Consider the following 57,671-nt stretch of genomic DNA (forward strand, 5'->3'; position numbering starts at 1 on the left):
GCGCCGGCCCTGGTGCGGCATCAGTCCATGCCCAGGGAGAAGGCCTCCTCGAGGTCGTGGCTGCTGTAGGTGCGGAAGGCGATCTGGGTGACCGTCTCCTGGATGCCCCGGACCTTGGAGAGCCGATCGGCGATGACGTCCGAGAGCTCCTCGTGGCCACGCACGCGCACCAGGGCGATGAGGTCCCACTCGCCGGTGACCGAGTAGACCTCGGAGACGCCGCGCAGATCCGAGACCTCCTGGGCGATCTCCGGGATCCGCTGCGGATCGGTGCTGATCATGACGATGGCGGTGAACATGCTGCCTCCTGGCGAACGTGGGGCTCGGGCCCGCAAAGGACCCGGAAGACTCGTGGTCTCCACTGTATCCGCGGGCCCATGCCGGCTCGTGGGTGGAGCGCTTCAGCGGCGCACGCGCACCACGACGGACGCGATCAGGCGCCAGCCCAGCAGGAAGACCAGCAGCACCGAGGCCGTCACGAGCAGGAACGACACCGGGGCGCCGTCGCCCGCGGCCACGCGCAGCAGGGCGCCGACCACGACCGTCAGAGCCCAGATGATCAGCCCGGAGACCAGCTCGCGGCCAGGGCGGCGAAGGAAGGCCACGGCCAGCCAGCCGACGCCGAGCCCCACCAGGAACGGCCATGCCGCATCGAAGAACAGCCAGGCGCTGCCGTCGTGCGAGGACTTGCCGATCGCTCCGAAGAGGCAGACGAGGAACGCATCGAGGACGACCCAGAGGATCACGAAGGGCTGGATGCGCTTGGCCGGCTCGCGACTGACTTCGACTTCAGGTACAGGTACAGTCATTTTCTCTCTACTCTCACGTTCATGTTGACTCTCCGTGGTCGCTCGTCGGATCTTTTGAACGACCCGATCAGGGTGCTTCCATCATCCCCCATCGGCTCGTCCTCGGCATGAGCGACCCCGTGACCCGAGACCGGTTCGGCGGCTAAGGTCGTCCTCATGGAAACCGCATTCAAGGCAGAACTCGTCCACACCGTCGGAGAGCTCCCGCAGGTCGCTCAGTCCGCTCCGGACTTCGAGCTCGTGAGCTCCGAGCTGGCTCCGGTCCGCACCGCGGACTTCAGCGGGCGTCGGCTCGTGCTCAACATCTTTCCGAGCGTCGACACCGGGACCTGCGCTGCCTCGGTCCGCCGCTTCAACGAGCTCGCCGTGGGCTTCGAGGGCACCGATGTCCTGTGCGTGTCCAAGGACCTCCCGTTCGCCCAGGCCCGCTTCTGCGGAGCGGAGGGCATCGAGAACGTCTCCGTGGCCTCGGCCTTCCGCTCGAGCTTCGGCGAGGACTACGGCGTGACCATGGTCGACGGCCCCCTGGCCGGTCTGCTGGCGCGCAGCATCGTGGTGCTCGATGCCGAGTCCAACGTCATCTACACCCAGCTCGTCCCGGAGATCGCTGATGAGCCGGACTACGACGCCGTGATCAACCTGCTGTCCTGATCACAGCCGCCCCGCACGATGAGGGGCCGGCAGCCGCAGTCGCGGCTGCCGGCCCCTCTGTCATTCCGACCTGCTCGGCTTCAGCGCACTTCCCGGCGCGTCGAGCCTCCGATGCGCCCGCCATCCGGATCGGTGAGGGCGTCGACGACCGCGACGATCAGCGCGATCACGACGATGCCTCCGATGATCAGGTAGGCGGCGTCTGCGGCGCGGTCCGCGCCCTGGGGCAGCAGGAAGAAGTAGATGCCGGTGACGCCCGCCGAGCCCACGGCCGTGCCGATGCGCTGACCGGTCTGCATGATGGCCGAGGCGGTGCCGCCCTCGGCCACGGGGACCTCGCGCAGCGTGAGCGTCTGGTTGGGGCTGGTGACCATGCCTGCGCCGAAGCCGATGGGCGCCATGACCGCGCCGAGCAGCCACAGGGGCACATCTCCCGCGACGATGTGCGGAGTGGTCAGCAGGGTGCCGATGATGCCCGTGAGGACCACGACCAGGCCGATCACGACCGTCCAGCGTCCGATCCGGGTGACCAGCCGCCCGCCGAGCTGCGCCGCCAGTGCCGTGAGCACCGCGCCGGGCAGACCCAGGAGGCTGGCGACCAGGGCGGATTGGCCCAGGCCCTGCTGGACCAGCTGAGCCTGGATCACCCAGATGGTGGTGCCGCCGGTGAAGTAGATCCCGATCATCAGGGTCCCCAGCGAGTAGCTGCGGATGCGGAACAGGCGCAAATCGACCATGGGGGCCTTGCCGCGGGCCTGATAGCGCCGCTCCCACACGACCCACGCAGCAGTGAGGATCAGTCCGACGGGCAGCAGCGCCCAGGCCGCTGTGTACTGCTCGGCCAGCATGAACGGCAGCATGACGGTCAGCACGGCCGCCGCCAGCATGACGGCGCCGATCGGGTCCAGGTCGGGCGAGCGGCGCTGGGTCGTGGTGCGGCTGGGCCCCAGGTTCAGCCAGCGGGTGGACAGCGCCAGGATGATCAGGCCCAGCGGCACGTTGATGCCGATCGTGGAGCGCCAGCCGAGGCCCGGGGGCAGGACGCCGATGAGCAGGCCGCCCATGACGGGGCCGATCGCCACGGCCACGCCCACGATCCCGCCGAAGTAGCCGAAGGCCCGGGCTCGTTCGCTGCCCCGGTAGTGCTGCTGGATCAGCCCGGAGACCTGGGGATTGATCAGGCCAGAGCCGATCCCCATGAACACGCGCGAGAGGTTGAGCATCAGCGGGGTCGGAGACAGGGCTGCCGCGAGCGAGGCGATGGTGAACAGGGCCATGCCCGCCACGAACAGCCGCTCCCGGCCGAACAGGTCCCCGGCTCGTCCGGCGGCGACCAGCACGACTCCGAACGGCAGGGCGTATCCGGAGAGCACCCACTGCAGGTCGCTCGAGCTGGCTCCCAGATCGCGCTGGATGGACGGCAGCGCCACGTTGATGATGCTGACGGCCACCAGCGCCATGAACAGCGAGGCCAGCAGCACGGCCAGGATGCGGCCGCGGCGGGGATCGGGCACGAACTCGGAGTCGTCGTCCGGGGCGCGCGGCGGGGGCGCCGAGCCCTCCGCGTACACGTCTCCGGTGAAGGGGTGAGGGTCGTGCGATCCGGGGCGGGCGTCGGAGGCGGGCATCCTCGGGATCCTACTCCGAGCCTCCGACTCCCGCGGGGCCGTCGCGCTCAGGCGTCCCTGCCGGGGCGAGAGCGATCGGCCTTGATCCGGCCGCGGTGCTTCTTGGCCTGGAGGCGCCGGCGCTGCGAGCCGCGTGTGGGTTTGGTGGGTCGGCGCGGCACGGGCGGGGCCATGGCCTGGCGCAGCAGCTCGGCCATCCGCTCGCGGGCGGCCTTGCGGTTGCGGAACTGCGAGCGGTGCTCAGCTGCGTCGACGATCAGCTCCGTGCCCGCCAGGCGCGGCTCGAGCGCGCAGAGCGCTCGGTGGCGCTGGTCGTCGGTCAGCGCCGAGCACGCCGCTAGGTCCAGGCGCAGCTGCACCCGGGAGTCGGTCGTGTTCACTGACTGGCCTCCCGGCCCGGAGGAGCGCACGAACTCCTCGTGCAGCTCTGCGGCGGGGATGACGAGACCCCGCGGGAGACCGGGGCCCGTGCGGATCCTCAGATCCTCCATGGGGCCACCGTCCTCTCGCGGGGTCTCGTCATGCCGCGGGCGGTGCGGCGTCGGGGCCGTCTCCGTGCCTCGGGCGACCGATCAGTTCTCGAAACGATAGAGGAAGGCGGCCATGGCGTCGCGGTGGGTCTGATCCAGCGGGCGGAAGGTGCCGTCGTTCCAGCCGGTCGTGATGCCCTGGGCGCTCATCCAGTGGATCTCCTTGTAGAAGGCCGAGCCGGGGCGCACGTCCTTGAACGAGGAGGTCTTCGGTGCGGTGTAGGCCGGCGATCCCGACATGCGGTAGAGCAGCGCTGCGGTGGCGTTGCGGTCGATGTCGTTCAGCGGGCGGAAGGTGCCGTCGGACCAGCCGGTGAGCAGGCCCTTCGAGCGTGCCCAGGTGATCTCCTTGTAGAAGGCCGAGGACGGGGACACATCCTTATAGGGGGAGACCTTGGGCGGGGTGTAGGCGGGCGAGCCGGCCATGCGGTAGGCCACGGCGGCCATCGCGTTGCGGTCGATGTTCTGGGTCGGGCGGAAGGTGCCGTCCGACCAGCCGTTGAGGTACTTCTTGTTCTTGGCCCAGGTGATCTCGGTGGCGAACTGGTTGCTGGCCGGGACATCGCGGAACGGGCCGGAGGCCTGCGGCTTGGTCGCGGTCTTGGCGGGCGCGACGGCGCGGACGGCATCGGCGGGGGAGACCTGCAGGCGGCCCAGCGGACCGGTCGAGGTCGACTTGAGCGTCCGCTCGATCTGGGCCGGGGTCAAGTCCGGGTTGGCCTCGAGCATCATGGCCACGGTGCCGGAGACGAACGGGGTGGCCATCGAGGTGCCGTTCTTGTAGCCGTAGCTCGCTCGTGTGGGTCCGGTGGTGCCGGCGTCGATGGTCGAGAGGATCGAGTACCGGGTGCCGTGCCCACCGGGAGCCAGGACGTCGACGTTGGGACCGGTGTTCGAGTAGGAGGCCACTTGGCCGTTCTCATCAGCTGCGCCCACGGCGATCACGTTGCTGCAGTTGGCGGGCGGGTACATGTTCGCGTTGTCCGCGGAGTTCCCGGCCGCCACGACGACCGGCACGTTGGACCCGACTGCGTAGTCGATCGCCGACTGCATGGTGCGCCCGCACTGTCCGTACAGGGCCAGCGACATGTTGATGACGTCGGACGGGTTGCGGTTCACGGCCCCGCCGATGGTCTGTCCTGCGGCGTAGCGGATGCCGTCCGCGATATCGGACTCGTAGCCGTAGGTGCAGCTGCCGAGCACGCGCACCGGCTGGATGCTCGCGTCGCGGGCCACGCCGGCTATGCCGATGCCGTTGTTCGTGGACGCGGCGGCGATGCCGGCCACGTGGCTGCCGTGCCACGTCGCCTGGCACCTCGAGCTCTTGTTGTCACCGGGGTCGCTGGGATCTGCGTCGCGCCCGTTGCCGTCGACCGGGAAGTCGGCCGGGTAGGGCGAGACGAAGTCGTAGCCGGACACGCGCTTGGCGTCGAGGTCCGGGTGGCGGATCACGCCGGTGTCCAGCACGGCGATCGTGACGCCGCGGCCGGTCGCCATGCTCCACGCGTCCGGGACGCTGCGGTCCTCGAGCGTGAACTGCGCGCTGTACAGCGGGTCGTTCGTCGCCGCGGCGCGGGCGAGGCGATCGGGCTCCGCGTAGGCGACCCGCGGGTCCTCTTCGAGCTGGTCGATGAGATCGGACTGCTCGTGGAGCTCGAGCTCCTCCGGGAACTCCAGGACGTCGGCGGAGTCGGCGGTCTGCTTGACTCGCTGAGGCTCGGTCTCGGCAGAGGCCGCCGCGCCCTTCGGGGCCTGGTCCTCGGCGGGCAGGATGTCGGCCTCCTGTGCGGCCTCGGCGACGATCTGCTCCTTCTGAGCCTCCGAGGTCGCCGGGTCCTCGAAGCGCACGATCACGCGAGGAGTCTCCTGGGGCACCTGCTCGTCCGCGGCGCCGTCCTGGGCCGGGCCGGTCTCGTCGAGTCCGGAGCGGTCGAGTGGCCCGGGCAGCGCGGAGTCGATCCCCTGGGAGTCCGCCTTGGCGGGGTCCTCCGCGGCCTGGGCCGGCAGCATCGACAGGGCGGGCGTCACTGCGAAGGCGACGGCCAGAGCGAGGACCATGGGGCGACGGCGCTTGGGGGATGCGGTCACGGGGTCTGCGGACAGGGGCCTCGGAGGCAGGGGTGAAGGCACGGCTGGGTCCTCTTCGGGGGGAGCGGGGGGGGCGGGGATCGACGGAAGACGCAGCCGTCGTCGTCCCCCGAAGAGGGTACGCGAACATTCGAGCAATTCATTGAACTTCATCAGGTTTTATTCAGTGGCGGCGGGTCCGGGCGCGTGGCGCAGGGCGGGTGTACGATGGCTCGCTGGTGCCGAGTGCACCCGCACCCAAGCGTCATGGCTTCTGGCACAATCCAGCGGCCCCTCCAGCGAAGGAACACAGACCATGAAGAACGACATCCACCCGGACTACCACCCGGTGCTCTTCCGCGACCTCGCCTCCGGCAAGGTCATCCTGACCCGCTCGACTGCCACGTCGCAGAAGACCGAGACCTGGGAGGACGGCAACGAGTACCCCCTCATCGAGGTGGAGATCTCGTCCGAGTCGCACCCGTTCTACACGGGCAAGCAGCGCATCATGGACTCCGCCGGCCGCGTCGAGCGCTTCAACGCCCGCTTCAAGTCGTTCGGCAAGTCCAGCCGCTGAAGCCGCTGAGCCGGTCCTGCGACCGGCTCGCGCAGCGCCGTCCGCGCTGCCCTCGCAGAAGGACCGCACCACGGGGTGCGGTCCTTCTCGCATGTGCGGGCCGCCTCACACGCCTCCACCGGCCCCGGCAGGCTACTGTCGTCCACGATGAGGACCCCCCGCTTCAGCCTCCCGTCCCTGCTCGTCGTCTCGGCCCTGGTGCTCTCCGCCTGCGCCCAGGACCCCGAGGACCCTCAGGAGCCCGAGACCCCGCCTGCCCCGGCGGCCTCGGATCCCTGGCCGACCGCTCCGCCGCCGGAGGACCCGCAGCGGTGGATCGCCGATCAGCGCGCGGAGTCCGCGCAGCCGTCGTCGACGGACGCCTCCGCCTCCGACGACGGCGCAGACGCCGACACCCTGGAGGTGAGCGTGGGCGAGCCCACGGGCACCTCCTACCGCGACGACGCCGCGGGCATCTCCTTCGAGGCCACCGACCTGGCCGATGAGCGCCTCAGCGCCGAGAATCCGGACCTGGTCCGGCTGCTGGGCTCGCTGGACCGGCCGACCCTGCGCTTCGGCGGCAACGCGACCGACCGTCGGTTCTTCTTCACGGCCTACGACGAGCCCGTGCCCGAGGACTGGCCCCTGGAGGACGGCGAGGAGATCACCCGCGTGACCCCCGAGGACCTGGAGCGCGTGGCCGGTCTGGCCGAGGAGATCGACGCCCAGGTCATCGTCTCGGCGAATCTGGGGCACACGGATCCGGTGCGCGCCGGCGAGCTGGCGGAGCACTTCCAGGAGGCCTTCGGCGATCGCCTGGCGGGGATGATGATCGGCAACGAGCCCAACGGCTTCCCCGACATCCCGGAGAACCCGGTGCCGATCCGCGACGAGGACTGGGGGACCGACGAGTACGTGGACGAGGCCGGCGACGCCGTGGCGCAGATGCGCGAGGCCGCGCCGGGCGTCACGATCGCGGCCCCCGGGGCCTACGACCGCACATGGTGGGAGGCGGCGACCGAGACGGAGCTGACCGACCCGGCAGACGAGTCCGCCCTGGCCATGCACCAGTACCCGCTGCCCGAGTGCGGCGATCCGGACCGGGCCGCGCACCAGGCCGAGCAGGAGCCCACGATCGAGAACGTGGTCTCCGCCGACACCCGGGCCCGGGTGGACGATCTGGTCGGCCAGGCGGCGCAGACCGCCGAGGCGTCCGGGATGCCGCTGTGGATCACCGAGACGTCGGCGTCGTCGTGCGCGGGCACGAACGAGCTCACGGAGACCCTGGCCGCCGGCGTCTACAGCGCCGACTACCTCCTGCGCGCCCAGCAGCTGGGGGCGCAGAAGGTGGCTTTCCACTCGTCCCTGGCGCCGTGCCGCGGCGGGGCGCCGATGTCGCTGCTGTGCTCGTCGGGGACCCTGGCGAGTCCGGGTGAGGCCTTCGTGCCGCGCACCAACGGCCTGGCCCTCGCCCTGGCGGGCTCGCTGCCCGACGGCGAGTTCCTGGACGTCCGGCTGCGCCCGGCTTCCGGCGGCGCGGTCGACGGCGCGAGCGGATCGTCCACGACGGCCTACGCGATCGAGCACGACGACGGCTCGCTGTCCCTGGTGGTCATGGACTTCCGCGATCCGCGGGGCGAGGCTCGCCCGATGGAGCTGACGGTCCCCGGGTCGCGGGATGAGGCCCGGGTCTCGACCCTGACGGGTCAGCGGTGGAGCCAGCACTACCCGGAGGCGGCGCTGTTCGACGACGCCCGCCCCGACGGCTCCTCGAGCGAGGACCCCTCGCGCCCGGCCACGCAGGACGACGACGGCACGGCCCTGGACGTCGACTCGGCCGTCGAGCCCGTGGCCGACGGGCAGCCCTCGGTCGACGGGTTCGGGCTGCCGCTGCTGCCGCAGGACGACGCGCCGGCCCAGGTGAGCACCGTCGATGCCGGCAGCGAGATCGCGTTCGAGGTCCCCGCCGGATCTGCCAGCGTGGTGCGCATCCCGGCCGTATGATGTGCCGACGACGAGCCCACCCCCGAACGACCCACACAGCGCTCCTCGACCCGCTGCCCTCGCAGCCATGCCGTCCCGGCAGGGTCCCGGTCCAGCTGCCACCCCGGAGGCCCCCGCATGAGCAATGACATCCAGGACGACCTGTTCGACGGCAGGCGCCGCGATGACTCGGATCGCCCACGGCGCAAGCGGCGCGGGCGCAAGATCCTGCTCGGCTTCCTGATCGCCTTCCTGGTGCTCGTGGTGGGTGTCATCGCCGTCATTGCGCTCTACATCAACGGCCTCTCGCGCTCCTATGACGAGAATGTGACCTCCGTGCCGTCGTCGGAGGCCTTCCCGGAGGAGGCGGACCGGCCGGAGGACTCGGAGGGCACCACGATCCTGCTGCTCGGCTCGGACAAGCGGCCCGAGGGCGGCGGCGAGCTCGGCCGCGAGGGCGCGCGCGCCGACTCGATCATGCTCCTGCACATCCCCGCCGACGGGGGCGAGATCTATGTCATGTCGGTCATGCGCGACACCTGGGTGGACATCCCCGGGGTGGGCGAGGCCAAGATCAACGCCGCCTTCCAGAACGGCGGCATGCCGCTGATGGTCGAGACCCTCGAGGGCCACTTCGGCACGCGCATCGACGAGGTCATGTCGGTGGACTTCGAGGGCTTCGAGGGCCTGGTCGATGCCCTGGGCGGGGTGACTGTGGACGTCCCGGAGTCGTTCACCACCGAGAACGGCGACGTCTACGAGGGCGGTCCCACCACGATGGACGGCGAGACCGCCCTGACGTTCGTTCGTGAGCGCCACTCCTTCGCGGACGGCGACTACACACGCGTGGCCAACCAGCGCGCGTTCATCCAGGCGCTGCTCGATCGGTTCCTGGAGCCCGAGGTCCTGGCCAATCCCGGAAAGATCTCCGACATCGTGAGTACGATCTCCCCGTACCTCACGGTCTCCGATGGACTGGACTCCGGCTACATCCGCGGTCTGGTGCCCAAGATGGTCGGCGTCTCGCGCTCGGACATCCACATGTTCACGGTCCCGACGAACGGCATCGGAACCTCCGACGACGGTCAGTCGGTCGTGCTCCCGGACGAGGAGGCCATGAAGGAGATCGGCGACGCGATCGACGACGGCACCCTGGACGAGCACTACCAGCAGCTGTCGGCCGATGACGGGAGCGGCCTGTGAGACCAGCGCGTGCGAACGCGCTGCTGCTGGCCCACTCGTACTGGCCGGAGCACTCGCCGCCGCAGCGCCGATGGCAGTCGCTGATCCCGCATCTGCGCGATCGCGGCTGGCAGATCACCGTCGTGGCGCCGGTGGCCCACTACGGCCCCGGCCCCGACTACGACCGCAGCACCCGGGGACGACTGGGCCGCGGCAGGCCCGGAACGCTGGGAGAGACCATCGTGCGGGTCCCGTTCCTGACATCCCGCGACTCCCGCCTGCCCAAGCTCGTGGATCAGCTGGTCTCCGCGGCCGGCAGCGCGGTGCGCGCCACGGCGGCGCGCGGGCACAGCGTGGTGATCGTGACCGCGCCGTCGCTGCCGCTGCTGGCCAGCGGCTGGATCGCCGCTCGGCTGCGCGGCAAGGCGCTCGTGGTGGAGATGCGCGACGCCTGGCCCAACCTGGCCGTGGACGCCGGCGTGGCGCAGGGCCGGGTGCAATCGATCGTCAACCGGGCCGTGGAGTTCGTGCAGGACCGAGCGGATCTCGTCGTCACGGTCACCGAGGGCTTCGCCGAGACCCTGCGCCACCGCGGCGTGGGGCCGGTGCGCACGGTGCGCAACGGCGTGCGGCTGGACAGTACGCCGCTGCTGGATCCGCCCCCTCTGGAGCGCGATCGTCTGGAGGTGCTGTACCTGGGCAACCACGGGGAGAGCCAGCGCCTGGAGCGGCTGGTCGAGGCCGCCGCGCTGGTGGGGCCGGGCATGCGCCTGACCCTGGTGGGGCAGGGCTCGCAGAAGGCCATGCTGGTGCGCCACGCCGCCTCCCTGGGGGCGCCGGTGCGGTTCCTGGACCCGGTCTTCCGCGATCAGGTCTTCGAGCACTACCGGCAGGCGGATTCGCTGGTGATCTCGCTGCGCGACGACTGGAAGTCCTTCGACGCCACCATCCCCTCCAAGACCTACGAGGTCATGGCCGTGGGCCGCCATCTCACCGCCGTGGTGCGCGGGGAGGCCGCGTGGGTGCTGCGCCAGGCCGGGGCCGGCGACGTGGTGGGCTCCACCGCCCGCGAGATCGCCGATCTGTGGCAGGGCCTGATCGCGGACCGCTCCCGGCTGCGGTGCAACCTCGACGGGCGCGCCTGGGTGGCCGAGCACGCCGACTACGCCGATCTGGCCGAGCGCTACGACGCCCTGCTGCGCGAGCTCCTGGAGGACGGCCGTCCGCGGAGCAGCCGATGACGGGCCGCTCGGACGCGCCGCGCACGGATCCGCGCCTGCGCCATCTCAGCCTGGTCGTGCGGACCGCCTGGGAGCACCTGGGCGGAGACCCCGCGGTCTTCGCCCTGCAGGTCTCCCGACGACTGCCCGCCGGCCTCACCGCTCGGGCCGGGCGGGCGCTGTGCCGCATCCCGCTGCCGTCGGCCGCCGCCCTGGGCCTGAGCCTGGTGGGGGAGCAGGAAGCGCTCGGCGAGGCCTTCGACCGCGCTCTGCTGGACGAGAGCTGCGCCCCGGCCGCCCTGCGGCGGCTGGCGGAGGTCGCCATCGCCGCGGACCGGCCCGACGACGCCTTCCGGCTCACAGCAGCGATCCCTCGGCGGGGCGGGCCGAGCGGCGGCGCCCTGCCGACCGGGTCGGCGGTCCGCGGCCTTGCCGGGACGCTGGCCCGCCGCGACACCCAGCTCGGCGCCCTGGGCGCGGCCCTGGTGCCGCTGCAGCGCGCCTGGCTGCGCGGGGAGGCCACACGCGGGGAGCGAGCCCAGCTGCTGCGCCTGGCCGACGAGCGGGCCCAGCTGCACGGGCGCTCACCGTCGCTGCCGCCGCTGCGGGAGCCCTACCAGCCGCAGCCGCGGACCGTGGTCCACGTCCTGACCAACTCCCTGCCGCACACCGCCAGCGGCTACGCCGTGCGCTCGCACGCGCTGCTCAGCGCCCAGGCGGCCGCGGGCTGGCAGGTCCATGCCCAGACCCGTCCGGGCTATCCGGCGCAGGTGGGGCGGCTGAGCGCGAAGGACCTGGAGGTGATCGACGGCGTGAGCTATCACCGCATCTCCCCGGCCCGCCTTCCCCGCACGGCCTCCGGCCGTCTCCAGCTGCAGGCCGAGGCGCTGCTCGAGCTGTGCCTGCGGGTCCGCCCCGCAGTGCTGCACACGACCACGCACTTCGTGAACGCCCTGGTGGTCCGCGAGGTCGCCGCAGTGCTGGGCATCCCGTGGGTCTACGAGGTCCGCGGGCAGCTCGCGGACACCTGGGCCTCGCGCCGCCCGCCGGTCGCCGGGGTCTCCGAGCGCTACACGTGCTTCCAGGCGCGCGAGGCCGAGGTCATGGAGGCGGCGGACGACGTGGCCACGCTCGGTGCGGCGATGGCGCGGCGCGTCGAAGACGTCACCGACGGGCGCGTGCCGGCCGAGTCCGTGCGCCTGAGCCCCAACGCGGTCGGACCGCAGCACGCCGCCGAGCTCGAGCCGGTCGAGCAGGCCCGCGCGGACGTGGATGCCGCGTCCCTGGGGATCCGGCCCGGGCAGTTCCTGATGGGCACCGTGTCCTCGATCGTCGACTACGAGGGCCTGGACGACCTGGTGCGGGCCATGGTCCTGCTGCCCGAGCCGATCACGGCGGTGATCGTCGGAGACGGCGCCGCCCGTCCGGCGCTCGAAGCGCTGGCCCGCGACCTGGGGGTGGCCGACCGCGTGGTCTTCCCGGGCCGCGTGGACCGCGACGGCGCGCGCAGCTGGCAGCGCGCCCTGGACGTGTTCGTCGTGCCCCGCCTGGACCGGGAGGTCACGCGCTCGGTCACCCCGCTCAAGCTCGCCGAGGCCTCGGCGCGCGGTGTGCCGGTGATCGCCTCGCGGCTTCCGGCGCTCGAGGAGCTCGTGGTGGACGGCGTCACGGGACTGCTCGTACCGCCCGAGGATCCGGCGGCCTTGGCCGACGCGGTGCGGCGCTTGTGGGGCGAAGCGGGGACGGGGCCTAGACTCGGGCGGGCCGCTCGCGCGGCGGTGCTGCGCGAGCGCACCTGGGACGCGGTGGCCGCCCGCACGCTCGATCGCTACGACGAGCTGACGGCGCACCAGCCCACGGCACAGCAGCGGACGACACGGACGACGGAGGCGAGATGAGCGACAACACGGATCCCCGCTCCGCGGATTCCGGATCGACCGCCTCCGTCGCCGCACCCGGTCCGCGTCGGATGCACTACGACTCCACGCAGCTGATGGCCGTGGGCGCCCGCCCGCCGCTGGGGGAGTACCTCCGGCGTCTGTGGGACGCGCGGCACTTCGTGCTCTACGACGCCCGCGTGCGGCTGTCGGTCAGCCAGGAGCACACGATCCTGGGCAAGGTCTGGCTGATCCTCAACCCCATGCTCCTGGGCTTCACGTTCTTCCTGATCTTCGGTCTCCTGTTGGGCACCGATCGCGGGATCGAGAACTTCCTGGGCTATCTGATCATCGGCCTGATGATGTTCCTCTACACCGCTCGGTCGTTCACCGCTGGTGCCAGGAGCGTCTCGAGCGGCAAGAACCTGATCCGCGGCTTCTCCTTCCCGCGTGCTGCCCTGCCGTTGGGCGTGGTGATCCGCGAGGCCATGAGCCAGCTGTACGTGCTGGTGGCGATGTTCCTGTTCCTGATCATCGCTCCTCCTGCCGAGCCGATCACGCCGCTATGGCTGCTGATCGTGCCCATCTTCGTGCTGCAGACGATCTTCAACTGGGGCGCCGGGATGCTCCTGGCTCCGCTGGTGCACCGGATCCCGGACGTGGCGAACCTGATCCAGCTGGGCACGCGCCTGTGGCTCTATGCCTCCGGGCTGTTCTACGACCCGTCCCGATTCACAGACAACCCCACGATCCTGATGCTGTTCCACCTCAACCCGCTGTACCAGGTGCTGCAGATGGCCCGCGGGGCGATCCTCTACGCCCAGGCACCGCCGCTGTCGTCGTGGCTGATCCTCACGGCGTGGGCCGTGGGCGCCCTGGTGATCGGGATGCTGGTCTTCTGGTGGAACGAGGAGAGCTATGCCGACGAGAAGCGATGACTCCCTGTTCGAGGACCCCTCGATCGATCCCCAGTGGCGCGAGGCCCGCCGTCGGCAGATCGCCCAGGAGTGGGTGGCCCAGGACGGCTCGGGGCTGACCGGCACGAGCCTCAAGCCCGTGCGGGACCCCGCCGTGGTGATCGACGACGTCACCATGGTCTACCGCGTCACGAGCACCGGCGGTGCCGATGAGCAGAAGCTCCCCGCGGTATCGCGCGTGCTGCGCCGCGCGCTGGGCCGTCCGCCCCAGGTGGAGAACCAGGCGCTGACGAATGTGAACCTGCTCGTGGAGCAGGGGGAGTTCGTGGGCTTTGTGGGCCGCAACGGCTCCGGCAAGTCCACTCTGATGAACATCGTGGCCGGGCAGATGAACCCCACCTCCGGACGCGTGTGGGCCATCGACCGTCCGTCGAAGCTCGGCGTGAGCGTGTCCCTGGTGCCTGCACTGTCGGGGGAGCGCAACATCCGCCTCGGCTGCCTGGCCCAGGGGATGACCCCGCAGCAGGTGGACGACGTCATGGACGAGCTCGTGGATGTCGCAGCGCTCGGCAAGGCCCTGCACTGGCCCATGAAGGCCTACTCGTCGGGCATGGCCGCACGGCTGCGCTTCGCGGTGGCCACGGCCACCAACCCGGAGGTCCTGATCCTGGACGAGGCCCTGGGCACCGGCGACGCCCAGTTCCAGGCCCGTGGCAAGGCGCGCATGGACGAGATCCGCGACAACGCCGGCTGCGTCCTGTTCGTCTCCCACTCCATGTCCGAGATCCGCTCCATGTGCACCCGTCTGGTGTGGATCGACGCCGGACAGGTCGTGGCCGACGGCCCCGTGGAGGACGTCGTGGAGCGCTACGAGCACTACATGCAGCTGCTGGCCGACGGCAATCTGCTCAGCGCCCAGGACTACCGGGACCGGACCCTGGCCGAGCGCGTTCCGCTGGAGCTCGTGAACAGCGCCTGAGCCCGACCGAGCCGCCTCCGACCGCCTGATCCCGCACTGGTGCCCCCGCGCCGCGTGACCGAGAGGACCACCCACCGTGTCTGCTAGGAAGCCCCCCAAGCCCGCGATCCCCTCGCCGGGCGAGCTGCGCACCCTCCTGTGGCACCTGCGCCATGGCGGGGTCGACCAGGCCCGCAAGCACCTGCGTCGCCGCGGGCTGCCGGGCGGGTCGTCGGAGGCCGTGGCCGGGGAGGGCCGTCGGGTGTCCTTCGCCCCGACCGAGTGGCCGCAGCAGTGGCGGCGGCCCTTCGCCGACGTCACCGTGGCCACCATCCTGGACGACTTCTCCTCGCGCGCCTTCGGCTACGAGTGGGACCAGGTGGAGCTGACCCGCCACGGGTGGCGGGAGCAGCTCGAGCAGCGCCGCCCGCAGCTGCTGTTCGTGGAGTCCGCCTGGCACGGCAACCAGGACCAGTGGCAGTACCAGCTCACCGGCGCCTCCGGGGTGAAGGAGCCGTTCCGAGAGCTCTTGGCCGAGTTCCGGCGCGCCGGGATCCCCACGGTCTTCTGGAACAAGGAGGACCCGCCCCACTACGACGACTTCCTGGAGTGCGCCGGACTCTTCGACATCGTCCTGACCTCGGACTCGAACCGCGTGGAGCACTACCGGCGCGATCTCGGCCACGACCGCGTGGGGGTGCTGGCCTTCGCGGCGCAGCCGGCCGTGCACTCGCCGGTGCGCGGACGAAGCGGCTTCGACTCGCGGGAGGTCGCCTTCGGCGGCATGTACTTCGCGCACAAGTTCCCGGAGCGGCGCAAGCAGATGGACCTGCTGCTGGGCGGGGCGCTGGACGTCTCGCCCAAGATGAAGAAGGGCCTGGAGATCTTCTCCCGGTACCTGGGCGACGACGAGCGCTACCAGTTCCCCGCGCCCCTGGACGAGCGCGTGGTGGGCTCGCTGGACTACGCCCGGATGCTGACGGCCTACCAGGCCTACAAGGTCTTCCTCAACGTGAACTCCGTGGTCGACTCGCCGTCCATGTGCGCCCGTCGGGTCTTCGAGATCCTCTCGCGCGGCACGGCGGTCGTCTCGACTCCGTCGGCGGCCGTGGGGGAGTACTTCCCCCAGGAGGAGCTGCCCGTGGTCGCCACCCGCGAGCAGGCCGCCGACGTCATCCGGGCGCTCGTGCGCTCCAAGCAGCTGCGCGATCGGACCGTGCGCAAGGCGCAGCGGCGGGTGTGGGCCGAGCACACCTACACGCACCGGGCGGCCTCGGTGCTCGACCTGGCCCTGCCGCAGGACGACGGCTCCTGGCAGCCGTCGAACCCGTCCGTCTCGGTGCTGCTGTCCACCAACCGTCCCGACCGCCTGGGGCAGGCCATGGACTCGGTGGCCGCCCAGAGAGGCGTGGACCCGCAGCTGGTCCTGGTGTGCCACGGCTTCGACCCCGGCACCGCACGGGCCACGGAGCTTGCGGCCCAGCGGGGGATCGACGATCTGGTGATCGTCCCGGCGCCGCAGGAATGGTCGCTGGGCGTCTGCCTCAACGCCGGCGTGCAGGCCTCGTCCGGGGCTGTGATCGCCAAGATGGACGACGACGACTGGTACGCCCCGGACTACCTGGCGGATCAGCTGGCCATGCTCCGGGTGACCCAGGCCGACGTGGTGGGCAAGCAGGCCAGCTACCTCTACGTCCAGTCCTACGACGCCACGCTGCTGCGCTTCGCGGAGCGGGAGCACCGCTGGACGGATTTCGTGCTCGGACCCACGCTCATGGCCGCGCGCGAGGTCTTCGAGGCCCACCCCTTCCGCGACCGCACCACCGGCGAGGACACCGGCTTCCTCCAGGACGTGGTCGACGGCGGCGGCCGGGTGTACGCCACGGACCGCTTCGGCTTCCGCCAGTTCCGCGGAGGGCACGGGCACACCTGGAACGTGACCGATCAGCACGTCATATCCACTGGCGAGGTCATGTTCTTCGGCTCGGACACCGCACACCTGTGCGTATGATGTCCAGCGCCTGGAATACCCTCGAACGGCCCACAGATAGCCGTCATTGCCTGCACATGCACCTACACTGCGGCCCGCCCCCTCAGCGCGGCGCGGAGATCAAGGACACGAGAGCACATGAGTGAGACCACACAGACCGTCGTCTTCGTGGGGCTGGGCTACATCGGCCTGCCCACTGCCGTGACGCTGGCCAACAGCGGCGTGCGGGTCAAGGGCGTGGACGTGAACGAGTCGGTCGTGGAGCGCGTCTCCCGCGGCGAGGTCACCATCGTGGAGCCGGGCCTGGAGGAGGAGCTCAAGCGGGCCGTGGACTCGGGTCAGTTCACCGCGTCCACCGAGATGCAGCACGGCGACGCCTTCGTGATCGCCGTCCCCACGCCGTTCAAGGGCGACCACGTGGGCGACACCTCCTACATCGAGGCGGCCGCGCGCAATATCGCTCCGCTGCTCGAGGGCGACGAGCTCGTAATCCTGGAGTCCACCTCCCCGCCGCAGACCACGCAGCTGCTGGGCCGCGTGCTCACCGAGGCCCGCCCCGAGCTCACGACGGATCCGGAGGAGGCCGAGAAGGGCGGCAAGAAGCTCATCCACCTGGCCTACTGCCCCGAGCGCATCCTGCCGGGCAAGGCCATGGAGGAGCTCGTCACGAACGACCGCATCATCGGCGGCATGACCCCGGAGGCCGCCAAGCGCGGCAAGGCCGTGTACGCGACCTTCTGCCAGGGCGAGCTGCTGGAGACCGACGACGTCACCGCCGAGATGGCCAAGCTCACCGAGAACTCGTTCCGCGACGTCAACATCGCCTTCGCCAACGAGCTGTCCCTGATCTCGGACAACCTGGGCATCGACGTGTGGGAGCTCATCGAGCTGGCCAACCACCACCCGCGCGTGAACATCCTCCAGCCCGGCCCCGGCGTGGGTGGGCACTGCATTGCGGTGGATCCGTGGTTCATCGTGTCTTCGGATCGGGAGAACTCGAATCTGATCCGCACGGCGCGTGAGGTCAATGATGGGAAGCCGCGGTGGGTGATCGGCAAGGTGCGTGAGGCGCTGGCTGGTCGCCAGAGGCCTGTGGTGGCGGCGCTGGGGTTGGCGTTCAAGGCGAATATCGATGATCTGCGGGAGTCGCCGGCGTTGAACATCGCCAAGGACCTGGCTGAGTCGATGCCTGAGGTCTCGGTGTTGGCGGTGGAGCCGAATGTGTCGGAGCTGCCGAAGGCGCTGGCTGGGCTGTCGAACGTGGAGCTGGCGGAGACTGCGGAGGCGATCGAGCGTGCTGATGTGGTGCTGGTGCTGGTGGATCACGATGAGTTCAAGGGTGTTCCTGCTGCGGCTCTGAAGGGCAAGGCTGTGGTGGACACCAAGGGCCTCTGGCGCTGAGCCGAGGACTGCGCACGGTCGGCGGCCGGGTCCTCGCTGAGGGCCCAGTCACCGGGGATCTCCCGCTTGACGACAGGACATCAGCTTGCACGACGACGAATGCCGGCCGATCGGTCAGGCGAAGGGCCTGCTCGAGGCGGAGCTGCGCCGCAATCCCGGGCATGCGCTGAAGCGGATCGAGGAGCAGCAGCGGCGCATCCGTGAGCTCGAAGCCCAGGCTGCGCGGGTCAGGACTCAGCTGAGGACGTCGAATGCTGCCAAGACAGCCCTCGGCCGACGGCTAGAGGAGGTATCGGCTGAGCTCGAGCTCCGGACTGCGGATGCAGCTCCGCCCAAGTCGGCGGAGGAATCATCGCCTGATGCAGCAGATCCGTCGGAGACGGCTGATGAGTCTCCGGAGCTCGCCGGTGACGCGTCCGCGTCCGCGAGTGCCGACACAGATGCCGCGCAGCGTGGAGGGCCGGAGGATGATGCGGCCTACAGCTCCGAGTCCGTGGAGGAAGTCGAGCTGAGTCGGGAGCAGCTGGAGAGCCGTCTGGCGGACGAGCCCACATCGGGGCACTTGGCCGCTTGTGTCGCCAGACTCTGGCACCGGCACGGCTGCGTGACGCGCTGTGTGGAGCTGCTGGAGACCCATCGAGATCTCATCGCCGGCATGACTGTCAATCAGCGGAAGCTGGCGGAACGGATCCAGGGGACGCAGAAGCTGGAGCGCGACCTCTCACGGATCGTCCCGTGCCGAACGGCCGGTGCCGCCTATCTCCCGGAGCAGGGCCGGGTCATGTACTGCGCGTACTCCACGCCGGCCTTCCATTCGAACGGGTACAGCGTGCGGACCCAGGGCGTCGTGTCCGGCATGAAGGAAGCCGGTTCCGATGTTTTCGTCATCGGTCGCAGCGGCTACCCCTGGGACATTCGTTCGCTCGAGAACGTGCCGCCACGTCGTCGTCGGCATGTGTCCACCATCGACGGTGTCGACTACGTCCATCTGCCGGAAGGCGATGCCGCCACGATGCGTGCCGACGACTACGTTCAGGTCGCGGCGGACAGCTTCGTCAGGGAGGCGCGTCTGCGCAGGCCGTCGCTGATCCACGCAGCTTCGAATTTCTTGAACGCCCTTCCGGCTCTCATCGCGGCACGTCGTCTCGGTCTTCCGTTCGTCTACGAGGTGCGGGGCCTGTGGGAGGTCACCGAGGCCTCCAAGGTGCCCGACTGGTCTGAGACAGAGCGCTATGCGTGGCAGGCGAGGATGGAGGCCTTCGTCGCATCGCAGGCCGATGCCGTCCTGGCGATCACACAGGAGACCAAAGATGAGCTCGTCCACCGCGGTGTACCGGCGGAGCGGATCGAGCTGCTGCCGAACGGGGTCGATGCCCAGTCCTTCCTCCCGCTTCCTCGAGATGAGACCTACGCCAAGTGCCACGGGCTGCGCACGGATGTTCCGGTCATCGGCTTCGCCGGCTCTTTCGTGGAGTACGAAGGTCTCGAGGTGCTCCTGCAGGCGGCCAACATCCTTCGGGGGAGGAAGGTATCGTTCCAGATCGCTCTGGCCGGCGGTGGGGGAGTGTATCCCCAGCTCAAGGAGTACAAGGAGGGTCGCAAGCTCGGAAGCCGCGTCAGGTTCGTGGGTCGCCGCCCCGCGGGGGAGATTCCGAACTTCCTCTCGTGCGTGGATATCGTGGCCTGTCCTCGGCAGGCGCTGCCTGTCACGGAGATGGTCTCTCCCCTGAAGCCGCTGGAAGCGTTCGCAGCGTCCAAGCCGGTCGTTCTGTCCGATGTCTCTCCGCACCGCACGCTGGTGGGCGAGCACCAGGAGCGGGGGCTGCTGTTCCAGCCGGGCAGCCCCAAGGCGCTGGCGGACGCGCTGCAGAGTCTCATCGAAGACGTCGAGCTGCGTACAGCCAAGGGTCGTGCTGGACGGCTGTGGGTGGTGGACGAGCGGCAATGGCCCGATCTAAGCCGCAAGATCCGCGACGTCCACCGTTCGGCCACGCGTCGTCACGCTCTGGAGGCCCACCTCGGCAAGCAGGTGCGCGATCTGCGCATCGGCCTGATCGCCGATGAGTTCACCGCCAAGACCCTGCAGCGGGCAGCCCAGATCGTGGCGCTCGATCGCGAGCGGTTCGAGGATCAGCTGCGCGACGAGCAGCTGGATCTGGTGTTCATCGAGTCGGCGTGGAGCGGCAATGACGGGCAGTGGCACCGAGGGGTCGGCTACTACTCCGACGAGGAGGACGCCTCACTGACTCGGCTGCTGGCGTGCTGCCGCGAGGCAGGAGTGCCCACCGTGTTCTGGAACAAGGAGGACCCGGTTCACATCGGCCGCTTCAGACGCACCGGTGCACGGGTCGATCATGCCTTCACGACCGATGCCGACATGATCGGGAAGTACCTCACTGAGGCGCACGAGATGACCGACGGCGCAGCGATCACTGCTGCCTCGCTGCCCTTCTACGCTGATCCTGCGGTGCATAACCCGCTGCCCAGTGGCAGACCCTACGAGGACTCGATCGCGTATGCGGGAACCTTCTACGGAGAGCGATACGCGCAGCGCTCTCGGCAGCTCGAGCAGATGCTGGTCGCCGCCAAGGAAGCCGCTGGCGGAGAGCTGGCCATCTACGATCGGCAGCTGGCTGTGCCGGATTCGCCGTACCGCTTCCCTCCCGAGTTCGCCGACGATGTCCGAGGCTCACTGCCGTACGACGAAGTCCTGGACAGCTACAAGTCCCATATCGCCAATCTCAATGTGAACTCGGTGGCCGAATCTCCGACCATGTTCTCCCGCCGGGTCGTGGAGATCGCCGCCAGCGGCGGCCTCGTCATGTCAGCGTGGTCGCGCGGGGTCACCGAGACCTTCGACGGACGCATACCGAACACGAACAACGACCTGTACTGGCGCGCATACCTGGGAGCCTGGGTCCACGATCCGGACGAGCACCTGCGCGAAGCCTGGCTGCAGCTGCGCACCGTCCTGCGCAGTCACACGGTCGAGACAGCTCTGATCCTGATGGCCCGCACTGCGGGGGTGGCAGTCGGGGGTCTCCGCCTTCCCACATGGGGATGCGACCTGGATGCTGGCAATGCGGAGCACGTGCTGACCCAGTCTGTGCCGCCGGCGGCGGTGCGCCTCACGGCCGATGATCCGACGCTGCACCGTCGTTGCACGACCATGGGCATCACCGTGATCGGCCCGGAGGACTCCGTACCTTCCGAGGTCGAGTGGTGGGCGCAGGTGCCGTTCACACACACACGCACCTGGGCCGAGGACATGCTCTGGGCGACTCGATGGGGCAGCTGGGACGCGCTCGTCTCACGTGCCCGCAGCGGCGGTCCCCGTGATGGAAGAATCCTGGCGATGCCAGGGCCGGTGCCGGAGGACGGCAGCGGAAGCATGGTGCGGGTCGGCTCGGGGGCCGGTGCTGCGTCGGGGACGCCTTCTGGAGCGGCCGAGGCGCTCACCCTGACCATGCCCGGTCGGGCCTCCTCGCCGGACACCTCAACGAGTCCGAAGCCGGGCAGAAGCGCTGCCGTCGAGCGCCTGGGCACGGTCCTGATCGCGGGTCATGACCTCAAGTTCGCCCGCTCATGGATCGCTCATCTGGAGTCCTCGGGCACAGAGGTGCTCCTCGATGAATGGGCGAACCACGCCGAGCACGATGAGCAGCTCTCCCTCGAGCTGCTGAGCCGAGCGGACACGGTGTTCTGCGAATGGGGCCTCGGGAACGCGGTCTGGTACTCCCGCCGTGTCCGCCCCGGCCAGCATCTGGTCGTGCGGGTCCACGCACAGGAGCTGCGCCGGCCGTACTTGAGTCGGATTCGTCATCAGTCGGTGGACGAGTACATCTTCGTGGGCGAGCTGATGCGCGATGCGGCCGTGCGCAGCCACGGTGTCCCGCGCGCGAAGACCCGGGTGATCCCCAACATCGTGCGAACCTTGGCATTGGACCAGCCCAAGACGGCGGAGGCCGAGTTCACCATCGGAATGGTAGGCATCGTGCCCCAGCTCAAGCGTCTGGACCGCGCGGTGACGGTCATCGAAGCGCTCTCGGATCACGACACCCGATGGACCCTGCGGGTGAAGGGCAAGCGGCCGCAGGACTACGAGTGGATGCGGCGCCGTGAAGAGGAGATGGCGTGGTACGGGGAGTGCTACCGCCGCATCGAGGAGCTGAACGAGAGATCCGGTCGTGAGGCGGTGGTGTTCGATCCTCACGGTGATGACATGCCCGAGTGGTTCCAGGGCGTCGGGTACGCCCTGTCAGTGAGCGACCTGGAATCGTTCCACCTCACGCTTCCGGACGGCGCGGCGTCCGGTGCTGTGCCGGTGTCATTGGCCTGGCCCGGTTCAGATCTGATCTATCCCCGAGAGTGGCTGAGCTCGAGCCTCGACGCCATGTCGAGCCGGATCGTCTCTCTCCAGGAGGACCCGATGCAGCGGGAAGAGCTGTTGCACCGAGCAGCTGAATTCGTACGCCGAAGCATGAGCGAATCCATCATCCACAGCCGTCTGGATGCGGCAGTGAAGGGAGAACCCGATGTCCGATGAGTCTCAGCCCGGGCCGACGTCCGAGGTGCCGGGAGAACGCATTCAGGGAATTCTGACGGACAAGTCACGACAGATCTCCGTGCTCGCCGGAGAGCTCTCGGCGAGCTACGAGAAGGAGATCAGGTTCCTCACCGGAATGATGCGACGCGATCGGCAGCTCGCGCGGTACCAGGCGCGTGCGGCCGAGGATGCAGAGACCATCCAGGAGCTGAAGGAGCTGCGAGGCCGGCATCTCAAGAAGATCTGGTGGCTGGAGAGCGAGCTGAACAGGCAGAAGGCCAGCGCCCGAGAGGCACAGCAGCTGCGTGAGAGATTGACCGCGTTGCAGCGCTCGCCCTTCGGGCGCCTCCAGCGCCGCTACTGGAAGCTCCGGTCGAGGAAGGGCTGAGACATGGCACAGCTGAATTTCGAACAGGCCCTCCGCCGACAGCAGAGGCTGACGACAAGGGTGAGCGAGCTCCAGGAGCTGAAGACCCGATCCGCTCACGATGCCGCCTACTACGGATCCGTGGCGTTCGGTCGCGCTGTCTCCTCGGATCCGGCCTCAGCGATCTGGGAGCCGGCCAGGACCCCTGAGGAGTACCAGGCGCTTAGACGGGCCATGTCCAGGGACACCGACGTGGCCTCGATGCTCGACAGGAGTCGGACGCTGCCGGAATCGACCGGAAGCCGCCTGCTGCAGCCCCATCGGACCAAGGTCGCGCTGCTGTGCGACGCCTTGCTGTTCGATGCGCTCGACGGCACTGCGGACATCCGCTACCTCGATCAGGAGGGCTGGCGGGACACCCTCGACTGGGCAGAGGTCCTGCTCGTCGCCTCGACCTGGCGAGGTCGCTTCGACGACTGGCATGGCGCCACGGGTGGGGGCAATCCCCTCAGGATGTCGGTGATCCCGTACTGCCGGGAGCACGGCATCCCTGTGATCTTCTATTCCAAGGAGGACCCGCCGAACTACGATCGGTTCCTGGCACTGGCCCGGGAGGCGGACTACATCGTCACCTCCGATGACCTGAAGATCCCCGACTACCACCGCGACTGCCCTGATGCCCTGGGCATCATCTCGACCACCTTCGGCGTCAGCCCCTGGCTGCATCATCCGGTCGGTTCACGGCGCATCAGGGACCAGCGGGTGCTCTTCGCGGGCTCGTGGCTCGCGCACAAGTACCCCAAGCGGCGGATCAGCGCCCGGAGGCTTTTCGACGGGGTCCTGGAGGCCGATCGCGACCTCCTGATCCTCGACCGGAACAGCGCGCTGGGTGATCCGCGATATCACTATCCGCAGGAGTACCTGGGGCAGCTCGCCATGGGTGTCGATCACGACGACCTGATGCGCTTGCAGCGCACGGTGGATGTTCATCTGAACCTGAACTCCGTCAGCTACAGCCCCACGATGTTCGCCAACCGGGTCGTCGAGCTGCTGGCCATGGGCGGTCTCGTGCTGTCCAACTACTCCATGGCGGTGAACGACCTCTTCCCCGAGGTGCAGCTGATCGATCAGGCTGCTGAGGTCGCGGCCACCCTGGATGCGGTCTCGTCGACGGAGCGCTATCGGACCCAGATGTCCGGTGTCCAGCGTGCCTGGAGCAGCCACACGGCCCATGCGCGCATGGCGGACATCCTCCGTTCCGCCGGCTTCGACACGCACCCGGCCGCTGCACGCGTCGCGGTCGTGGCGGATCAGGTCACACCGGAGATCCATCGCATGGCGCGGCTGCAGTCGACGGAGGTCGCCGTGCTGTCATCGGCCGAGCTGCGGGATCGGCGCGAGCACTTCGACGTCGTCGTTCCGTTCGACTCGGAGTACAGGTACGGGCGGGATCATGTGGCGGGGCTCGTCAACGGCTTCGCGTACACGGCCTCGGACGCCGTGACGCGCTTGGCGCATGAGGCCGCCGGCGAGATCGTCCACGACGACGAGCACGAGTTCGTCACTCGGGACCGCCTGGACCCGGGGCGAAGCGCCCTGTGGCTGGATTCTGAGGCCGGCCGCAGGTACCTGCAGACGGGCGGGCTCGGAGGGGATGTCTACGCGATCGACCCCTTCGGCGTGGACATCTCGGCCCGGGAGTCCGTCCATCTGTCGGAGCCCACCGACCCCGGCCTGGAGCCGATCGGCCCGCGGACGGAAGCGCTCGCCGCAGCGGCGCCGGGTGATCCGGTGCTGACGGTCGTCGTCCCGGTCTACAACAACGGCCGGTTCCTGGAGCACAAGTGCTTCCGGTCCCTGCAGCGCTCCTCGATCTTCGACCAGATGGAGATCCTGCTGATCGACGACGGGTCGACCGACGGCGAGACGCCGCAGATCGTCGAGGACCTCGTGGCCCGGTACCCCGAACGCGTGCGCGGATACGCCAATCCGCGAGGTGGCTCCGGCAGCGCATCCCGTCCTCGGAACCAGGGCCTGGCGATGGCGCGTGCGCCCTTCATCACGTACCTGGACCCGGACAACGAGGCTGTGGAACACGGATATGCAGAGCTGCTGGACCTCGTGCGGAGAACGGGAGCAGACTTCGCGATCGGCAACATGCTGAAGCTGGCCGCTCGACGCTGGAAGGTGGACAACACGGCTCACCTTCGCAAGCACCTGCCGGTCTCCCGGGAAGGGGGCTTGACCTCGCCTCCGGATGCTCTGACGCGTATCGGCTTCCAGCCGATGTCCATCCAGGCCCTGGTCGCTCAGACGGGCTGGCTGCGAAGCATCGGCATGCATCAGCCGGTGGGCGCCCTCGGACAGGACTCGTACGCGTTCCAGCAGATGCTGCACGGAGCTCGGCGCCTCGCCGTGACGGACACGATCATCCACGTCTACTACGGCGCGGTCTCCAACTCCATGGTGAACACCGTGGGCCCGGGCTTCTTCGCGAAGTACGTCCCCATGGAGGAGGCTCGGGTGGCATGGCTGCACGAGACGGGGCTGTACGACGACTACTGCGCCGTGAGGGCGAAGCGATTCCTCGCCGGCTGGATTCTGGGGAAGCTCAACAGGGATGTCGCCCCCGAGCACCTCGACGAGTGCAGACAACTCGTCAGACAGCTGGCTTCCTTCTACGCGATCGAGCTGGAGGAGACGACTGACGAGCAGGGCAAGCCCATCCTGGCGATCCGCGAGGAGACGGCCGCGGACCCGACGGCCGATCCGCGGGAACGCGTCCCGGCTGCGGGCGAGGTCGCCCCGGCGTCCGAGGAGGGCGCGCTGTGAGCGCCGTCGCAGCACCGCAGAGGAGGCATCCATGGTGAACCTCGAGGCCGCGCAGCGCCAGGCCCTCGGTGCCAATTTCGTGGCCCGGCCCGACGATCCTGCTCAGGTCGCCGATCTGCTGGCAGGGCGGCTCACGTTGCCGCCGCATGCGCCGTGGACCCTTCCTGGCGATCCGACGTGGTCGGAGGACCCGTTCAGCGACAACAACTGGCAGTTCCAATATCACATGCTGCGCTGGCTGGATCCCCTGCGTCGCGCGGGACAGGCCGGTGACGCCGACGCTGCAGCCGCCTGGGAGCACTACGCGCGCTCCTGGGTCGAGGCGAACCCGCCGGGGGACAGCAGGTCGTGCTGGGCCTGGATGGACATGACCGACGGCATCCGGGCCCTCGAGCTCTGTCATGGCCTCTGCGTGGTGGGCGAGCAGGATTGGCTGATCCGGTCCCTCGAGCAGCACCGCGACTGGCTCAGCGACCCCGCGCACATCAAGCACGGCAATCACGGCCTGCATCAGACGGTCGGGCTCTTCGTGGTCGCCGCCGTCCTGGAGGACTCCTCCGTCATGGACTCGGCCGTGGCGAGCCTGGGGGAGAGACTGCGAGGGGCATGGGATGAGCAGGGAGTCAACGAAGAGGGCTCGCTGGCCTACCACCGGATGAACTATCACTGGTGGCAGGACACCATGGTCAGGCTCGACCTCGAGGGTGTGGATCGACCGGCGGGCGCAGAGCGCCTGGAACTGGCTCCCATGGAGATGGCCCATGCCACGTCTCCGCTCGGGAAGCTGGCTCGTATCGGGGACACTAATGCAGCTTCGATCAGTGATGTGGATCATCCATCGGCCCAGTACGTCACATCGAACGGAGCCGAGGGGACTCCTCCCAAGTCGACGACAGCCGTCTTTGACGGCGGATACGCCTATGTGCGCAGCGGCTGGGGAGAGAGTCGACCGTTCACCGAGGAGACCTTCCTGACCGCGGTCTTCGGACCTCAGAACAAGCTGCATGGCCACCGCGACGGCGGGAGCATCACCTACTGCTCCAAGGGCACGCAGTGGCTCCAGGATCAAGGCCGTTTCTACTACGGCAAGGAGCCCATGCAGCGCTACATGGCCTCCCGGGAATCGCACTCGCTGATCGTCCTGCCCGGTCGCACCGCCCGCACAGCAGCTGACGTCGAGCTGACCCGCCACCGGGATGACGAGCACTGCACTGATCTGCTGCTGGCGGACCCCAGCTATGACGGCGTGCAGATCACGCGTCGCATCATCTACCTCAAGCACTGGGACCTCACCCTGATCCTGGATCGGGTGCAGGCCGCGGAAGAGATCAGTGCGGAGCAGCGCTGGCACTGCGGTCGCGGCGTCGATGCCACGGCGCTGAGTCTCGGCTTCTCGCTCTCGGACGGCGACCAGACCTGCCATGTCGCGGCCCTGACGGGCAATGCCCGGCGCGACGTGCGTCGAGGCCAGAAGGATCCCCTCCTCGGGTGGACCTCGACGGGATGGCGCAAGAGCGCGCCGGTTGATGTGGCCACTGTCTACGACCAGGGCACCGACATGGTCTTCGGAGCGCTGCTCGGGAGGTGGACTCCGGCGGCCGTGGATCTGCTCACCGCGCGGCTCGCAGGGGAGAACGATGTCACGGCCCCGGTGGACCGGCTGATCCCGTCGGCTCTGCTCGCTTCTCCATGGGATGCCGCGCTGACATCCCCTGCCCGCGTGACGACCGTCCAGCTCGAGGTGAGCGCTGAGACCATCGGTCCGGATCTGATCCGCGTGACCGGATCAGGCGCTGCTCGGTACTTCGCCTTCGATCTGTTCGACGAAGGCCGGCCGGTTGTGAGGACCTCTTGGCGCACCAGGGCTGACCACACGTTCGACGTAGCGGGACTGACCAGCCCTCGGATCCAGGTTCGCAGCAGGACCACATCGGCCGATGTGCAGCGAGCCTCCATCGGGCATGAGGCGTGGCGCCGACCTCGAGCTGAGCACGGGCTGGCTCTTCCGGAGGCTGCTCCGGTCCGCACCCTGGTTCTGCTGGAGACCATGTTCTGCGACAACGAGAAGGACCCGGCGGTGCTGGCGGAGTACTTCTCCCGGTTCTCCCTGTGCCTGAGGTCGCTGATGGCCCTGCAGGTCCCGAGGTGGACGGAGGTGGTCGTCACCATCTACATGTCGGCGGACAAGTCCGAATATGTGCGCGCAGTGCATGACATCCTGGCGGATCTTCGGGAGGCACGAGGGCTCCGTCTGCGCATTCGGGTCGTCGAGTATGACCACCCTGCTGAGGGATACCCGGAGAACAGCAGGATCGATTGGCTCAAGAGCCCCAACAAGCACGCTCCCTACCGGGATGACCTGTTCCGTCGGGCGCATGAGAGCCTGGAACTGGCGACCTTCGACCAGATGATCCGCATGGCCATCGATGACGACGATCTGATGCTCCCCACGCACATCGAGACGATGGTGGACCTGGCCCACAGAGTCCTGGCGGATGCGCCGGGCACGGATGTGGTCGTGATGGGACCCCTGCGTACCTACGTCGCCTACATCGGCGATGACGGGGTGCAGCTCGAAGACGTCGAGATGCGCAGGAGCCTGACGGGCAACAAGTCGTTCGTCATCCGGAACCCGTCCATGGACGCGATCGACGGCCTGTCCCCTTGGTCGGTTCCCGAGCTCATGACCGCTGTCCAGCGCTCAGCGGCGCAGGCTCGGGGGCAGCAGTTGCGCCCGGTGCACGGCAACCGGCCGGGTTTCGTCTACATGCGATGGGGACAGAACCTGTCGTCGCACCGGAAGGATTTTCACATCACGACGACGACCAGCACGCACCGCCTCGCTGCGCCGGCGGACCTCCTGTCGTTCGGGGACCAGCCGGACCAGCGAGAGCTGAGCTTCGACATCGTTCCTCTGGACCTCCGGGCGACGGCGCGCCGCCGCGGAGGCACCGTCACGGTCACCAGCAATTTCGACAAGCTGCGGGCCGGCAGCGGTCATGTCTGCTTCCAGGTCTTCCACGGCGGTCAGCGCATCGCGTCCACCCCGTATTCACGGCGCGCAGACGCCCGATTCGACGACGTGCCTGCAGGCTCGGTCATCCGGGGATTCGTCCGGGTGGACGGCGAGATCGTCGGCAGGTGCCGGACGGAGGCCGTGTGAGCGACGCATCAGCCCAGCACTCGCCGCCCTGGCGCCAGGAGTCCAGCTTCGGCCGCAATGCCGTTCATCGGTGGGCAGATCTCTCCGAGTTCCACGGAGCTGCGCAGCGAGAGGACGGGTTCCACGTCATCGCCGATACGCACGGGGGACCGCTCGAGCTCCTGGCTCTGGGACGGCCCTTCGAGCAGCACGGCGCTCCGGTGATGGTCGTGTTCTCGGGCGCGATCACGAACAGGCAGAAGAGGACCCCGCCCTTCGCCTCGGGCCGGAATCTGGCCCCGGGCCTCGGAGTCCCCCTGATCGCGATCTCCGATCCGACGCTCTCGTTGGACAGGACGATGAACATCGGCTGGTACGCGGGGACAGCCATGCATGACGTGCAATCGGCCGTGGATGACCTGCTCCGGCCCTTGGCAACGAGGCTGGCCGGGGACCTGTGGCTGGTCGGCGGCTCCTCAGGCGGCTTCGCAGCGCTCGACATGGCGCATCGCCTCGGCAGGCACTGCTCGGCGTTCGTGTGGAATCCCCAGACGAGCATCACCGAGTATCTCCCGAACTATGCCAAGAAATTCGCGAAGATCGCCTTTCCGCGGCTTGGGGGGCAGCTCCAGGCCCCGGATTGGAAGCAGCGTCTGCGACAGGAGGCACGCAGCTGGGGCAGACGCGTGGAGCTGATCTCCGATGTCGTGCCGGCACAGGCTCCCCATCGGATGCTCTACCTGCAGGGTGTCGACGACTGGCACATGCAGTCGCACTGCGCCCCTTACCTCAAAGAGCACGGCTATGCACGTCGCGCTCCCGGAATCTGGACCCGAGGCGAAGATCGATGCATCTGGATCGCGGAGACGGGGGAGGGCCACACGCCGCCCGCCCCTGCCGCCATCCACGACATCCTGTCTCGCCTGCTGTCGGAGGAGGATTCCACGACACTGCAGCGAACGCTGGACCTGGATGCCAGACCACTGTTCGGGGAGAGGACTCTGCTCGAGCGACCGGAGGCCCTGCAGGAGGTCAAGGGCATGATCGCTCAGCTGGTCTCCTGGCGCCTCCGAGGCTCAGCCGTGGAAGGCTCCGCCCGCGAGCTGCAGCCAGGGTATGGGCGGATGCGGTGGGAAGCCGTCATGCTGGACGAGGGCGGCAGACCGCTCAAACGCTCGCCGCAGCTGTCACTGCCGGGCAGATGGGAGCTTCCAGAGCTCGAGTCGGCGCGTCGGCTCAGAATCACCCTGGTCGACGGATTCGGAGATGTACTGGTTCGCCGATACCTCCAGATCGGCGGGTGAGGAGAGGCCATGAAGAGCGTCTACGCCCATATCACCTCGGTCCATGCGGAGACCGGGAACCTCGGCGACCTGATGGGGTTCCATATCGCCGACAGGATTCTGGGGGAGGGCTCCTATCGCAAGCTGGGGATCCGGTCGAAGGACTTGCTGCCGGACGGGACGGTCGCGATCGTGGGTTCACTCATTGCGGCCGTGACCCATGCGCCGTGCCGGGTCATCGGCGGCGGGCTGATCAACGGCAATCGCCGCGACTACGGCCCGGAGTTCTCGGCCGAAGGCGTGCGGGGCTTTCTCACCCAGTCCATCCTCGGTCGTGATGCCGGCCAGGTGCCGAGGGTGATCGGCGACCCGGGGCTCCTGCTCTCGGATATCGAGCCGATGCCGCCGGTGAGATCGAAGCAGCCGCTGGGCTTCATCATCCACGCGGTCGATCGACCGGAGTTCGTGTCGCGCTACCCGGAGCACGACCCCCACATCATCGACAACTACGCCTCCCGGGGGCAGTTCGTGCGGCAGCTCTCGCAGTACGAGATGGTCGCCTCCACGAGTCTCCACGGGTGCATCTTCGCGCACGCGTACGGCATCCCGGTGGCCCCGTTCGTGCTCACGGACAAGGTGTTCGGCGGCGATTTCAAATTCAGGGACCACTATTCGTCGTTCGGCATCGATATCCGGCGCAGCGTTCTGGAAGGCGACGACGACGACGAGATCCTGGACTGCATCCGGGACGCACCTCAGCCCGCGCAGGAGCAGGTCAGGTCGTTGAAGGCACGGCAGTGGGATTCCCTGCGAGCCGCACTGCTGTGATGCAGGGGGTGCTTGTCAGCCGTGGCGTCCGATGCGCTCCCGCCCCTTGCCGAACGTCGTGAAGACGCTGAGCATCAGATGGTTCGGAGCGCTGCGGCGAAGTGCTCGTAGAAGGAGTCCACGTAGTGGAACGGCGACAGCCCCCAGCGGTGCTGGCTGTTCGCCGTGAGAAGGTCCGCCGGGTATTCGATGACCGCGCTGTCGAGCGATCCCTCGAAATGGTCGAACATCGCCGCAAGGATCTCGTTGTTCCGGTTGACGTCGAACCGGTCGCTGAGCGCGGCGCCTGTCTCGTCCTGAAGGGCCCAGTACGCCTTGTTCAAGATGACTCGCTTGCCCTCCAGGGCCGAAGCCATGCGATCCGCCGCCACACGCCATCGATCCATGAATCCCGGGTCGGTCGGTCGATGCAGCACGCCTCCTCGTGGCGTCAGGCCCGCCTTCTTCGCCTCCACGCTCATGGCGATGACTCCGCCGTTAACCTCGACCACGGAGAACCGCTCGTCGATGAGGTCGATGATGACGACCTCGTCATCGAGGGCCCTCATCGCAGCGGGTAGGACCTTCTGGATGTCCCGCTGGACCATGGAGCGCTGGAAGCTGCTGCTGAGGGCGGCGAGGTCGAGCCCGTCAGGAAGAGCCGCCACACGCGGCCCGAACGCCGAGAGGATGGGTGATCGGGCGAAGTAGGCATGCAGAGCGGGAAGGCCGTCGAGCTGGAAAGCGTCGCGCGTCACGCAGCTGCCGTAGATCAAGGCACGACGCTGCTGCGTCGCGTCGTCGTCCTGGTTCATGGTCCATGTCCTTCGGTGGGTGGGGGCGCCACGTCGGTCCGCTGTGAGCGCCGCCCCTGAGCGTCAGGCCTGGACTCGACGCCGCGGTTGATGGTCCGGGGCTCATGCATCGACCGAGGACGCATGTGGCGCGTCCCGGGCATCGGCAGAGGCTGTCCCCTATTCTGGAGACATTCTGTGCCCATTCCACCAGAGAATCGAGAGCTACGTGCGACGACTCATCCCTTCCGTGTCCGCTCTGGGCATCACCCTGCTGGCCCTGACCGCCTGCGGCGGCGGCGGTGAGGATCCGGCAGGCGGGTCATCCTCGGCAGCGGAATCTGCCCCCGAGCAGTCGGAGTCGAGCAGCCAGCCCGTCGATACCGGGCAGTCGTTCGACTCCGTGGACGAGCTCAAGAATGCCGTTACGGATGCCGGCCTGACGTGCGACGGCGGCGAAGCCATCGAGGGCGACGGCTACAAGGAGTCGATGAGCTGCGGGGACAACGTGTGGCTCGTCGTCTTCGACGACGACGGACAGCAGAGCGAGAAGGTCTCCCAGTACGAGGAGGACGGCTCCAACTACCTCGAGGGCGAGAACTGGGTGGTCGTCGCCCCGCAGGATGCCCTGGACAAGATCAGCAGCTGACCCTCGTCCTCGACACGGCCTGCGGCGCGGGCCAGAACCAACGGCAGAACGGAAGACTCATGGCTCGCATCGGACTCGTCGGCTTCTTCGGCTGGGGCAACTATGGAGACGAGCTGTTCCTGGAGAACTGGCGGCGCTCGATCGGTCAGCACCACGAGGTCTCGGTCGTCCACGATCTGCTGACGACGCCGTACTTCTCGCGGCAGGCGACGGAAATCGCAGATGAGCACGACGCTCTCGTGATCGGCGGCGGAGACCTGATCATCCCCAACAAGATCTCCCCCCTGTACTGGAACCGTGCATGGCTTCGCCGACCGGTGTACATCAGCGGTGTGGGCGTTCCGACGTGGGTGAAGCACCAGGCTCCGGATGTCATGGAGCGTCTGCGCAACTTCTTCCAGCATGAGAACGTCCGGCACATCGGCGCTCGGGACGAGGAGAGCGCGCAGTGGATCAGGCGCCACCTCATGCCGAAGGTCCCCGTGCACGTCCATGCCGACCTCGTGTTCAACATGCATCTGCCGCCGGCGACGAAGTTCGAGCGGCCGACCATCGGGATCAACCTGAGAACTCACCGTGCCGACTCGGATCCGTCGCGCCTGGTGGAGGTGTGCCGGGAGTACCGCTCCCGCGGCTACGACGTGGTGAACCTGGTCCTGGGCACGGGACGGACTCGAGCAGCGGACCTCGACGTCGCCAAGGCGTTCCCGTTCTCCGAGCAGATCGTGCTCGACTCGGAGAACATCGACGATCTGTCGTCCTGGATCGGCGGTCTGGACCTCCTGCTGTCCAACAAGTTCCACGGGACCGTCGTCGCCACGATGTACGGAGTCTCCTCGGTGGTCCTCTCGGCGACGACCAAGAGCCGAAACCTCTACACCCGGCTCGACAGGCGAGCCCTGCTCTCGGCCAACGAGGACGAGCACATGCTGTCCAAGGCGGACCTGGCGCGCATGCCCGTCTCCTCGGCCGCCGTCCGCGAGCTCGAGGCGGAAGCGGGAGCCGCGGTCCGTCACGTGGTCCAGTTGCTCAATGCCGATTTCCCCCGCAGCGCACCGGAGGCGTTGACGGCATGAGCGACGGACAGCTCATGGACTCGGTGCATCCCATCGTCACCGCGCTGGAGACAGCCGACGTCAAGCTGGCCACGGCCACCCTCCGGTCGTTGCTGAGCGCGCACGAGTACGAGACGGCCGTGGACCTGATGACCAGGTGGAGCGGTCGGTTCGACGACGACGCGGACTACCTCAAGGTCCGACGCGCGATCCTGGGCAAGCTCGGCGAGCTCTCGGACGCGCTGCTGGTGAATCACCGTCTGGCCGGGCTGAAGGCGGTCACGGAGAGCTCGCTGGCCGGTCTCGAAGGACGGGTGCGCGAGCTGCGCGGTCATGCGCCGCGTCTGCCCGGGCCCCGACGCCCGATCCCACCTGCCTCTGACAAGCGGATCGTGCACCTCCTCAAGGAGAGCCGTCCCTACCTCTCCAACGGATTCACCTCCAGGAGCCATAGCAACTTCCTGGCCGAGAAGAAGGCCGGGCTCGAGCCGATCATCGTGACGGAGCCGGGATTCCCGCGTTCGGTCCTCGGCAGCCTGCCGCGCTCGGAGATGCGGGTCGACGGCATCGGCCACTACTTCTTGGACCTGGGGCGGGATCTGGACTCACTGCCCGTCGATCGTTTCCTGCAGGTCTTCGCCGACATGGCCTATGAGCGCGTCTCCAAGATCCGGCCGGCCGCCATCCACGTGAGCTCCGGACGACGAGGCTACGAGACCGCGCTGGTCGCCTTGGCCATCAAGGAGAAGACGGGCATCCCCGTCATCTATGAGGTCCGGTCGTTCTTCGAGAGCAATTGGACCGGCGAAGTGCGCTACGAGGCGCAGGGCGAGATCTACGAGTCCCGGCGCCGGATCGAGCTGGAGTGCATGCAGCGCGCCGATCTCGTGCTGACCATCGGCGAGTCGATGAAGGACGAGATCGTCGCTAGGGGCATCCCTGAGGAGAAGGTCGGCCTGGTTCCGAACGGCGTCTACGTCGAGCGGTTCGCCCCGCGCGATCGCAGCGTCGAGCTGGCGACGAGCCATGGCCTGGCGGGGGTGCCGACCTTCGGATACGTCTCCAACATGGATCACTACCGCGAGTCCCAGGAGACGCTGATCGCCGCCGCGGCGCATCTGGCCCGCGAGGGACGGCCGGAGCACTGCGTGCTGGTGGGCGACGGCCCTCGGCGGGACAAGCTCGAGCGCCTTGCTGAGTCCCACGGGGTGGCCGATCGCGTGCACTTCCTCGGCCGGGTGGACCATGAGCTGATCGCGGACTACTACTCGCTCATCGACGTCTTCGTCGTTCCCCGGACCGCTGAGCGCGCCGCAACGTTCGTGACCCCGCTGAAGCCCTTCGAAGCCATGGCGATGAGGCTGCCCGTGGTCGTCAGCGACCTTCCGGCGCTTCGGGAGATCGCCCCCAGCCCCGAGCGGGGCTGGACCTTCCCACCGGATGATGCTCGTGGCCTGGCCCAAGTCCTGAAGCAGGTCTTCGACGACCCGGAGGAGCGCGAACGGCGGGCCGAGGCCGGGCTCCGCTGGGTCCGATCGGAGCGGCAGTGGGATCACAACGGGCCGCGATATGCCGAGGCGCTGTCGTGGGTCCTGGAGCACACTGCAGCCGGAAAGGACGACTGACCATCATGCTGGTTCATCTCAACGGATTCCGACGCGAGCCGACCAGCCCGGTGCAGGAGATCCACCAGGCGCTGCATGCCGTCGGCACCGATCCGGCGCCTCATCTGCTCGGCTACACGGCCGTGGCGCGCGTCAACCCGTTCCAGGCTCTGCTCTACCGGGGGTTCGGGCCCTCGGGCGTCGCCGTGGCCCCGGTGCTGAACAGCTTCGACTTCGACGTGCTGCCGAGCTTCCATCGGCTCAGTGCGTCGCAGACGATCCATTTCCACTGGATCAACTGGGTGATCGGCGTCGCAACCGATGCCGAGCAGGCCAGGACCAAGGTCCGCGGCTTCCTCGGACGCGTGGACAAGTTCAGAGATGCCGGTGGCAAGGTCGTGTGGACGGCGCACAACGTCTACCCCCACGACGCGACATTCATCGATGAGGAGCTCGAGCTCCAGCAGGGTCTGGCCGACCGCGCCGACGCAGTCCATCTGATGGCGGCCTCGACGACCGAGGCCATGGACGGTCTGCTGAGCGTCGATCCGGACCGAGTCGTGATCGCTCCGCATCCGAGCTATGTCGGCGCCTACGAGGATTACGTGTCACGGCAGGAGGCGCGAGCCGCACTCGGCATTGACGCCGATGAGACCGTCTTCGTGCTGTTCGGAGCGCTGAAGGCCTACAAGGGGCTCCACGCGCTGCTCGACGGCTTCCAGGAGCTGTGCAGGCGTGACGATGGTCGGGCCTATCGACTGCTCGTGGCCGGTCATCCCGATGAGGATCCTGACGTCCAGCGCTTCGTGGATCGCTGCATCGTGGACCCGAACGTCCTGATCGAGCCCCACCGGATTCCCGGGGCCAAGGCGCAGTACTACCTGCGCTGCGCAGATGCTGGGCTGGTCACCTACACCAGGTCGCTGAACTCCGGTGCCGCACTGCTGTACCTGAGCTTCGGCCTGCCCGTGCTGGCCACGGATACTCCGGTCTTCCGGGAGGCGCTGCCAGCCGCGCACGTCCAGTACGTGGGGAACCCCGCCGACGCGGCGACGACCGAGATGGCGGATGCTCTGGCCTCGATCGGCGACCAGGGGAGGGGGACGTCGAGGTCCGACGTCCTCGACTCGATCGCCCACCTGCACAGTTCGCGAGTCAGCTCCGGATTCCGACAGGACCTCGGAAGGCTTCTGGGCTGGTGAGCTCCGACAGGCAGATCGAGCGTCGCGACATCGGACGCTATGACCGGCCGGTCCGCGAGTTCGCCGGTGCGGCAAGCATGCGCGGACTGACGCTCGAGGAACCGCAGATCCTCACGGTGGGGCGCACGCACCCGCTCGACATCTCCGTGAGTCCGGCAGGATCCCCGGTCACGGTCGTCACCTTCCACGCCGCGCTCACTACCAGTGAGACGCCGCTGCCGGTCTTCGCAGGGGCGTCGCTGATCCGACCGTTCGGAGTCAACCTGGTGCAGGTGGCCGATCCGGGGCTGTATGCCGATGATGCGCTGACCATCGGCTGGTTCGCTGGCAGCGCCCAGCACCCGGTGCAGCAGGAGCTTCCCGAGGTCCTGGGGGCCGTGCTGAAGTCTCTGGGCAGCGAGAAGACGGTGTTCTTCGGTGCTTCGGCCGGGGGATTCGCCGCCCTGCTCAATGGGCGGCGCTTCCCGGAAGCCTCGATCCTGTGCGTCAATCCGCAGACGATCCTGGCGAACTTCACCCGCGAGCATCAGCTGTCATACTGCGACCGCGCCTGGGGCGCCTCGCCGGAGGACGTCTGGGGCACCCTGGTGCAGGCGGACCTGCGCGAGCAGTTCGACGGCCAGAACCGCAACGACATCGTCTACGTGCAGAACGAAAGGGATCCCCACGTGCAGCTGCACATGGAGCCCTTTTTGGCCACCATCCCGAATGACCGGGTGCAGATCATCCGCGGGGACTGGGGTGAGGGCCATCAGGCTCCGTCCCCGGATCAGCTCTCGGGCATGCTTGCAACCTTGGTTCAATACGATTCGGAATAACGTGCTAGACGCAACCGGGATTAAGAGCAAAGATCACAATGGCACTGAGCGGCGGGGACCCACAATATAACCCCTCAAATGACCTTGAATGTGCTGAGCGGTTCGCTTAGGTACTTGGAATTTCCGATTGTGTCGGCGAGGCCGCCGATTCGGATTTCCCATTGTCCCGGGGCTGAGCCTTGGGGGATGGTGAAGTCGATGCCCCAGGTCCCGTTCTGGGTCGTGCCAGAGGTCAGTTTCGGGTTCATTCCGTAGATCGACTGACCCGTAGCCTGGTTCTCGATGTAGAAAAATGGTGCAGCGACCGCGGTCGCATCAGTGATCCGGGTGGACACACGAAGTGTGGCGGGCCCGTTGGTGACGTCGACTGTGGAGGCGGAGCGCCAGACACTCGCCACTACAGGTGCTGCGACATCTGCGTTGTAACCGTTGGCCTCAACAGCATGGGCACCCGTGCATCCGAGCGCAACGATGAGCGCGGCCGAGGAAACGGCTGTGGTGAAGGACGAGTGGTGACGTCTCTTGCAGGTGTTCATGGCTCTCCGAAGTCTGTTCAGATTCGAAGGGAACCCTCAGAATTGGAATGATCATACACAAGGAAGGTCGTCCTGGTGCCGTGTTTGCACAGCAGTTCGCCCCACATTGGTGGGGACGCAATCATCGGATCGTTGGATTCGTCTAGACAGTTCGGATGACCTCGGCCAGTGCCAGCAGTCGCCCCGGCATGCCGTGGGTGTGCCCCACGGGGATGCTCCGGTCGCGGATCGCCGACTGCTGCTCACGCGCCAGCTCCGCCCACTCCGCCGATATCCCGGCGGTCGTCACGGTCTCGGCCGCCTCATCAACATAGGGAGCGATATTCTCCCGGCTGAGTCGGCCGGCGATCCGTGACTGGTCGACGAGCTCCAGCAGAGTCCTCACCGGGCCGTCGTGGACATCGGACGGCGCTCCGCTGATCCGGTAGTCCACGACTTCCGAGCTGGACAGCGGACCCCCGAGCTGGCGCAGTCGTTCGATGACCTCATCTGCAGTGCGGTCCTTGCTCGGGCGATCGAACGGGCGAGCGGCAAGAGAGGGGCTGAGCAGAGCCAGGAGGTCGTCGGGGATCTGCCGAGGTGTGGACCACATCGCCCCTCGAGCTTCCTCGGGCAGCTTGGACAGCCCCACCAGGCTGCGCTGCTGGAGTGGACGCAAGCCGAGCTTGGTCACCGGCGTGAAGCGCCCGCCGTGCAGCGCATTGCGCAGGAGCAGGTAGTGCCACTCAGCGCCGAGCGGGTGCTGCGGATCGATGCCGCTGTCGCGCAGCGCCCCCTCGGTGATCTCCCGGAAGCTTGCGGCCGGCCCCGGCTGGTTCTTGGCGATGTTCACCCGGATCGCTCCGACCGGTCGCAGGCCGTAGTTGCCCTTGTAGAGCTCGGAGCCGAATCCGGCGATCGCGAACGGCCCCTTGTCGAGCAGCGAGTAAGCCTGCAGCTTGACGGGGAAATAGGTCATCGCGGAATCGGAGAACCACAGTGCGAGGGGGTTCGCGACTCTGCGCAGCTCGGCCGTGCGATCGTCATCAGGTCGACGGGGCCCCAGGGGAAAGCCGAACTCGCGGCTGAGGTCCGAGACCACCTCGAAGTCCCGGCGGTGCTGCTCGGCCGTGTTGGTGCAGGAGAAGCGCGCGGTCGCACGGGCTTGAGGCGACAGCAGTGCGGCGGCGAGAAGGATCCTGGAGTCCTTGCCGCCGGACAGCGCAAGTCGCGCATGCTCCGGCCCGGAGGCTGCGATCGTGTGCACCAGCGAGGCGATCCGGTGCGCTGCCCTTCGCAGCTCGAGGGCATAGTCGTGCGTCGCGGGCGCGAAGAGCTCAGGCACCAGGTGCCCGCTGCGTGAGGCCACGGCGCGCTCAGAGGCCAGATCGAGGCGGATTCGACCACCGACCGGGACATAGCTGATCTCCCGAGCCAGTGTCCTGGAGCCGAGCAGCTGACCCGACATCGAATTGCGCCACAGCAGAGAGGAGGCGACGACGTCGTCGACGGTCACGGGGAGCCCGAGCGTGCGCCGCAATTGCATCAGGACATAGGGCGAATCCGAGATCAGGCTCAGGCCGGGCACGGACGTGACCGAGACCGACAGGCTCCGGTACAGGTCGGCGGTGAGCTCGAGGTGCTCCTCGGCCCAGTGCACGTGCACGTAGCATCCCGGCAGGTCCGACTCGAGGGACTGGCGGCTGACGGCCGCCAGTCCCCGAGCGCCGAAGATGATCCGGCTGTCCGCATCATCGATCGCGAACCCCGAGAAGATGCCCTGATCGGGGAGGAGATCCTGACTCGCCCGCTGGGCCACCCAGGTGAGCTCCCAGCCGCCGGTCAGGGGGATGACCGTCGTCTCCTCGGAGACCCCACCCAGGACTCGGCGCAGGAGGTCGCCCTCCGCGACCAGGGACTCGTGCCGCACCACGGCCAGGTAGTTCGCCATGTGATCCCTCAGGCGTCGGCGGAAGCAGGCACCTGCTGATCGGCGGCGGGCTGTGCCTCCAGCTCGGTGACATGGCCCGCCGAGGCGAACATGGTCCGGGTTGCGGCACGATCCTCGATGGCATGAGCTTCGTGGATGCGGACCGAGACACGGCTGTACTTGGGCCACGACTGAGCGGGATAGCAGCGGCCGTTGACCCGGAGCGACACCGACACCGGCAGCTCCTGGACGCCCGAGGTGCGGACGCGGAGCATGACGGGCTCCTTGGAACGGGCCAGGTCGTCTTCGAAGAGATGATCTCCGATCTTCACCAGCACTGAGATCTTTCCAACGTTCTGAGGCCTCTCGTAATTGCTGGTGATACTCAGTGAGACCTCGGTCGGCGCCGTGGAGTCCAGGTGCATCGAGCACTGATTGTGGATCTCCTGACCAGCCGTGGGCGCGGTCGTGGGCAGGGAGACGTGGAGGGCGCGCGGAGAGTCGAAGAGAACATTCAGAGCCCGCTCGGGCAGCTCGAGCCCGGAAGCGGAGAACGTGGCCTTGGTGAAAGCGGCTGTCGTCTTCTGAGCCGCGGGCCCGGTCTCCGCGTTGGGGGCGGGCCGCTCGGCGGGGATCTCGTAGACCGCAGGACGCGCAGGAGCTGCCGCGACTCGTCCGGCCGCAGCATGCAGGGCCTGACGGGACTCCTGTTCCAGTGCCGACAGGGCCTCGAGCATGGCCGGATCCGTGATGCGCCCCTCCGCCAGCGAGCGCTGCAGGGCAGAGAAGATCTGCTCCCATCCGGCGGTGAGGGGCAGGGCGTACGCCGAGCGCTTCACCTCATCGAAGTGACGCTGCACCTTGGGGTCGTAGACGAGTCCCACCGTGGGCAGGTTGCGACGATGAGCCAGCAGAGCGGCGTGCAGTCGCATGGTCAGCAGCACGTCGAGTTCGCCGATGCACTGATCGAAGGCTTCGAAGCTCGGCGGGTCGGGAAGCATGGAGAACTCGATGTTCGGCGACAGCCGTCCCGCGAGCTTCTCGAGGATCTGGCGGTCGTGCTGAGCACCTGCCTGCATGGGGACGCCGACGACGGCCAGGGGGCCTTCCGCCGCGAGAGCGTTGAGCGCCTTTTCGACCTCGGACACCACGAGGTCCATGTCCTCATGGGCCCATCGACGAAGATTGACGCCGATCAGCCGCCGCCCCTGCGAGCGCAGCTCTCGCAGCTCGCGAGTGGACTGTGCCTCCGTCTGGCCGGAGGGAAGATCGACCGCATAGACGACGTCCGGGGCGCATGCGACAGCGGAGGGGTCCACGCCGGTTCCGATGACCGCGGCCTCCGACTCCGGATCGCGCACCAGGATGGATTCCGTCTGCTGCGCCAGGAAGCGGACCATCGCCTGTGCATCGCGATCCTGCAGCGGACCCGCTCCCAGGCCGATCACGTGATAGGGGACGCCCAGGACGCGGCCCATCAGCGGAAGATTGCCGAATCCGGCGATCGACATCGTCGAGCCGTTGACCAGGCTCGCCAGGCGTCCGGCACGGTGGAACGTGAGGTCGTGCCAGAGGCCGCCGCCTCCCACGACGACGGCATCCGCCGTATGCACCTGATGAGCGCTCTCGTAGATGTCGGCTCGCTTGAACGCCTGCAGCCCGTGATGGATCTCGACATTGCGCGGGCTCTCTGCGGCCACGACGACCTGCACCGCCGGGTCGGCACTCTGCAGCGCTGAGGAGATGGAGCGCAGGATGAGCTCATCACCCAGGTTCCCGGCGCCGTAGAAGCCCGAGAGGATGACCTTGCGAGCGCGCGGCAGGGAGGCGCTGAGCACGTCCTGGACCTCCGCGATGCGCGCGGCTCCCAGCCAGGGGGTGTTCGATTCCGACGCGCCCCGGAGGGTGTCGAAGAGCTCCATCCAGCGGTGCTCGTAGAGGTGGTTCTCCACCAGACGGCGGAACCCGTTGAGGCGGATCCTCTCGTACTCCTCCGGATTCTCGAGGAGCCTCTCGATCTTGGCCGTGAGGTCGTCGTCATCGGAGTAGCCGATGATCTCTTCGCCGTAGTCGAAGAACCGCGCCATCTCGTCGAACTCGCCGGTGGCGATGACTGCTCCGGCTCCGACGGATTCGAAGACTCCGCACTTGATGTTGATGAAGCCGGCCCGTGTCAGCGGGAAGTTGATGTGGATGCGACCCATCTTCAGCGCCTGCAGGGCGCGGTCACCGGCGACCGGCTCGCTGCCGGCGATGTCCCAGCCGCGGCCGTAGGTCTTCACATCGAAGTGCTTGTCCAGAGCCGTCATGGTCTGATTGCGATCGGGGCGGCTGTTGGCGTGTCCCAGGCAGATGACGTCCGCTGCCATCGACGGGTCGTCGTCCACCTCCTGGGTCACGAATCCGCGGTCGATGCCGAAGGGGAAGTACACGGTATTGAGCACACCGGCTTCGCGGTACATCTCGAGCGACAGCTCGGCATTGGTCGTGTGGATGTCGAAGACATGAGCATGTCCCACGACGCTGGGGAACACGTCCGGGTCGCTGAGCGTGATGCCGACCAGGACGATGCCCTGCGCCTTCAATCGAGCGGCGTCCTCATCCGTGAATGTCAGGCCGCCGGCGCAGCAGATGATCATCTGCGGGTGGAACGTGTCCACGACGGGCTGGAGCTTGTCCGCCTGGACGTAGATGGGGCCATTGCCCCCCGAGGCGCGCTCGGGATTCTCCGTGACCCGGTGGAACCTGAGGTCCAGATCCAGCACATGGTGGCCCAGGTTGCGCAGAGAGCGGGAGAGGGAGGACACGATGTCCGTGGTCCCATTGATGGATCTGCCCAGGAACAGGATCCGCCAGTGGAATCCCTGATCGAAGGTCTTGTTCTCGAGGTCGGCTCGAAGGTCGGCGATGCTCTGCATGATGGGGGTCTGTCTCCGGAGTATTTCGGGGGGTGCAGGTCAGGCAAGGGGGCCGCAGGCCGAGGAGTCCTCAGCAGGGGCGCTGTCAGGCGAGGGGGCGACGAGCCAGTCCCTGTACTCGTCCAAGAGCGATCGGCCCAACCGGGCTGCGCGCTCCCTGTCCAGGCGCATGTGGGGGCAGGCATTGGGCCGGCTGACATCAACTGTATCCACGAGGCCGTGGACGATGGAAAGCTGTACGGCGGCGAAGTCGTCATCCTCCCGGCTCAACCCGAGCACGGGGTGATGGGCCAGGTGGGCTCCCTGCAGGACGAGCGCTGCCTGCACAGCCATCGTCGGAACGTGACGAGGAGCCGTGTCGTGCTTCAGGGCCAGCCCCGCCAGCGTGCCGGCTGCCTGGCCGATGGCCGTGGCGGTGGGATGCAGACGCGTGGCAGCGGCGGCGATGCGCGAGGCTGACAGGTTCTTCTCCGCCGCGATCAGAGGGAGATTCCCTCGTGGGATGAGCGCTCCGAGCGGAATGGGGAAGGGGCCCTCACGCCACTTCGCGGGCTTGTCGGCGAGGGTCTCGGAGAGGTCGGTCTCGAGGTCCTCCGGCTCCCGGCCGCCATGAAGGTCCGGCGGATAGGTTCCCACTGCCACGACGCTGCTGTCCCAGGCCGAGCAGGTGCGGTTCCTGGTGCGGAAGATCGATTTCCCGGTCATGGTGCTCCGCCCGATGATCCGGGGCGATTCACGCTGATAGGCGATCGGCGGCAGATGCCGAACGATCGCCTCCGGAAGGCCGGCGGTGACCCGCGGATCCCGCCGGACGGGACCCTCACCGAAACCCTCGTCGGTGGCCACGGACCAGTCGAGGCCCAGATGATGCTGCAGGTAGTAGAGGATCGACAGCGTCCTCAGGATCGCCGATCGCTCGAACTCAGCGCGCGCAGCATCGTCGGTGAAGTAGGCCGCAGTGATCGGCTGATCGTTGCAGAAGTTCAACGATGTCCGGGTGATCTGCTCCCACTCCGAGCCCTGATAGTCCTTGCCCCCGAGGTCCGGTGCTCCGCGGTAGCCGGCAAATCCATTGGGATGGCCCAGACGCGCCCTGCCGGGCCCTGATGGGTATCCCTTGACGATCTCGGTCAGGGCATCGTAGAAGCCCTCCGGTGGTGTCTGGAGACGGAGCTCATCCGGCATCGTCCCCGGCTCATATCTGCGAATGATCGCAGTCTGGGTGATGGCCTGCAGATTGATCTGGTCGGGATCGGCTGATCCGTAGCCCTCCTGCCCACCGATGACATTGCCGAGGCGATGGGGGATGCCCGAGGACCGCGTCACGAAGCCGTCCTCCGTCGCGTCGATCACGAGCCGACCGGAGATCGCCCCTGACGAGGTGCGGAGCTTGGCGATGCCGGCACGGATCTCCGCGGCTTGCAGTGCGACGTTGCGGTGCACCCTGACGCCGGCCTCCTTGAGCATCTGCGTCAGCACCCTGTCCACCACGACAGGGTTGGGAGCGAAGGACTCGTCCCGATACTGGGACACATTCACATGGCGGCGCAGCCGATAGCGATAGTAATCGGTGATGCGCGAACGGATCTCGTGCCACATGCCGTGACCGTTGATCTGCTCCTGATAGTGCTGAGTCACGTCCATGGCGGAGACACCCGCAGGACCGGCCTGTCCGCCGAGCATGTGGGTCGGCTCGATGACCGTCACCGTGACGCCCATCCTGGCCGCCGACAGCGCCGCAGCGCATCCGGAGAGCCCCCCGCCGGCGACCAGCAGCTCGGTGTAGAGGGGGAGCTTCGAGGGGACGGCAGACCACAGCTTCCTCTGGACGGGAGAATCGAGGGGGTTCTGCATCATGTCTCGCTCTTCTTCGGAATCGATGGCTGTCAGGAGGCCAGCGCTTGGGCAGCGGCTCGGTCCACGGCTCGTGCCGCTGCGTGCTCTGCTCGCATGACCGCGTCGCGCGGCGGACGCCGCTGCAGGATGTCGCGCAGGCGCCCGTCGTCGGCGTCATGGACAGGCAGAGCGATGTCGGGGTGCTCCAGCAGTCGTGCCAGAGCCTCGATCTTGTGCGTGGCGCGCAGGCTCACCGACGGGACTCCGGCGCGTGCAGCGATCACGGCTCCGTGGAACTTCGCCGTCACCAGCAGCCGGCTGGTGCTGATGGCGCGCATCAGCTCCTGCAGGCTCGGCTCGGTGCGCAGAGGCACCTCGGGAATCGCCGAACGCACTGCCGCGGCCTCTCGTGCGGCCTCCTCTCCGATGGCCAGGATGAGCAGCTCCGAGTCGAGACCGGCGGACTCCGCCCAGCTGCGAAGCCGTCTCACCTCCTGGATATCGCGCTCGCTCGGCGTCTTCCTCAGGACGATGCGCATGACATCGGAGGAAGGCGGCGTCACGGCCGGCATCTCCGCTGCAAAGGCCAGGTCGGGGATGGCCTGGACCTCGACCGCAGGGACCAGCCGCTCGCGGATCCATGAGGCGCTTGCGCTATCGCGAGCGCTGATGGAGCGCACGGAAGGCGAGGAGAAGAAGACCCGCAGCCGCTCGATCACGTCGTGGCGCTCGCGCGGCTGTTCGAGGGCGACACCGATGCCGGAGATGATGATCGGCTTCTCGAGCCAGGCCCGGTTCCAGTAGAGGGATGAGATCGAGTCGGTGTGCAGGAGGTCTCCGCCGCCGATGATCAGTGCATCGACGTCCCTGGCTACAGCAGCAACCGGCCGGTCGAAGTACGGCCGCTGGGTGAGGGCATTGACTGGCTCCGCGGACGCTGAGCCGAGGGCCCTGCGCCAGCACTGCAGCATGACCTCGTCGCCGAAGTTCCCCCAGCCGAAGAATCCCACCAATCCGATGCGGGGGGTCATGCGCCGTCGATCCTGTTCGGGAGCCGATGATCCTGCGGATCCCCGGTGAAGTGGGTGCACGCGAAGTCGATCCAGCTCCGGGTCCGCTTGATCGTCGGCGGGTTGAACCCCCGGCAATGGTGCTCCAGCACGAACTCGACGCGATCGCCGGCGGCTGCGCGGAAGGGCTCCATGTGCCGCCCGAGGTTGATCTCGTCGCCGGAGTTCTGCACGTACCAGACGCGGGCCTCGGGGTGCTCCGCGTAGAGGACGCTGAGATCCACGCGCTGCGGCTGGTGATCGGCAAGCTCCCCGAGGGATCCACTGGAAGGGAATCCCGCCTTGAGCAGGGACCTGGCCGGGCCTCCGTTGGCGTAGCTGCGGATATCGGTCTGCGGAGAGAAGGCGAGGGCCAGGGAGCCCGGTACACGGGCTGCAAGGGCGAGTGCTGCAAAGCCCCCTGCGGCCGCTCCCGTGATGAGGACCTTGTCCACCCCGAGCTGTCGTGCCGCTTCACGGATCAGCCCGGCGCTTCGATCGGCCACGTCGTCCGTCTCCGTCCCGATGTACCAGCCGACTCGGAGCTTTTCCGAGAGATGCAGGGACGGATCGGCGATGACCATCAGATGCTGGGGGAGATCCTCGAGCTCTTGGAACCGGCTGAAGCAGGGGATGATCTGCTTCTTGCGGTCGAGCATCCCGTGCAGCGCCACCACCAGGGTGTCGGCACCGGGGTGGCGCCGCAGGACGGTGTGGATCGGATTCAGGTGCCCTGTCTGATCGACGATGTCGTGGCGGATGGTCGTGGGACCGGAGACGAAGTCGGGTGTCTCCCCGGGCGCCCACGTCATTCCGGGGAACTCGTCGATCGATCGGGATTCCGCGGATTTCGCCGACCGCCCCTTAGCGCTGCGGGTGAGCGGATGCTCCAAGCCTTCGAAGGCCTCATTGATCAGGACCAGGGTGTCGGTCTGGGAGAGCGGATTGTGTCCGGCCACCGGATCGAAGTAGTGGTGCACCCGGACGTCGGCGCACAGCTGCGGGTGGTTCACGACGAAGTTCTGGAAGACGCGGAGGTCCTGCTTCCTGTCATGGGTGGATGCCACATTGACGTGGTAGTCGATCCGCAGCGGCTCCGCCTTCTCCGCCAGGCGGTCGAGCACATTGGTCGTCAGAGGATGGGCAGTCCGGATGTCCGCCGGCAGCATTCCCTCGAACCGCGCATGACGGAGCGCATTGACACCCGTGGCCATCCATCGGGTCCAGTCGAACTGCGCATTGTTGATCACGGCGCGTGCTCCGGGGTCCTCGGACAGCAGCGCCAGGGACATGAAGCCGCCGGCCGACGACCCGAAGTACAGCCGATCGCTCGGATCATGCACCCCGAGGCTCTTGGAGAGCGCGATGACGATCGGGCTGATGGACTCGGGAGCCCACACGGTGGAAGAGATGTTCCCCCATGCCAGGGAAAGGAATTCCGGTCCGCCCGTCGCAGGGTCGTAGACATAGATCTGATGATGCCGGATCTCCTCGCTCCACGACGAGCGCTGGAAGATGGGACGTCCGGAAGCGCGTTCCTGGTCGACCGCGCCATTGCTCATCACGACGAGTCGTCGAGCCCGATCGCGGCGCACCACGATAAGCGGGACGACGACGTCCTCCACCACGACATCGATGCGGTGTCTGATGTCGGAGGGCAGGTCTCGGGTCTCGAAGCGCTCGAGGTCCTCGAAGGCGACGGTGTGGATCTCTGGCATATGACGCGGCCTCAGCCCTCCGGCTGGGCCTCCGGATCGAAGTCCGCCATCCGCTCGCCCACGCCGAACAGCTGCGCGATCGCGGCCACGGTGCGCTCGGCGGCGCGGCCGTCGCCGTAGGGGTTCACGGCATTGGCCATCGAGTCGTAGATGGCGCCGTTGTGCAGCAGGGTGGAGACCTCCTCCACGATGCGCTCCTCGTCGGTGCCGATCAGCTTGACGGTGCCGGCGGTGACGGCCTCGGGGCGCTCCGTGTTCTCGCGCATGACCAGCACGGGCTTGCCCAGGGAGGGAGCCTCCTCCTGGACGCCGCCGGAGTCGGTGAGCACCACGTGGGAGACGCCCAGCAGGCGGGTGAACTCGCCGTAGGCCAGCGGCTCGGTGACCAGGACGTTGTCCAGGCCCTCCAGGGCCGGCAGCACGGCCTCGCGCACCACGGGGTTGCGGTGGGCCGGCAGCACGATGGTCAGCTCGGGCTCATCAGCTGCGATGCGTGCCAGGGCGCGGCCCACGCCGCGCATGGCATCGCCCTGGTTCTCGCGGCGGTGCGTGGTGACCAGCAGGACGCGGCGCCCGGAGGCGGCAAGCTCCTCCAGCGCCGGATCCGTGAAGGGCAGCTGCCGCGCCACGGTGTGGTGCAGGGCGTCGATCACGGTGTTGCCGGTGACCACGATGTCGTCGCCGTTGATCGACTCCGCGGTCAGGTTGCGCTTGGAGATGTCGGTGGGGGCCAGGTGCAGGGACGTGATCTGCGACGTCATCTTGCGGTTGGCCTCCTCCGGGAACGGGGAGAACAGATCGAAGGAGCGCAGCCCGGCCTCGGCGTGGATCACCGGGATCCCGCGGTAGAACGCGGCGATCGCACCGGCGGTGGAGGTGGTGGTGTCGCCCTGGACGACGACGGCGTCCGGAGCGTCCTTCTCGAAGATCGCGTCCAGGCCCTCGACCGTGCGCGTGAGCACGCCGTTGAGCGTCTGGCGCGGCTGGATGATGTTGAGGTCGTGATCCGGGGTGATGTCGAAGATCTCGTTGACCTGATCGAGCATCTCGCGGTGCTGGCCGGTCACGGTCACCACGCACTGGAACTCGTCGGAGTCCTGGAGGGCCTTCACGATCGGGGCCATCTTGATGGCCTCCGGGCGGGTTCCGTAGATCGGCATCACGGTCAGCGGCATCGGTGACTCTTTCACTCATCGGCGGGTGGGATCCGTTACCAAGGATGTCATACGGCTGTCCCCGATTCGGGGTGGCGACGGCCATGGGTGGGGCGCGTCGTGCGCGAAGGCTCGCGGTTCAGAGCTGGATGAGCCCGGCCTTGTGAGCGGCGATGACCAGCTGCAGCCGGTCGCGGACCTGGAACTTGGACACCATGTTCGTCACGTGCAGCTTCACGGACTTCTCGGACAGGACCATGAGCTCGGCGATCTCCCGGTTGCTGTGCCCTTCGGCCAGGTGGTTGAGCACCTCGGACTCGCGGGCCGTCAGCGTGACGGAGGCGGGCAGGCTGGCCCGGTTGTCCGATTCGCGCAGATGCCCCACCACCGCCTCGAGGGCCTCAGGGGAGAGCTGGGTGCGTCCGGCCACGGCCTCGCGCACCGCGGAGAGCAGCCGCTCGGGCGGATCGGACTTCAGGACGTAGCCCAGGGCGCCGGCGCGCAGGGCGGGAACGACGGCCTCCCGGGAGGTGAACGTCGTGATCATCACCACGTGAGTGCACGGCAGGAGCCGAAGCACCTCGGCGACGGCCTCGACGCCGTCCACGCGCGGCATCTGTATGTCCATCAGGATGATGTCCGGACGCAGGGTCTCGGCCATCTGCACGGCCGCGCGCCCATCCGCGGCGGTCCCCACGACCTGCATGTCAGGGGCGCTGTTCACATAGATGGAGATGGTCTCGCGGACGACGGCCTCGTCATCGGCGATCAGCACGCTCAGCAGCTCGTCGGAGCCGGGCTCCGGAGACTGATCCGTGGTCATCGCTGCTCCAAGTCTGTCCGACGGCCGAGCTGTGGGCCGGGACGGCCGACATCGGCCAGGTCGCCGATCATCGTAACGACGGAGGCCGAGCGACAGACAGCCGGCGCAGGGTCTCAAGTGTGGACAAGTACATGCACTCAACGACATCCCGCTGACCGATGGATAATATCGCTGCAGCATCAATCGGAAGCGTCGGGCCTGGTCGTGGGCCCCTTGGGAGGGCAGTGAGGGTGATCCAGGCTGCTGCGGTAAGTGGGCCATGAGGGCCGATCTGCTCGAGCCTCCCCGGCTCTGGCGACGCTTCACCGCAGCCGTGGACAGCCGATGGCCGGAGCTGGCCGACTCCGCGGTCCTCGCCCCTCCCGTTCCGTTCCGAGCGGCCATGCTGCTGATCGTCCTGGTCTTCCTGGGGCTGCAGGTCATCAGCAGCCTCATGGGGCAGGCCTGGCTGAGCGGGCAGGCGCTGTCCTTCACGCTGATCGTCATCTTCCTGCCGCTGATCTGCGTGTGGATCAACCGCGGTCTGTGCGTCGTGGCTCTGACCGTGGACTATGCCATGGTGCTGCTCAGCCAGCAGCCGATCGCTGTGGTCGCCCCGGCGATCATCTGCTGCGTCATCCTGTGCATGTGGAACCGCTGGGGCGTGGGCATGCTGCTGATGCTCGCCCAGCTCACGGCGGCCCTGTCCCTGGTGGGGCTCGGAGACACCGTCACCATCCGCATGCAGGCGTTCCTGCTCGCCTTCATGATCTTCGCCGGCTCTGCCGTGGGCTGGACCATCCGCTTTTTCCGCTGCCGGGCCCGGCTCACCCAGCTGCGGGTCGCCCAGCTGGAGACCGAGGTGGCCGGAGTGCGCTCGGCCGAGCGCCGGGACCTGGCTCGCGAGCTGCACGACCTCGTGGCCCACGACGTCACGGCCACCGCGCTGCGGGCCAATGCCGGGCTGCTCTCCGGGGAGCCGCAGGTGCAGCGCCGGGTGCTGCAGGACATCGCCGACGGAGCCTCGGGCACCATCGAGGACCTGCGCCGCATGGTCTCGGCCCTGCAGGAGGAGGCGGGGGAGGCCACCGCGCTCGAGGACGGGATCGCTCCCCAGCACCAGGCGCTGCGCACCGATCAGACCGGTGCGCAGCGTCCCACCGCGCCCACGGACTCCATGGAGACCGCCCTCGACCGGTGTCGTCAGCTGCTCGAGGACGCCGGATTCGACCGGGTCGAGATCGCCCGCGGAGACGGCTGGGAGGAGATCGCCACGAGCGTGCGGTCCCTGTGCCAGCGCGTGCTGCGTGAGGGCACCGCCAACGCCATCCGCCACGGGATCCCAAGCGCGCCGGTGAGCCTCAGCGCCAGCCTGGAGACCACGCCGCAGGGCCGCTCGATCGCGGTGATCCGGGTGCGCAACCTGGTCCGCGATGCCCGCAGTCGCAGCGCCCGACTGCCCCGGGAGATCTTCCTGGAGGGCGGCCTCGGACTGGTCGGCCTGAGCGAGCGCGTGGACATCTTCGGCGGCGAGCTGAGCTTCGGGCGCCAGCTGGACGCCTGGGAGCTCATGGCCCGGATCCCGCTGCAGGAGGCGGATCGGCGTGCTTGAGGGGCGCGGCGCTGCAGGGCCGCGCCGAAGACGACCGAGAACGAGCACCGCAGGACGTGACTGAGATTTTCACACCGGACAGTGATCTGGATCACATCATGAATCCGCGCAGGCCGAGCGCCCCCATCGCTGGAGCGCATGCCTGCGCGACGGAGCAGAGGACGCTCGGGACGGCGTCTTGGACATCCGAGGAGAGGTTCGGGAGATGACACCTCTGAACAGGGCATCGATCGACGTGGTGATGCGGGTCGACGACCCCGCCGGGCGACCGATCGAGATCGACCGGGACGTCGTGCGCCGGTCCTACATGGCGCTGAAGGCCATGGCTCGCACGCTCTACGCCCACCATCGTCCTCCGGAGCGGTTCCCGGAGGAGGGCCTGAGCATGAGCTTCTACGAGCCCGGCCCCGGTGCCGTCGTGTTCGAGGCACAGGTCGTCGCCGATGTGCGAGGACGCGCCGGTGATCAGCCGACGCCGCTGGGCGCCGGCAATCCGGGGCCCGTCCGCACCGAGGAGCAGGCCCTGCGCCTGAGCGTCCTCGGTCTCGTGGAGATCGTGCGGGCCTTCGGCTTCGTGCTGGCCGCGCCGCAGACCGTGCGGGAGGTGCGCTGCGGTCACGTGGACCTGACCGAGGCCGACGACGGCCAGCACCTGCGCGTCTCGCCGGAGGTCGACTACGGGCTGCTGCACGGCAGCTTCGACGCCCAGATGCGGGAGTTCCTCTCCGGGCTGACGCGGGAGGGAGTGGGTGCCGTCTCCCTGGTCTACGGGGCGGAAGACAAGCGCAGCCGGATCCAGCACATGGTCATCGCGACCGATCGCGTCCTGGAGTTCGTGCGCGGGGCGCAGGTGCAGCGCCCGATCGACCGGCGGAGCACCGATCCCGATCCCGACCCGGAGCCCGGTGCCGGCTTGGACGCCGACGCGAAGCCCGGCGCCGCCTGAGGCGGCCGCAGCTTCAGAGCAGGGGGCCGGGCGGCGGCATCCGCACATCGGTGCGTCGGCCGCGGTCCTCAGGACCCACATCGCTCTGGGCGGGCCGGGGGAGGTCCTCGCGCGGAGTGCGCGTGAGCAGAGGCAGCAGCGGATCCTCGACCCGCGGCACGGAGTCGAAGATCGTGGCCGGGTGCATCTCCCGCACCCACTCCCACATGTTCGCCGGCACCTCCATGACCGTGGCGCCCTCGCTCGTGTAGGGCCCCTTGCCCTGCACGAAGGTGATCGTGGAGTCGTCCTGCTCGAACAGGTGCTTCAGGTCCTCTGCAGCGGCCTGGGCCTGCTGCGACGAGCGGAAGATCGCGAAGATACTGGTCGGCACCCGCATCACGTACCGATCGTCCATGACCATGGGCACGAGGTTCAGCTCATCCGCTGCGGTGCCCACCACCACGGACTTGGCCCCCAGGATGATCGGCAGCATCTGCACGCCCGAGAGCACCGTCTCCACGGCCTCGCGCAGCTTGTCCTCCAGCACGGAGATCTCTTCGACGCGGCGCGGCGAGAGCAGCCGACGGTGCAGCGGACGGGCGTCGCGGATGGAGGCCAGCAGGTCGTAGGCGCCGGGCTCGCGGATCGACAGGATCACGCGCACCGGCTCTTCGCCGGCCACGTCCACGCCGTCGCACTGGAGGCCTTCTCGCACCAGGGCGGCGAACCCTCGGCGGATCCTCTCGCGCTGCTGCGCGGAAAGCTTCAGCGGGCGGCCGTGGCGCACGGCTTCGAGGCTCATCGGCTCCGAGACGAGTATGGGAGCGGAGTCGATATCCGGCATGGGAGACCTCATCTCTTGTGCCTGCGGAAGGAGCCGCACGAGTGGGAGGACACGCCTCATCCAGCGGGTCGCGCGACGTCGAGGAGCCGGCACCGGCCGGGGGGGGGGGGGATCAGTCCGTCCGATGCACGACAATATCGACGTTACTGGCTGGTCAGGAGCGAAGTCGCCCCAGAAGCCCGTCGAGCTGAATGAGGCTTCAACTTTCGCGCCCGTCTGTGTGGACGGCGCGGACGAGGTCGGACCACGTGAACACACACCAGCAGAGGTGGGCAGAGGCGGGCACGCGATGGATCGGGTCAGCCGAGCTCACCGTGTGCGTCGTCTGCGCTCACGCAGCGAGGAGACGACCCGGCGCACTCTGGGGGTGGCCGTGGAGGCCGCCAGATACGCCGAGAGCACCCCGACCGTTCCGGTCCCGCCGATCAACAGCGGGACGTGGAAGGGGCCGTAGCGCTGCGGCTCGGAGGCCACCACGTGGGACATGCCGTTGATCGTCGCCGCGATCACCGCGCCGGCGATGACCTGGTGGCCGATGCGCTCGCCGCGGTTGAGCAGAGGCTCGAGCTCGTCCGCGCGCAGATGGACGTCGAATCCGCCGTTCTCCAGCACGGACATGATCCGTCGGATGACGTCGGGGGAGTCCTGGCCCAGCTGTACCGCCTCTTCCACCAGCCCGCGCACACGGTGCAGCAGCGCCTCGGGCGAGACGCGGCGCAGCACGAACTGGCGGGCGAACGGGCGGATCACTGAGATCAGGTCGAAGTCGGGATCCAGGCCCTTGCCGATCGACTCGGCGGTGATCACCATGCGCAGGAACAGCGCCGAATCGCGCGGCAGGCGCAGCCTATGGCGGCGCAGGCAGGCCACCAGGTCGGACAGCAGCGCCGCCATCCGCACCTCGGCCAGGGGCCGGTCGGCGTAGCTGCGGATCATGGATTCGACATCGCGGTCCAGGGCGGCGCGGTCCAGGTTCTCCGGGGCGCGGTCGGTGAGCTTGAGCAGCCCGGTGGTGGCGCGACGGGCATTGCCCTGGGAGACGCCCACGAGCATGGTCACCAGGGCATCGCGGAACTCCTCCGAGAGGCTGCCGACCATGCCGAAGTCGATCATGGCGATCGAGCCGTCGGAGTGGATGAACAGGTTCCCCGGGTGCGGATCGGCGTGGAAGAAGCCGTGGACGAAGATCATCTGGCACAGGATCTCCGTGGCCGTCACGGCCAGCTGGTGGCGATCGACCCCGGCGGCGTCCAGGGCCGTGTGATCCGTGATCTTCATGCCGGAGATGCGCTCGGTGGTCAGCACCCTTGAGGAGGTCGCCTGCCACACCACAGCGGGCACGATCAGCGACGGATGCCCCGCGAACAGCTCGCGCATCCGCTCCGTGCTGCGGGCCTCGGCCAGGTAGTCGAGCTCATCGCGCATGGAGGCGGCGAACTGGTCCACCAGCCCGGTCAGGTCCTGATCGCCCACGCCCGGCCAGTAGCGCGTGATCAGCACGGCGAGCTCGCGCAGCACCTCCAGGTCGCGGTTGACGGTGTCCACGATCCCTGGGCGGCGGATCTTCACGACGACGTCCATGCCGTCGTAGACCGCGGTGTGGGCCTGCCCGATCGAGCCGGTGGCCAGCGGGACGGGGTCGATGTGGCGCAGTATCTCCTCTGCGGCGGTGTCCGGCTCCTGCTCGAGCAGCTCGCGGATGCGATCCGGCGGGATCGGCGGGGACGAGTCCTGGAGGCGGGCCAGCTCGCGGGCGTACTCCTGAGGCAGCAGGTCCGGGCGCGTGGAGGCCAGCTGGCCGAGCTTCACGAACGTGGGCCCGAGCTCCTCGAGCGCCAGGCGCAGGTGGACGGGCTGCGGGCGCAGCTTGTCCGGGTCCACCAGGCGCACACGCTCCAGCGGGGCGCGCCATTCGGGCTTGAGGCCCGCCAGCACGAAGCCGAAGCCGTGCTGGGAGAGGACCTCCAGGATCTGGAAGAGCCGTTCGCGCCGCGAGAGCATTCCGGGGCTGGTCAGGATTCGTTCGGCGTCTTGTCGCGCTGCGCAGGCTCGGCGACGGTGGGGATGTCATCGCGCGTGTCCGGCCCGGTGCCGACCTGCTGCCGCGCACCGTCATCGAGCCCGGCGCTGTCCTGCTCGGAGCGCCGCGCGGACCCCGGCATGACCGAGCGCAGGTAGAAGGCCATCAGACCGGCCGCCAGGGCGACGATCAGGCACAGGGCGGTCACCAGCGGCTCACGACCCACGAAGATCAGCCCGAGCACCACGAGGGCCGCGGTGATCGCCAGCAGGCCCACGAAGGTGCCGTCGGGACGACCGCCCTGGACCGTGCGCCCGCCGCCGGCGCGCTCGGCAGGCGATCCTGAGGGCTGGGCTCGCGACGAGCCGCGGCCCGAGGCCCTGGGGGCGCGCTTGGGGGACTGCGTGTCCTCCTGCTCGCCGCGACCGGCCAGCCCGGGGAACGCGCCGCGAGACGTCTCCGCGGTGCCTGTGGCCCCACCGGAGCGACGGCGCCAACGCGACGGCCGCGCAGCCTCGAGCTCAGAGGGGACGTAGGCGTTCGGGACGCGGTAGCTGTCTGCCTCGGGCTCCAGCGGGAGGAACTCGCGCGGGAGGCGCTCGAACCACTCGTCCGGGATCATGTCCGGGCGCGCGGCCTGCACGGTCAGCGAGACCTCGTATGAGGTGCCGCGGATCGTGCCCCAGGCGGCAGTGAGGAGGTCGTGGTCGAAGGCGTGGCGGATCACCGGGATGAAGACCTCGGACAGCTGCGTGGACAGCCGTCCCACGACCTGGCGCTGGTGCAGCACCTCCACGATGTCCACGTGTTCGCCGGCAGAGGTGCGGACCTGGTTGACCTCCAGGGTCAGCATGACCCGGCCCTCGCCGGTGCGCGGCAGGACGGAATGCAGGTACTCGGCGTGCTGCGACTCGTCGAGCACCTTGATGGAGGAGCCCTGCGGCAGGACGGTGGCCCGCTGCGGGGCCGAGTTCAGGGGGAAGAGCAGGTCCGGGGCGGCCAGGTCCAGGCGCAGGTCGGCATCGACCTCCGTGAAGTCGTCGGCGGCCACCAGGGAGGCCTTCAGGTGCGCCGTGGCCACGGCGTCGTAGCCGGAGGCGACCACGCGGGTGATCGAGGGCCAGTAGCGCTCGGCGTCCTGCGGCGCCAGGTGCCCCACCCGCTGGCCGTTGATGCGCACCGTGATGGTGGTGGGGTCCACGGGGTGGTCCGGCTCGGGGACCAGGATGGCGGGGCCGTCGTAGCTGCGGGGGGTGCCGAGGGGGAGGTCGCCGAAGACGCGGATGATCTCCGCGTCGTAGAAGTTCTCGGTCACGACCTGCAGAGATCCCCGATCGTTCAGGGGGTAGTCGGCCATCGTCGTCCTCTGCCTCTGGGGCGCGCTCCGGGCGCTGCCATCCGCTGCTGCCGGGGACAGTCGGTCTCCCGGTCCCGCCAGTCTGTCACGAGGCGGCGCCTGAGCCGGGGATTGCGGGGCTGTGGGCTGGCACGTCATGGGCGTCTGCCTCAGGGCCTGGCTGCTGCCTGGGCACGCAGCCTCCGGGCGAGCTCGTCGCGGCACTCGATCACGATCCGGCGCAGGGCCGGATCGGCCTGGGCGTGCTCGTCCAGCCACTGCCCGCTGCGCCGCAGGATCGGATCCTGCTCGGGATCGGCCCCCGGAGACAGGTCAGCCGCGGCCGGGAAGAGGCCGCGGACCAGGCGGGTGGCCATGCCGATGGAGCGCTGGGACCACTCGGGCTCGATGACCTCGAAGTAGCGCGTCCGGTACGGGGCCAGCAGGTCCGGGCTGCCGAGCTGGAAGCCCTCGATCGTGGCGGAGAGCAGGTCGTTGGTCAGCTCGTGGCCCAGGATCTCCGCCCACGCCAGGTCCTTGGCGCGTGCGGTGGGCCGTGCCGCGTTCGTGCGGGCCCGACCGATCTGGGAGATGCGGGAGGCATCGCGCTCGGACTCGCGCAGGATCGAGGAGTCCACGGCGTGGTTGGTGGCCACCAGGCCGGTCAGCAGGGACCAGCGCAGGGCAGGGCCCAGGTGCAGACCGGGGATCACGACCTCCCCGCTGAGGAGGTCCTGGGTCAGGCCGTGGGCGGCGCCGTCGCGGTGGCTGAGGCGGGCCAGGGAGGAGGCCAGGCTGCGCTGGCGGTCCGAGCCGGGCTCGGCGGCCTGCAGCTGCCCGATCACCCGCCCCATCAGCCGGCCGCGGATCTGGGGGCGGCGTCGTGCCGGCAGGTACGACTCCAGGGCCTCCTCCGCCTGGCCGAGCACCGTGGTGAACACGGCCTCGTCGGACTCGACGAACAGGTGCTCGATCACCGCCGCGACGAAGTCCTCCGGGTCCAGGCGGGCCTGGCGGACATCGGTCCACAGCGCGGACCACACCACGGCTCGGGCCATGGGGTCCGGGATCGACGACAGCCGGGCCAGCTGATCCTCCCGCGTGGGCTGATCGACCACGATCTCGGCGAAGTCCAGGTCGCGGTCGTTGACCACCAGCACGCCGTCGGCACCTGCCAGAAGCGGCAGCTCGTGGGCCGTGCGCCCGGACAGGGTGAGCTCGACGGTGCGCTGGGGCTCCTGCGCGGACCCCCACACGGAGACGGCGAGCTGATGATCGCGCTCGGAGGCGGGGTCGTGGACGGTGCCCTCCGGGGTCAGGGAGGCCGAGACCAGGGCCCCGTCGGGATCGCGGTGGGTCTGCAGCCGCAGGACGGTGGCCCCGGTGGTGGCCAGCCAGTCGCGGGCCCAGGTGGCGGTGTCGCGCTGGGAGGACTCCTGGAGCACGGCCAGGAAGTCCTCGAGACGCGCGGAGCCGAACGCATGACGGCGGAAGTAGACCCGGCATGCACGCGTGAAGTCCTCGAGGCCCACAAAGGCCACGAGCTGCTTGAGGGCGGCCGCCCCCTTGGCGTAGGTGATGCCGTCGAAGTTCTGCTTGGCCGCTGCCACGTCCGGCACGTCGGCCACGATCGGATGCGTGGTCGACAGGGCGTCCTGGCGGTAGGCCCAGGCCTTGCGCCGCACGGCGAAGCCCGCCCAGGCCTCGGTGAACTGCGTGGCGCTGACCGAGGCGTGGGCTCCCATGAACTCGGCGAAGGACTCCTTGAGCCACAGGTCCTCCCACCAGTGGATGGCCACCAGGTCCCCGAACCACATGTGCGCCATCTCGTGCAGGATCGTGTTCGCGCGGCCCGCCAGCTGCTGGCGGCTGGCGCCGTCCGGGAAGAGGTAGTCCTCGGTGAAGGTGACCAGCCCGGGGTTCTCCATGGCGCCCAGGTTGTACTCCGGGACGAAGGCCTGCTCGTAGGTGTCGAACGGGTACGCCATGTCGAACAGGTCGGTGAAGAAGTCGAGGCCCTGCCGGGTGATCGTGAAGATCTCCTCGGCGTCCAGGTGCTCGGCCATCGAGGCGCGGCACCACAGGTGCAGGGGCAGGTGCTGCGGGCGCTGAGGAGCCGAGGACTCCCACGAGGACTCGGC

The 57,671-nt window shown here is 68.4% G+C and carries 41 protein-coding genes (1 of these 41 running past the window's edge); 23 read left to right on the forward strand and 18 right to left on the reverse strand.

The window, feature by feature from the left end:
- Window positions 1-20: 20 nt before the first annotated feature.
- Together FFS25_RS09090 and FFS25_RS09095 are read right to left on the reverse strand one after the other, a co-directional pair.
- The gene (locus FFS25_RS09090) at window positions 21-299 is read right to left on the reverse strand and encodes an Lrp/AsnC family transcriptional regulator (protein WP_137802670.1); all 279 of its coding nucleotides are present in this window, start codon (window positions 297-299) and stop codon (window positions 21-23) included.
- Between the two features lie 102 nt (window positions 300-401).
- Window positions 402-809, reverse strand: coding sequence for a DUF3054 domain-containing protein (locus tag FFS25_RS09095; protein WP_137802671.1), 408 nt, complete (start codon window positions 807-809; stop codon window positions 402-404).
- 156 nt (window positions 810-965) lie between these two features.
- Between FFS25_RS09095 and tpx the strand changes: the two genes are divergently transcribed.
- Entirely contained in the window at window positions 966-1,460 is a 495-nt protein-coding gene (tpx, locus tag FFS25_RS09100; RefSeq protein ID WP_006215864.1) for a thiol peroxidase, read from the forward strand.
- Window positions 1,461-1,540: 80 nt separating this feature from the next.
- Here tpx and FFS25_RS09105 read toward each other — a convergent pair whose 3' ends face one another.
- The 3 genes from FFS25_RS09105 to FFS25_RS09115 all read right to left on the reverse strand — a co-directional run bounded on the left by FFS25_RS09105 (window position 1,541) and on the right by FFS25_RS09115 (window position 5,706).
- Complete coding sequence (locus FFS25_RS09105; RefSeq protein WP_137802672.1) at window positions 1,541-3,088, reverse strand: MFS transporter; 1,548 nt, start codon at window positions 3,086-3,088, stop codon at window positions 1,541-1,543.
- Window positions 3,089-3,135: 47 nt separating this feature from the next.
- Entirely contained in the window at window positions 3,136-3,579 is a 444-nt protein-coding gene (arfB, locus tag FFS25_RS09110) for an alternative ribosome rescue aminoacyl-tRNA hydrolase ArfB (protein ID WP_137802673.1), read from the reverse strand.
- A gap of 81 nt (window positions 3,580-3,660) precedes the next feature.
- Window positions 3,661-5,706 carry a S8 family serine peptidase gene (locus FFS25_RS09115; protein WP_137802674.1) on the reverse strand — a complete coding sequence of 682 codons (2,046 nt, stop codon included), beginning with the start codon at window positions 5,704-5,706 and terminating at the stop codon, window positions 3,661-3,663.
- A 295-nt stretch (window positions 5,707-6,001) separates the two neighbouring features.
- On the opposite strand from FFS25_RS09115, the gene FFS25_RS09120 reads away from it, so the two are divergent.
- The 15 genes from FFS25_RS09120 (at window position 6,002) to FFS25_RS09190 (ending at window position 30,767) form a co-directional block, all read left to right on the forward strand.
- Window positions 6,002-6,262, forward strand: a complete 261-nt coding sequence (locus tag FFS25_RS09120; RefSeq protein ID WP_006215670.1) for a type B 50S ribosomal protein L31 — start codon at window positions 6,002-6,004, stop codon at window positions 6,260-6,262.
- A gap of 147 nt (window positions 6,263-6,409) precedes the next feature.
- The gene (locus tag FFS25_RS09125; RefSeq protein WP_137802675.1) at window positions 6,410-8,245 is read left to right on the forward strand and encodes a hypothetical protein; all 1,836 of its coding nucleotides are present in this window, start codon (window positions 6,410-6,412) and stop codon (window positions 8,243-8,245) included.
- 117 nt (window positions 8,246-8,362) lie between these two features.
- The gene (locus FFS25_RS09130; RefSeq protein WP_137802676.1) at window positions 8,363-9,427 is read left to right on the forward strand and encodes an LCP family protein; all 1,065 of its coding nucleotides are present in this window, start codon (window positions 8,363-8,365) and stop codon (window positions 9,425-9,427) included.
- A complete protein-coding gene (locus FFS25_RS09135) occupies window positions 9,424-10,647 on the forward strand; it encodes a glycosyltransferase family 4 protein (RefSeq protein ID WP_137802677.1) in 1,224 nt (407 codons plus the stop codon). Before FFS25_RS09130 ends, FFS25_RS09135 begins: the two co-directional genes overlap by 4 nt.
- Complete coding sequence (locus FFS25_RS09140; protein ID WP_137802678.1) at window positions 10,644-12,524, forward strand: glycosyltransferase; 1,881 nt, start codon at window positions 10,644-10,646, stop codon at window positions 12,522-12,524. The genes FFS25_RS09135 and FFS25_RS09140 overlap by 4 nt, the downstream gene beginning before the upstream one ends.
- On the forward strand, window positions 12,521-13,441 hold the full coding sequence (locus FFS25_RS09145) for an ABC transporter permease (protein WP_137802679.1): 921 nt from the start codon (window positions 12,521-12,523) through the stop codon (window positions 13,439-13,441). Before FFS25_RS09140 ends, FFS25_RS09145 begins: the two co-directional genes overlap by 4 nt.
- The gene (locus FFS25_RS09150; RefSeq protein WP_137802680.1) at window positions 13,422-14,399 is read left to right on the forward strand and encodes an ABC transporter ATP-binding protein; all 978 of its coding nucleotides are present in this window, start codon (window positions 13,422-13,424) and stop codon (window positions 14,397-14,399) included. The genes FFS25_RS09145 and FFS25_RS09150 overlap by 20 nt, the downstream gene beginning before the upstream one ends.
- Before the next feature lie 76 nt (window positions 14,400-14,475).
- On the forward strand, window positions 14,476-16,389 hold the full coding sequence (locus FFS25_RS09155; protein ID WP_137802681.1) for a glycosyltransferase family protein: 1,914 nt from the start codon (window positions 14,476-14,478) through the stop codon (window positions 16,387-16,389).
- A 117-nt stretch (window positions 16,390-16,506) separates the two neighbouring features.
- Window positions 16,507-17,769 (forward strand): UDP-N-acetyl-D-mannosamine dehydrogenase, encoded by a 1,263-nt coding sequence (gene wecC / locus FFS25_RS09160; protein WP_137802682.1) that lies wholly within the window; start codon window positions 16,507-16,509, stop codon window positions 17,767-17,769.
- A 655-nt stretch (window positions 17,770-18,424) separates the two neighbouring features.
- Entirely contained in the window at window positions 18,425-22,315 is a 3,891-nt protein-coding gene (locus FFS25_RS09165) for a glycosyltransferase (RefSeq protein ID WP_137802683.1), read from the forward strand.
- A 79-nt stretch (window positions 22,316-22,394) separates the two neighbouring features.
- Entirely contained in the window at window positions 22,395-22,703 is a 309-nt protein-coding gene (locus tag FFS25_RS09170; protein WP_171004155.1) for a hypothetical protein, read from the forward strand.
- Between the two features lie 60 nt (window positions 22,704-22,763).
- A complete protein-coding gene (locus FFS25_RS09175) occupies window positions 22,764-25,514 on the forward strand; it encodes a glycosyltransferase (RefSeq protein ID WP_249933847.1) in 2,751 nt (916 codons plus the stop codon).
- A gap of 31 nt (window positions 25,515-25,545) precedes the next feature.
- Window positions 25,546-28,677: a heparinase II/III domain-containing protein gene (locus FFS25_RS09180; protein ID WP_137802685.1), complete on the forward strand. Its 3,132-nt coding sequence runs from the start codon at window positions 25,546-25,548 to the stop codon at window positions 28,675-28,677.
- Entirely contained in the window at window positions 28,674-29,960 is a 1,287-nt protein-coding gene (locus FFS25_RS13425) for a hypothetical protein (RefSeq protein WP_171004156.1), read from the forward strand. Before FFS25_RS09180 ends, FFS25_RS13425 begins: the two co-directional genes overlap by 4 nt.
- Before the next feature lie 9 nt (window positions 29,961-29,969).
- Window positions 29,970-30,767, forward strand: coding sequence for a polysaccharide pyruvyl transferase family protein (locus FFS25_RS09190; RefSeq protein ID WP_137802687.1), 798 nt, complete (start codon window positions 29,970-29,972; stop codon window positions 30,765-30,767).
- A 74-nt stretch (window positions 30,768-30,841) separates the two neighbouring features.
- Here FFS25_RS09190 and FFS25_RS09195 read toward each other — a convergent pair whose 3' ends face one another.
- Window positions 30,842-31,561: a DUF6270 domain-containing protein gene (locus FFS25_RS09195; RefSeq protein ID WP_137802688.1), complete on the reverse strand. Its 720-nt coding sequence runs from the start codon at window positions 31,559-31,561 to the stop codon at window positions 30,842-30,844.
- 229 nt (window positions 31,562-31,790) lie between these two features.
- Between FFS25_RS09195 and FFS25_RS09200 the strand changes: the two genes are divergently transcribed.
- Genes FFS25_RS09200 through FFS25_RS09220 form a run of 5 tightly spaced genes read left to right on the forward strand, consistent with a single transcriptional unit; the run spans window position 31,791 to window position 36,868 of the window.
- Complete coding sequence (locus FFS25_RS09200; protein WP_137802689.1) at window positions 31,791-32,189, forward strand: hypothetical protein; 399 nt, start codon at window positions 31,791-31,793, stop codon at window positions 32,187-32,189.
- Between the two features lie 59 nt (window positions 32,190-32,248).
- Complete coding sequence (locus tag FFS25_RS09205) at window positions 32,249-33,265, forward strand: polysaccharide pyruvyl transferase family protein (protein ID WP_137802690.1); 1,017 nt, start codon at window positions 32,249-32,251, stop codon at window positions 33,263-33,265.
- Window positions 33,262-34,869 (forward strand): glycosyltransferase family 4 protein, encoded by a 1,608-nt coding sequence (locus FFS25_RS09210; RefSeq protein WP_137802691.1) that lies wholly within the window; start codon window positions 33,262-33,264, stop codon window positions 34,867-34,869. Before FFS25_RS09205 ends, FFS25_RS09210 begins: the two co-directional genes overlap by 4 nt.
- 5 nt (window positions 34,870-34,874) lie before the next feature.
- On the forward strand, window positions 34,875-36,050 hold the full coding sequence (locus FFS25_RS09215) for a glycosyltransferase (protein WP_137802692.1): 1,176 nt from the start codon (window positions 34,875-34,877) through the stop codon (window positions 36,048-36,050).
- Window positions 36,047-36,868 (forward strand): hypothetical protein, encoded by an 822-nt coding sequence (locus tag FFS25_RS09220; protein ID WP_137802693.1) that lies wholly within the window; start codon window positions 36,047-36,049, stop codon window positions 36,866-36,868. The genes FFS25_RS09215 and FFS25_RS09220 overlap by 4 nt, the downstream gene beginning before the upstream one ends.
- Window positions 36,869-36,942: 74 nt before the next feature.
- Here FFS25_RS09220 and FFS25_RS09225 read toward each other — a convergent pair whose 3' ends face one another.
- The 8 genes from FFS25_RS09225 to FFS25_RS13430 form a co-directional block, all read right to left on the reverse strand.
- Complete coding sequence (locus FFS25_RS09225) at window positions 36,943-37,404, reverse strand: hypothetical protein (RefSeq protein ID WP_137802694.1); 462 nt, start codon at window positions 37,402-37,404, stop codon at window positions 36,943-36,945.
- A 142-nt stretch (window positions 37,405-37,546) separates the two neighbouring features.
- Window positions 37,547-39,334, reverse strand: a complete 1,788-nt coding sequence (locus FFS25_RS09230) for a hypothetical protein (protein ID WP_137802695.1) — start codon at window positions 39,332-39,334, stop codon at window positions 37,547-37,549.
- Between the two features lie 8 nt (window positions 39,335-39,342).
- A complete protein-coding gene (locus FFS25_RS09235; protein WP_137802696.1) occupies window positions 39,343-42,231 on the reverse strand; it encodes a polysaccharide pyruvyl transferase family protein in 2,889 nt (962 codons plus the stop codon).
- 39 nt (window positions 42,232-42,270) lie between these two features.
- Window positions 42,271-44,088: an FAD-dependent oxidoreductase gene (locus FFS25_RS09240; RefSeq protein ID WP_137802697.1), complete on the reverse strand. Its 1,818-nt coding sequence runs from the start codon at window positions 44,086-44,088 to the stop codon at window positions 42,271-42,273.
- 29 nt (window positions 44,089-44,117) lie between these two features.
- Complete coding sequence (locus tag FFS25_RS09245) at window positions 44,118-45,098, reverse strand: polysaccharide pyruvyl transferase family protein (protein ID WP_137802698.1); 981 nt, start codon at window positions 45,096-45,098, stop codon at window positions 44,118-44,120.
- On the reverse strand, window positions 45,095-46,834 hold the full coding sequence (locus FFS25_RS09250) for a hypothetical protein (RefSeq protein ID WP_137802699.1): 1,740 nt from the start codon (window positions 46,832-46,834) through the stop codon (window positions 45,095-45,097). The genes FFS25_RS09245 and FFS25_RS09250 overlap by 4 nt, the downstream gene beginning before the upstream one ends.
- Before the next feature lie 11 nt (window positions 46,835-46,845).
- Complete coding sequence (gene wecB, locus FFS25_RS09255; protein ID WP_137802700.1) at window positions 46,846-48,009, reverse strand: non-hydrolyzing UDP-N-acetylglucosamine 2-epimerase; 1,164 nt, start codon at window positions 48,007-48,009, stop codon at window positions 46,846-46,848.
- A 118-nt stretch (window positions 48,010-48,127) separates the two neighbouring features.
- A complete protein-coding gene (locus tag FFS25_RS13430; protein WP_171004157.1) occupies window positions 48,128-48,811 on the reverse strand; it encodes a response regulator in 684 nt (227 codons plus the stop codon).
- Between the two features lie 259 nt (window positions 48,812-49,070).
- Between FFS25_RS13430 and FFS25_RS09265 the strand changes: the two genes are divergently transcribed.
- Together FFS25_RS09265 and FFS25_RS09270 are read left to right on the forward strand one after the other, a co-directional pair.
- Complete coding sequence (locus tag FFS25_RS09265; RefSeq protein ID WP_137802702.1) at window positions 49,071-50,402, forward strand: sensor histidine kinase; 1,332 nt, start codon at window positions 49,071-49,073, stop codon at window positions 50,400-50,402.
- Window positions 50,403-50,607: 205 nt separating this feature from the next.
- Entirely contained in the window at window positions 50,608-51,348 is a 741-nt protein-coding gene (locus tag FFS25_RS09270; protein WP_137802703.1) for a hypothetical protein, read from the forward strand.
- 13 nt (window positions 51,349-51,361) lie between these two features.
- On the opposite strand, the gene FFS25_RS09275 is transcribed toward FFS25_RS09270, so the two are convergent.
- From FFS25_RS09275 to pepN, 4 genes are all read right to left on the reverse strand, one after another.
- On the reverse strand, window positions 51,362-52,174 hold the full coding sequence (locus FFS25_RS09275) for a hypothetical protein (RefSeq protein ID WP_137802704.1): 813 nt from the start codon (window positions 52,172-52,174) through the stop codon (window positions 51,362-51,364).
- Between the two features lie 309 nt (window positions 52,175-52,483).
- Window positions 52,484-54,175 (reverse strand): ABC1 kinase family protein, encoded by a 1,692-nt coding sequence (locus tag FFS25_RS09280; RefSeq protein WP_137802705.1) that lies wholly within the window; start codon window positions 54,173-54,175, stop codon window positions 52,484-52,486.
- Window positions 54,176-54,186: 11 nt separating this feature from the next.
- Window positions 54,187-55,551 (reverse strand): hypothetical protein, encoded by a 1,365-nt coding sequence (locus FFS25_RS09285; RefSeq protein WP_137802706.1) that lies wholly within the window; start codon window positions 55,549-55,551, stop codon window positions 54,187-54,189.
- A gap of 149 nt (window positions 55,552-55,700) precedes the next feature.
- Window positions 55,701-57,671, reverse strand: the 3' portion of a protein-coding gene (gene pepN / locus FFS25_RS09290; protein WP_137802707.1) for an aminopeptidase N. It continues 627 nt past the right edge of the window; 1,971 of the gene's 2,598 nt are visible here — the last part of the coding sequence; its start codon lies off the right edge, out of view; its stop codon occupies window positions 55,701-55,703.

The sequence above is a fragment of the Kocuria sp. 2SI genome (genome assembly GCF_005502825.1).
In the GTDB taxonomy this organism is placed as follows: domain Bacteria; phylum Actinomycetota; class Actinomycetes; order Actinomycetales; family Micrococcaceae; genus Kocuria; species Kocuria palustris.

What these genes read in the sequence shown, in the direction of transcription:
- FFS25_RS09090 (WP_137802670.1), bottom strand. Translation starts at nt 299, where the DNA reads ATGTTCACCGCCATCGTCATGATCAGCACCGATCCGCAGCGGATCCCG.
- FFS25_RS09095 (WP_137802671.1), bottom strand. Translation starts at nt 809, where the DNA reads ATGACTGTACCTGTACCTGAAGTCGAAGTCAGTCGCGAGCCGGCCAAG.
- tpx (WP_006215864.1), top strand. Translation starts at nt 966, where the DNA reads ATGGAAACCGCATTCAAGGCAGAACTCGTCCACACCGTCGGAGAGCTC.
- FFS25_RS09105 (WP_137802672.1), bottom strand. Translation starts at nt 3,088, where the DNA reads ATGCCCGCCTCCGACGCCCGCCCCGGATCGCACGACCCTCACCCCTTC.
- arfB (WP_137802673.1), bottom strand. Translation starts at nt 3,579, where the DNA reads ATGGAGGATCTGAGGATCCGCACGGGCCCCGGTCTCCCGCGGGGTCTC.
- FFS25_RS09120 (WP_006215670.1), top strand. Translation starts at nt 6,002, where the DNA reads ATGAAGAACGACATCCACCCGGACTACCACCCGGTGCTCTTCCGCGAC.
- FFS25_RS09125 (WP_137802675.1), top strand. Translation starts at nt 6,410, where the DNA reads ATGAGGACCCCCCGCTTCAGCCTCCCGTCCCTGCTCGTCGTCTCGGCC.
- FFS25_RS09130 (WP_137802676.1), top strand. Translation starts at nt 8,363, where the DNA reads ATGAGCAATGACATCCAGGACGACCTGTTCGACGGCAGGCGCCGCGAT.
- FFS25_RS09140 (WP_137802678.1), top strand. Translation starts at nt 10,644, where the DNA reads ATGACGGGCCGCTCGGACGCGCCGCGCACGGATCCGCGCCTGCGCCAT.
- FFS25_RS09145 (WP_137802679.1), top strand. Translation starts at nt 12,521, where the DNA reads ATGAGCGACAACACGGATCCCCGCTCCGCGGATTCCGGATCGACCGCC.
- FFS25_RS09150 (WP_137802680.1), top strand. Translation starts at nt 13,422, where the DNA reads ATGCCGACGAGAAGCGATGACTCCCTGTTCGAGGACCCCTCGATCGAT.
- wecC (WP_137802682.1), top strand. Translation starts at nt 16,507, where the DNA reads ATGAGTGAGACCACACAGACCGTCGTCTTCGTGGGGCTGGGCTACATC.
- FFS25_RS09165 (WP_137802683.1), top strand. Translation starts at nt 18,425, where the DNA reads ATGACTGTCAATCAGCGGAAGCTGGCGGAACGGATCCAGGGGACGCAG.
- FFS25_RS09180 (WP_137802685.1), top strand. Translation starts at nt 25,546, where the DNA reads ATGGTGAACCTCGAGGCCGCGCAGCGCCAGGCCCTCGGTGCCAATTTC.
- FFS25_RS09190 (WP_137802687.1), top strand. Translation starts at nt 29,970, where the DNA reads ATGAAGAGCGTCTACGCCCATATCACCTCGGTCCATGCGGAGACCGGG.
- FFS25_RS09195 (WP_137802688.1), bottom strand. Translation starts at nt 31,561, where the DNA reads ATGAACCAGGACGACGACGCGACGCAGCAGCGTCGTGCCTTGATCTAC.
- FFS25_RS09205 (WP_137802690.1), top strand. Translation starts at nt 32,249, where the DNA reads ATGGCTCGCATCGGACTCGTCGGCTTCTTCGGCTGGGGCAACTATGGA.
- FFS25_RS09210 (WP_137802691.1), top strand. Translation starts at nt 33,262, where the DNA reads ATGAGCGACGGACAGCTCATGGACTCGGTGCATCCCATCGTCACCGCG.
- FFS25_RS09215 (WP_137802692.1), top strand. Translation starts at nt 34,875, where the DNA reads ATGCTGGTTCATCTCAACGGATTCCGACGCGAGCCGACCAGCCCGGTG.
- FFS25_RS09225 (WP_137802694.1), bottom strand. Translation starts at nt 37,404, where the DNA reads ATGAACACCTGCAAGAGACGTCACCACTCGTCCTTCACCACAGCCGTT.
- FFS25_RS09230 (WP_137802695.1), bottom strand. Translation starts at nt 39,334, where the DNA reads ATGGCGAACTACCTGGCCGTGGTGCGGCACGAGTCCCTGGTCGCGGAG.
- FFS25_RS09235 (WP_137802696.1), bottom strand. Translation starts at nt 42,231, where the DNA reads ATGCAGAGCATCGCCGACCTTCGAGCCGACCTCGAGAACAAGACCTTC.
- FFS25_RS09240 (WP_137802697.1), bottom strand. Translation starts at nt 44,088, where the DNA reads ATGATGCAGAACCCCCTCGATTCTCCCGTCCAGAGGAAGCTGTGGTCT.
- FFS25_RS09245 (WP_137802698.1), bottom strand. Translation starts at nt 45,098, where the DNA reads ATGACCCCCCGCATCGGATTGGTGGGATTCTTCGGCTGGGGGAACTTC.
- FFS25_RS09250 (WP_137802699.1), bottom strand. Translation starts at nt 46,834, where the DNA reads ATGCCAGAGATCCACACCGTCGCCTTCGAGGACCTCGAGCGCTTCGAG.
- wecB (WP_137802700.1), bottom strand. Translation starts at nt 48,009, where the DNA reads ATGCCGCTGACCGTGATGCCGATCTACGGAACCCGCCCGGAGGCCATC.
- FFS25_RS13430 (WP_171004157.1), bottom strand. Translation starts at nt 48,811, where the DNA reads ATGACCACGGATCAGTCTCCGGAGCCCGGCTCCGACGAGCTGCTGAGC.
- FFS25_RS09265 (WP_137802702.1), top strand. Translation starts at nt 49,071, where the DNA reads ATGAGGGCCGATCTGCTCGAGCCTCCCCGGCTCTGGCGACGCTTCACC.
- FFS25_RS09270 (WP_137802703.1), top strand. Translation starts at nt 50,608, where the DNA reads ATGACACCTCTGAACAGGGCATCGATCGACGTGGTGATGCGGGTCGAC.
- FFS25_RS09275 (WP_137802704.1), bottom strand. Translation starts at nt 52,174, where the DNA reads ATGCCGGATATCGACTCCGCTCCCATACTCGTCTCGGAGCCGATGAGC.
- FFS25_RS09280 (WP_137802705.1), bottom strand. Translation starts at nt 54,175, where the DNA reads ATGCTCTCGCGGCGCGAACGGCTCTTCCAGATCCTGGAGGTCCTCTCC.
- FFS25_RS09285 (WP_137802706.1), bottom strand. Translation starts at nt 55,551, where the DNA reads ATGGCCGACTACCCCCTGAACGATCGGGGATCTCTGCAGGTCGTGACC.